The sequence below is a fragment of the Rhodococcus huquni genome, assembly GCF_055231055.1.
The window spans coordinates 1-54,965 of the sequence record NZ_JBUYWE010000006.1; the positions used below are offsets into that span (position 1 = coordinate 1).

A 54,965-nucleotide genomic window follows, 5' to 3' on the forward strand; every position below is an offset into this window, starting at 1 on the left:
ACCACTCACAGGCCGTAGGCTTTTCGTGCGTTATCGGTCGAGACCTTCGCCAATTCCTCCGGGTCCTCGCCGCGGAGTTCGGCGAATGCCCGGACGGTGTACGGCAGGCAGTAGGACTCGTTGGGCGCGCCCCTGAACGGATGCGGTGTGAGGAACGGCGCATCGGTCTCGAACAGAATCTGTTCGCGTGGCACGAGCAGAGCGGATTCGTGCAAAGCCTTCGCATTCTTGAAGCTGACGGTCCCGGAGAAGCTCAGCAGGTACCCGGCGTCGATGCATTCCCGAGCCATGGAAGCGTCCGACGAGAAGCAGTGGAAGATCACCGTGTCGGGCGCACCCTCCTCGGCCAGTACGCGCAACAGGTCCGTATCCGCTTCCCGGTTGTGAATCATCAGCGGCTTCGACAGACGCTTGGCGAGATCGATGTGCCAGCGAAATCCGTCGACCTGTTCCGCCAGGGAAGCGCAGCCCTCCAACTTGCCCGGCCAATACAGATCGAGTCCCGTCTCCCCCACCGCGACCACGCGGGGGTCGGCGGCAAGCTTCTCGATCTCCGCTCGCGTCGACTCGTCGAGAACGTTCGCGCGCGTCGGGTGAATCGCGACTGCCGCGTACACCCGTTCGTCCCAGTGGGCAGCGTCTACCGCGAAACGAGCGGCGGCGAGGTCGTCGGCAACCGTGACCACACGTTCCACACCCACCGCCGCAGCACGGTCGACGATGACTCGGACCGACTCGGCATCACTCGCACCGCACGCGTCGAGATGCGTGTGAGCGTCGACGAGTGGAGCCAACGGCGCGGGCGCTTCGGGGGCGGGGCGATCTTTGCTCATGGGGTCATTATGACGAGGACGACGCAACCCGGTCTCGGGCCGCCTCGAACAGCGTGACGCAGACTGCGATCAACTCGGTGGAGTCCTGCTTCCGGCCGCCGAGCAGCCAGTCGACCAGCAGGTGATTGACGGCCCCCACCATCCCGACCGCCATGGAAGAAGCGAATCGTCGATCCACGCCGCTCACGTTCTGCATCCACACGGTCCCGACCAGCTCGGCGAATTCGCTCAGGACCGCGTAGCGCCGCTCCTCGAGATCCGGCGAGACCCCCACAACTTCGATCATGACGATCTGTGCCAGTAACGGATCGGCGGTGAAATGTTCCACGAAGGCTCGAACCCCGAACAGCGCCATCTCGTCGAACTCCGACGCCTCACCGAGGGCTGCAAGTGTCGCGTCACGCACCTCGTCGATGATGCCGTCGTACACCGCTGCAAGGCACGCGTGCCGATCCTTGAACGACTCGTAGAAATATCGCTGCGTGAGTTCTGCGTGATCGCAGATCTGCTTCACCGTCGTCGCCGTGTAGCCCTGGGTGCCGAACAGTTCGATCGCCGCTGCGGTCAGGGCACGGCGGCGCGCAGCTTTCCTCTCCTCGGGCTCCAACCCCGAGTAACGGCGACCGATTCGGGTACCCGTTCGACTCATTCTGTGGCTTCTCGCACTTCGGTATGGGATAGTTGGACCATCATCTGACACACAATCGTGTCACATTCACAACGGGGAGACGACAGGTACGTGAGCATTCAACTGAATGGCAAGGTCATCGCGGTGACCGGCGGTGCACAGGGCATCGGTCGCGAGATCGCGAAGCAGCTGGCAGCCGCAGGCGCCCGAGTCGCGATCGGCGACCGAGACGCAGAAGGCGCCCGCAAGACCGCCGCAGAACTGCCCGGTGACGTCGAAGGTCACGACCTCGACGTCACGAACACCGAGTCCTTCACTGCGTTCCTGGCCGCGGTGGAAGCACAGTGGGGACCTCTCGACGTGCTCGTCAACAACGCCGGCGTCATGTGGGTCGGCGACTTCGACGAGGAGCCGGAATCGGCAACCCGTCGCCAACTGGACGTCAACCTGCACGGACCCATTCGCGGCGTGAAGCTGGCAGCGCCTGCCATGCGCGCCCGAGGCCGCGGACACATCGTCACGGTCGCCTCCGCCGCATCGAAGTTGGCACCCGCCGGTGAGTCGACCTATGCAGCCACCAAGCACGGAATCTTCGGCTACCTCAGTGGAGTGCGTGAAGAGCTGCACAAGAGCGGCGTCCAGCTCTCCGTGGTGATGCCCGGAGTGGTGGACACCGAGCTCGCAGCCGGTACGGCGACCGGTTCGGCGAAGATGCTGCAGCCCGCAGACGTCGCCGAGGCCGTGGTCGGCGTCATCGCGAAGCCGAAGTTCGAGGTGCCGGTACCCGCATTCATCGGACCCGCCGTTCGCTGGGCGAACGTTCTGCCGCAGGCAGTCCGCGACATCCTCATGCGAAAGATGGTTCCCAACCAGATCACGTCCACGGACCGATCAGCGCGCGCGGAGTACGAATCGCGCGTGGTCACCGCCGAGAACGAAGGAAAGAAGTAATGACGACCACCTCATCCGACGTGGAATACGACACAGAGCATGCCGACTTGCGCCCGATTCCCGAGTTCGACGGCGTTCACCAGGTCTGGCCCCGCGGCGACCGCCTCGACGCCGTTCGTGAAGGCGCAAAGAAGTACCGCGAGCGCTTCCTGAAGCAGGGCAAGGTCGCGGCAATCAAGAGCTTCGACATCGTCGCGGCTCCGTACCCGAGCCGGTTCGCGTTCCAGGGCTACAACCTGAGCGTCAACCCGTTCATCACCATCATCAACCGCATGTTCGTCATCCAGTTCGAGGGATTCGACGGCAAGCTGAAGACGATGGTGTGGGAGCCGACCGTGCCGGCCGGATCGGCAGAATCGCCGTTCTACCACAAGCTGGAAGAGTTCGGTAAGAAGCTCAAGGCCGACAAGTTGATGGTCAAGTACTACAACGACCCCGACACGATCCTCCCCCGGTTGGGCCTGCGGAACGAGGACGTCGACTACATCAGCTTCGACCACCTGCACGTGCAGGACATGCGCATGGTGCTCGGCAGCGACGAGGTCATCGAGGGTGAGAGCACCCCGCGCGAGCCCATGTTTCCGAACGCCAAGCTTCTGGTGCACCGCAAGGAGCTGGGCACTTTCGAGTCCATGCACCCGATGCAGTGGGCGTGGTACGTCGAGAACGGTATGGCCGGAGTGCCCGAAGACCGGCTCGAGGTGTTCGAGGGCGATGTGGAGCTCGGCGTGGGTGTCAGCCTCCTGTGGACCCCCGGCCACACCGACGGCAACCACTCGCTGTGCGTGAACACCGAGGACGGTGTCTGGATCTCGTCCGAGAACGGCATGGCCCCCGACAGCTGGCAGCCCGAGCAGTCCAAGATTCCGGGCATCAAGGCTCAGGCCGGTTTCTACAACCGCGAGGTGGTGCTCAACAGCAATACCCTCGAGGATTCCCTCGACCAGTACGACTCGATGGTCAAGGAAAAGACCATGGCGTCACGCTCCCCCAGGGATTCGCGATGGCTGCAGGTCATCCCGTCGTCCGAGTGCTCGAGCTGGAAGCGTCAGTGGCCGGTCATCCCGACATTCAGCCACGGCGGTCTGGACTACGGAACCATCACGGTTCCCAAGCGCTGATCCGCACCGGGTAGGGAGTGCACTCTATCTGCGCGTCGCGAACCTGGGACGCGCAGATAGAGTGGTTCCACCATGAATGCTGCTGACTCCACCGCCTCGCGACCCCCCTTCTATCTGACGACGGCAATCGCGTACCCCAATGGCGTTCCGCACATCGGCCACGCGTACGAGTACATCTCCTCCGATGCCCTGGCCCGATTCAAGCGCCTGGACGGGTTCGACGTCCGCTTCCTGACCGGAACGGACGAACACGGTCTGAAGATGCAGCAGACTGCCGCGAAGGAAGGCATCGACGTCCGCGATCTCGCGTCTCGCAACTCCGATGTGTTCGAGGCGATGGACGAGAAGCTGAACATCTCGTTCGACCGGTTCATCCGCACCACCGACGCCGATCACGAGACTGCCAGCCAGGCCATCTGGGAGAAGATGCGCGAACGCGGCGACATCTACCTCGATACCTACGCAGGCTGGTATTCGGTCCGCGACGAAGCGTTCTACACCGAGGCGGAAACGACTCTCCAGGAGGACGGCTCACGGTTGTCCACCGAGACGGGAACGCCGGTGGAGTGGACCGAGGAGTCGACCTACTTCTTCAAGCTGTCCGAATACCAGGACAAGCTGCTGAGCTTCTACGAAGACAATCCCGGTTTCATCGCGCCGGCCACCCGCCGCAACGAGATCGTCAGCTTCGTCAAAGGTGGCCTGAAGGATCTGTCCATCTCCCGCACCACCTTCGACTGGGGTGTCCAGGTCCCGGAACAGCCCGATCACGTCATGTACGTGTGGGTCGACGCCCTTACCAACTACCTCACCGGCGCCGGATACCCGGACACCGATTCCGAGCAGTTCACCAAGTTCTGGCCGGCCAACCTGCACATCATCGGCAAGGACATCACCCGGTTCCACACCGTGTACTGGCCTGCATTCCTGATGTCCGCAGGGATCGAACTGCCCGAGCGGGTGTTCGTGCACGGCTTTCTGTACAACAAGGGCGAGAAGATGTCGAAGTCCGTCGGCAACGTCGTCGACCCGCTGGCGATGGTCGAGCAGTACGGCCTCGACGCCGTGCGCTTCTTCCTGCTCCGCGAGATCTCCTACGGCCAGGACGGCAGCTACAGCCACGAGGCCATCGTCACCCGCATCAACGCCGACCTTGCCAACGAGCTCGGCAATCTCGCACAGCGTTCACTGTCGATGGTCGCCAAGAACCTCGAAGGAAAGGTCCCCACGCCGGGCGACCTCACCGACGACGACCGTGAACTTCTCGCGCTCGCGGACGGCCTGCTCGAACGCTGCCGGGCGGAGTACGACGTGCAGGCGCTGCACCTGGCACTCGACGCGATCTGGTCGACGCTGAACGAGACCAATCGATACTTCTCGCGTCAGGAACCGTGGGTACTGCGCAAGACGGACCCGGCCCGGATGGCCACCGTGCTGTACGTGACCCTCGAGGTCGTGCGCATCGTCGGCATCCTGGTCCAGCCCGTGATGCCGGACGCGGCCGCGAAGATTCTCGATCTTCTCGGTCAGGACCCCGATCGGCGGCAGTTCGTCGATCTGAAGAATCGCATCGTGTCCGAAACGCCGCTCCCCGCGCCGTCCGGCGTGTTTCCCCGGTACGTCGACGAGGAGTGACGCGGGCGGTGGCCCGAGTCAGGCGACGGCGATGCGGTACGGGCCGAGTCCTTCCACCACTGCACCGACGCAGCCGGCCTCGTCCCACAACTCGAACCATCCGTTGTCGTCCTTGACCGCGATCCGATCGAACGTCTTGGACGCGTGGTCTCTCAACTCTCGTGTCGCTTCGAACGGGTTGGAGGCGAGGAACGTAGCACCGGACGGATCGTCGCCCTCGGCACCTGCGCGGAGCGCGACCAGCGATGCGGCGGCCACTGCGGCCTGCGCCCGATCGGTCTCGATGTAGGTCTCGCTCGCGACCACTGCGTCCATCGCCGCAACGAGTGCTGCGGAAATGCCCTGCGGACCGGCCTTCTCGATTTCTCCGAGTGCGTTCATCGCGCCGTCGTTGTCGAAAGGCCCGAGGTCCCATGCGCCCATTCGGGTGCTCCTGCCGTCGTTGTGGTGTGGTGCCGACCGGGAGACATTAGCGGAAGTAAGCGACAGCCACCCGACGACAGGGTTCCGGGTGTGGCAGATCACGGACGCCGGACACCACTGGCGATCGCGGGTGTCGGCACCCGGGTGCACACTTGCCGCCATGACGGCGAATAGAACATACTTTCGATCGGAAACGGGACGAGAGAGGGGCGCGGGTGTGTTCGAAGAAGAGGTGAGCGCGCAGGCGACCGAGGCGGTTCAGCGCCTGGTGCACGAACTTCGCGAAGGCTACGAGCGAGGATGGCAACCGTCAGATCTGGTTCATCTGAGTCGACGCTCGAAGGAGCCGTCGGAAGCGAGTCTCGCGTCCACGGTGATCCTCCACGAGTCACGAATCGGCGGAGCGGGCGAGAGGGCGCCGCAATCCTGGCTTCGGCAGCTCGAGACGATCGCCGAGCAGTACCCCGCCAGCGCGGTGATCGCGGAGCGAGCCGGTGATTCGACGGACGAGATCCGGGCTCTCACGGCAGGATTACTCTTCTCCGATCCGTATCACTCGATGTACCAGATCACGGATCTCACCTCGATCTGGTCCGGCCTGCCTGCGTGGTCGATGCTCACTCCCCCGCCGTCCGAGTGGCTCGGCCATCGTCTCGCAGCAGACCACCGTGACGTTCTTCTGGACGGAAAGATCGGCAACAAGATTCGAGGGTTGCTCGCCAAGGCGGAGGCAACCGAGTTCGCCGAGGAAGCAGAGACGTTCACGGCGAAGGCACAGGAGTTGATGACGCGGTACGCGATCGACACGGCCCTCCTCTCTGCGCGTACCGGAAACGGCTCCACCGCCGTGACCAGCCGACGGGTTCACCTCGAGAACCCCTACGTCAAGGAGAAGGTTCACCTTCTCACCGAGATCGGCGAACCCAATCGAGTGCGTACCGTCTGGTTCGACAAGGTCGCCATCGCCACCGTCGTCGGGACTCCTGTCGATCTGCAGCAAGTCGATCTTCTGTTCACCTCGTTGCTCGTCCAGGCGACGCGTGCGATGCAATTCGCGGACGCCGCCGGACGCAGCGGCTCGCGCACCACGTCGTTCCGAAAGGGTTTCCTCGCGGGCTACGCCGGCAGGATCGGTCAGCGGCTTCGGGACGCCGACACTCGCGCCACCGTGGAGGCCGCCGACGCCGCCCACATCGACGTGGACGACCTCCTCCCGATCCTCGCGTCCACCTCCGAGGCGGTGGACGACGAGTTCGAGCGGTTGTTTCCCCGAACCAAGAAGTCCCGCGGACGTTCCGTCGACGCGGACGGATGGCATGCGGGCCGGGCGGCAGCAGAGAACGCCACCCTCACGCCCGACCAGCGATCCCGGATCAGCAGCTGACGGGTGGTGACCTCGGTACCCGGTTCAGTCGCGCCGTGCCGCCAGAACGGTCTCGTAGAGCTCGCGCTTCGACACCCCGGGGGTTGCGACGAAAGCGCAGGCGTCCTTGAGCCGGGTACCGCCCTCCACCAACCGTTCCACGTCGTCCACGAGATCTGCCGGATCCGCCGCCTTACGGGTCGCACCCTCGAGAACGACCGTGATCTCGCCCCGGACACCGTCAGCCGCCCACTCCGCGAGTTCGGCGAGCGTTCCGCGACGAACCTCTTCGTACGTCTTGGTCAGTTCCCGGCACACAGCGGCTCTGCGATCGCCTCCGAGCACCTCGACTGCGTCGGCAAGGCAGTCGACCAGACGGTGCGGCGCCTCGAAGAACACACACGCACGTTCCTCCGCGACCAACGCCTGCAGCCAGGTCTTCCGTTGCCCCTGCTTGCGCGGCGGGAACCCGTCGAAACAGAACCGCTCGACGGGGAGTCCGGAGAGCGCGAGGGCGGTGGTCACCGCAGAAGGCCCGGGCAGGCACGTCACCGCCAGACCCTCGGCCACGCACGCCGCAACCAGTCGGTATCCGGGATCGCTCACGGACGGCATTCCCGCGTCCGTCACCAGCAACACGGTCTTTCCCGCCGACACGTCCGCCACCAACCCCGGCAGCCGCGATACCTCGACCTGGTCGTAGAAGCTGACGACACGACCGCCGATACTCACCTCGAGTGCGGACGCCAGAGACTTCGTCCTTCTGGTGTCTTCGGCGGCCACCACATCCGCAGTTTCGAGTGCGGAACGCAGCCGCGGCGACGCGTCACCGACATCCCCCATAGGCGTTGCGGCGAGCACCAGACGACCAGTCATGTCCCACAGCCTACGATTACGGGGTGAGCACGCTGACCGACGAGCACCCTGCGCCCTCGGCACAGCCCCCTACGAAGGTCAGTCCTGCACCGTTGGTGCCGGCACCCGACTTCGGACCGACCGACCGTTTTCGCGGTTGGGTCGTCACCCTCTTCCTCACCACGATCGCGGCCGTGACCCGGTTCGTGATGCTCGGCTACCCGACCGATGCCGGCACTCCGATCTTCGACGAAAAGCACTACGCCCCACAGGGTTGGCAGGTCTTGACCGGTGGGGTGTGGCTCGAGGACAACCCGGGTTACGGCCTGGTGGTGCACCCGCCTGTCGGTAAACAACTGATCGCGATGGGCGAGGCGATCTTCGGGTACAACGGCTGGGGTTGGCGTTTCGCTTCCGCCGTGGCCGGAACGATCATCGTGCTTCTCGTCATTCGAATCGTCCGGCGTCTGAGCCGCTCCACTCTCATCGGTGGCTTCGCGGGCATCCTCGTCATCGCCGACGGTGTGATCTTCGTGTCCTCGCGGGTGGGGATGCTGGACATCTTCCTGGCCCTGTTCGCGGTCGCCGCCTTCGGCTGCCTCGTCGTCGACCGCGATCAGACCCGCGAACGCATGGCGCGGGTGTACGAGGAGGGCCGCATCCACGTCACCGAGTGGGGGCCGCGCCTCGGAGTGCGCTGGTGGCGGTTCGGCGCGGGAATCATGCTGGGCCTGGCCTGCGGAACCAAGTGGTCAGGTGTCTACTTCATCGCGTTCTTCGGTCTCCTGTGCGTGGCGTTCGACGTGTCGACTCGCCGGGCGTACGGCGTCTCACGTCCGTGGCTGGGCACCGCGGTCCGCGACATCGGCCCCGCTCTCTACGGGTTGGTGGTCGTTCCTCTGCTCGTCTATCTGGGGACCTACTGGGCCTGGTTCGCGAGCGAGACCGGGGTGAACCGACATGTCGTGGGTACGGAGGTCGGTTCGGGCGGGCCGTGGTCCTTCGTTCCCAGTGCCCTCCGGTCGCTCTGGTACTACAGCGGCAACGTTCTCGAGTTCCACTCCGGCCTGACCAATTCGGCCGGCAATCATCACCCCTGGGAGTCGAAGCCGTGGACGTGGCCCATGGGGCTTCGCCCGATGCTCTATTACTTCGCCGACGGCGGGAACGTCTCGGGCTGCAGCGCACAGTCGTGTGTGAAGGCGATCATGCTGATCGGCACCCCGGCGATGTGGTGGCTGGCGCTGCCTGTCCTCGCGTGGGCACTGTGGAAAGCACTGGTCCGACGCGACTGGCGGTTCGGTGCGGTTCTCGTGGGGTACGGCGCGGCGTTCCTGCCGTGGTTGGTCACGCTCGATCGCCAGATGTACTACTTCTACGCAGTGGCATTGGCGCCGTTCCTGGTAATGGCGATAGCGTTGACCCTCGGCGACATTCTGGGAAGCGCGCGAGCATCGTTCGAGCGACGCGGAACGGGTTTGTTGGTGGTGTGCCTGTACGTGGGGCTCGTGGTGGCCAATTTCGTGTGGTTGTGGCCGATCCTCACGGCCATCCCGATCACCCCGGAGACATGGCAGAACCAGCTGTGGTTACCCAGCTGGCGTTGACGAGGAGAGCCGACAGCGTCGGAACGCAATACGTACGGAACGGAACTTGTGAGACCCGATCGATCGACTACGAGCGGGGACACGACTCTCTTCTCACCTGACGACCGTGGCGCGGCCACGTCCACTCCGTATCGCTACGACCTCGACGGGTTGCGCGGTGTCGCGATCGCTCTGGTCGTCGTCTATCACGTCTGGTTCGGCCGGGTGTCCGGTGGCGTGGACGTCTTCCTCGTACTGTCCGGCTTCTTCTTCACCGGAATGCTGCTGCGACGGGCAGAGTCCGAATCGGGCCCTTCCATTCCCACCGTCGTACGGCGCACGGTAAGGCGCCTGTTCCCGGCCCTGATCATCGTGTTGGCTGCCACCACGCTCGCCACCGCGATCCAGAGACCGTTCACGCAGTGGTCTGCCCTCGCAGATCAGGTCATCTCGTCGATACTCCACATCCAGAACTGGGAGTTGGCGCGTACCTCCGCCGACTATCAGGCAGCTGACGCATCGGTCAGCCCGATGCAGCACCTGTGGTCCATGTCGGTGCAGGTGCAGTACTACCTGCTCGCCCTCGCGCTCGTTGCCGGTGTCGCGTGGTGGTGCCGCCGTACCAATCGCCGTCAGCTCGTACGGCCGATCATCGGCGCCGTGATCGTGGTCGGACTTGTCTCGTCCTTCCTGTACGCGGCCGTCCGCTCGCAGGAACACCAGATGTGGACGTATTACGACTCGTTCGCACGTCTGTGGGAATTGCTCGCCGGCGCAGGACTGGCACTGGTGATCCACCGTGTCGTCCTACCGAGGCCGATCAAGGTGGCCCTTGCCGTAGCCGGGATCGTCGTGGTCGTCGGGGTCGGGTTCGTGGTGGACGGTGGTTCGTCGTACCCCGGTCCCGCCGCACTGATTCCGGTGGGCGCCACCCTGGCGATGATCCTCGCGGGTACGGGTTCCACAGACGCCCACAGCGACCGCCCGGGCATCGTCCAGACCCTTGCCACCCGCCCGTTCGTCGAACTGGGTGCCATCGCGTACTCGCTGTACCTGTGGCATTGGCCGCTCCTCATCTTCTACCTCACCTGGCGCGAGCGCCCCGCAGTCGGTGCGGTGGGCGGACTTACCGTGGTCTGCGTGTCACTGGTTCTCGCCTGGATCACGTATCGGGTGGTCGAGCTACCGATGTCCGGGAAAGGCGATGCAGGGTCGCTCCCCCGGTTCCAGGTCCGCACCATCGTCGCGGCGATCTGCATTCTCGGGGTGGCCATCGTCGGCGCGACCGGGGCATGGAAGTGGTACCTCGCGCAGAATCCCGAGACCACCGCCCGAGTGGGCGACCTCGACCCCTGGCTGTACCCGGGCGCCGCCACGCTCACCGACGGCACCTTCGCGCCCAGCGCGGACATGCGTCCGACAGTGCTCGAAGCCGAACACGACGTTCCGCAGCCGACCACCGATCTGTGCATAACGGATCTCATGAGCACCGACGTCATCGAGTGCACGTACGGCGACCCGGAAGCCGACACCACAATCGCCGTCGTCGGCAGCTCACACGCCGAGCACTGGATTCCCGCGCTGGACATGATCGGCAAGGACCGCGGAATCAAGATCAAGACCCTGCTCAAGATGGGCTGCCCGGTCACGGTGAATCCAGTGCCCATGCTCCACGACACCGAGTACCCGGGGTGCGGGCAATGGTCCACCGAAATCCTGGACCGACTCAGCGCCGAGCGCCCCGATTGGGTGTTCTCGACCGCCTCACGTCCCAACGAGAACGGGGCGGGCGACGTCACCCCGGACGACTATCTCGGAGTGTGGCAGCGTCTCGGCGCGATGGGGATTCCGTTGCTGGGTATCCGCGACACCCCTTGGCTGCACGAGGACGGCTCTCCCTATGGCGCCCCGGACTGCCTGGCCGATGGCGGCGACGCCGACTCCTGCGGGGTGCCACGGGACTACGTACTGGACCCGGTCGATCCGGTCTCTACCGCCGCAGCGGCCTTTCCACTCGTACACCCGATCGACATGAGCGACGCCGTGTGCGACGCGGTCATATGTCGAGCCGTCCAAGGCAATGTGCTCGTGTACCACGACTCGCATCACCTGTCGGCGACCTACACCCGAACGCTGGCTCCCGAACTCGACCGCAAGATCGGTGCAGCCACCCGATTGTGGTGACACTGTGTGGCGACTGTCCGGATCAACGTTCGAGCAGCCCGTCCGCCCACGTGTTCAGGGTGCCGGTGAATTCGAACGACAGCGGCAGCGGCGCCACCGAGTCGAACTGCGTGGGCGGCACCGGGCCGAGCTCGCCGAGACCGTGATTGGACGTCGTCAGATGGACGAAGTCGAGGTCGGTGTGTTCGAGCTTCGTTCGAAGCCCTTCGACCTGTTCGCAGCTGACGTTCAGGTCCTTGTCCGAGCAACTCAGCAGGGTGTGCGAGGAACCGGGTAGCTGCGCGGCAAGTTCTCGCGGATCGTATTGGTCGGCCTCGCTGAAGAACCGGGCCGTTGCGGCCGACACCCCGACCTCGGGAAGCAGCGGATGCAGATCGTCGGGAACGACGCCTTTGGTGCGCATCGAGTCGATGGCTTCTTCGAGACTGGACCGCACCTTGTCACCCTCGGCCGGCTCCATCTGCCCCGCCGCGACAGTTCTGTCGACGTAGGCGTGCACCTGAGCCCGAATCAGATCGAGGTACCGCATTGCGAGCGGTTGCAACAGCCCGAGTCCGCCTACGGCCTCCGGGTTCCGCTCGCTCACGGCAAGGGCTGTCAACGACCCCTCACTGTGTCCGAGGATCGCGGTGCGCTGCGGATCGGTTCCGCTCAGCTTCTTCAGCTCCGCCAACGCCGAACTCGCGTTCTCGATCTGCTGCTCGAAGCCGTAGTCGGTCATAGCCTGCTCGGGCGGGCCGTCCGTTCCGGTGATGCCGGTTCCGTACTTGTCGAATCGAAGTGTCGCAATACCCTTGGCAGCCAGCGCATCTGCCAGCCGAGCAATCGTCTCGGCGCGGTACTCCTGACCGGCGGCGCCGTTGCGATCGATGGGACCGCTCCCCGGCAGCAGAAGCGCCGAGGCGGCCGGCGGCGCAGCAGTTGGACCTGCGGGTCCGCGGTAGGTGCCGTGAAAAGTGTGGCCGCCCGACTCGAAGGAGATGTCGTTGTCGACCATCGCTTGCGCGCTCGGCTGACCAGGGAATCCGGGTAGCCCAGGAACGGACAGTGGGTCTGCGGCCGAGACCGCGGCCCCGCTGGTGAGCCCCACGGAGCCGAAAAGGATGGCTGACGACAAACCGGCGAGAACGCGCGTGAAAGTGGACATCGTCAGCCATCCTACGACGGCTCGACCGGACCTACCGGCGAGTGGGTGCCTTCTCTCGGCTCTTCTCCCGACGCTGTTTTGCGGCCATCCGCCTGAGTTCGCGGCGCATCGCGCGGGCATCGAGCATGAGCGGGTCACGTGAGAGGTCCTTGTACAGCGCCACACACAACCCGATCATCACGAACACGAACGGCGCCGCCGCAATGATCGTCATGGTTTGCAGCCCGTCCAGGGCGTCCGAACCACCGGTCCAGAGGATGAGCGCGGCGACCCCACCGGTGAGGGCACCCCAGAACACGACCACCCAACGTCGCGGCTCCAGCGTTCCGCGCTGGGACAGCGAACCCATCACCATCGATGCGGCATCCGCACCGGACACGAAGAAGATCGCGACCAGGGCCATCACGAGAACAGTGGTGATTCCGGCGAGCGGCAGGTTGTCGAGCATCCCGAACAGCTGCGCTTCCTCGGTGCCACGCGATGCAAGGTCGATGCCGTCTCGCTGGTCACCGATTCCGGCGCCACCGAAGATGGCGAACCACACGAGGCTCACCGTGCTGGGAACAGCGATCACGCCGATGATGAACTGGCGAATGGTGCGTCCCTTGCTGATACGTGCCAGGAACATGCCGACGAACGGGGTCCACGACACCCACCAAGCCCAGTAGAAGATCGTCCACGAGGAGAGCCAGGTGCTCGTCTCCGGATTCGAGGAGGCGCCGGTGCGCGCCGACATCTGCGCGAGGTCGGCGACATAAGCGCCGATGGTCGTGGGGATCAGGTTCAGTATCAGCACCGTGGGCCCGAGGACGAACACGAAGACGGCGAGAACCAGGGCCAACACCATGTTGATGTTCGAGAGCCACTGGATGCCCTTCGCGACACCCGACACGGCGGACGCCACGAACGCGAGCGTCAGGACCGCAACGACGGCGACCAGGAGAAAGGTGCTGACCTCGCCCATCCAGCCGACGACCTCGACACCCGAACCGATCTGCAGCGCACCGAGCCCCAGCGAGGCCGCGGTACCGAAGAGGGTCGCGAAGATCGCGAGAATGTCGATGATCTTGCCGATCGGGCCTTCTGCACGGCGGCCGAGCAGAGGAATGAACGCCGAGCTGAAGAGCTGCTTGCGGCCCTTGCGGTACGAGCCGTATGCGATCGACAGGCCCACCACCGCGTACATGGCCCACGGATGCAGGCTCCAGTGGAACATCGTCGTGGCCATTGCGGCGCTGACGCCCCCTTCGGACCCGGGAGGCGGGTTGACGAAGTGCGCAAGCGGCTCGGACAGTCCGAAGAACATCAGTCCGATGCCCATGCCGGCGCTGAACATCATCGCGATCCAGCTCACGGTCCGGAACTCGGGCTTCTCGCCATCTTTGCCCAGTGGGATCGTGCCGAACCGGCTGAGCGCGAGCCAGATGGAGAAGAGAACGAATCCGGTCGCCGAAAGTACGAACAACCAACCGAGGTCGGTGACGATCCAGTCCAGCATCGACCCGGTCGTCGAGTTCAGATTATCGGGAGCGACGAGGCCCCAGACCACGATTGCGAGTACGGCGACCGCCGCTACAGAGAAGACCACGTAGTCGGTACGGATACCGACCGGGGTGAAACTGCTGCGCGCAGACCCCGATCCGTCGTCCGCGGTATCGCGGTCCGAAGTGTCAGTGTTCATCGCCATGGTGTTTCACATTCCTCGAGTTCGTTCGCAAAAGCAAGCTAGGACGTGACTCGTCACCGGATCGCGACCCATCACACACCCCTCTACTCTGCAGTTCTGCCCCATCCCGAGCCCCTCCCGATCAATCCGTCGATTCCCAGACGACCGGCACCCGATACCGCGAGCAACAACGCACCCGCACCCAGTGCCACCACCAGTTCGTAGCCTCCTTCGGTGACGAAGACGCCCTTGTCGACGTGAACGATCAGGAACGCACCCAGCATGTCGAGGAACAGGAGGAAGCCGGCGATCGATGTCAGCAGGCCGGCGATCAACGCCACACCTCCGCCCAGTTCGATCGCGGCCGCGGCGATGGCGCTCACGTTCGGCATCGGCACGTTCATGTCACGAAACGAGGCCTGGGTGGCGCTCACCCCGTAGTCGAAGAACTTCTGCCACCCGTGAGCCACGAAAACGACTCCGATTCCGATTCTGGCGATGAGAATCGCAATATCGCGAAACAGTGTGGATGCCACCGGAGTCCTTTCTGTCGAATCGTCAGTCCGCTCCCTGCCGTCAGTCCGCTCCCCTGAGGGCGGAGCGAACGAACCCAAGTACATCTTCGTCCGAGATTCCCAGATTTCGCAGTTCTTGGACATATTGAGTCGCGGCGCGTTCCGCATGTGTTCTCGTGGGGTCCCCACCCGCCGCGATGAACGTCCCCTGTTTGCCGTGCGTCTCGATGACGCCCTCGCGGCCCAATTCTCGGTAGGCCTTCGCGACCGTGTTCGGAGCGAGGCTCAATGTGGACGCCAACGCTCGCACCGTCGGGATCTTCGTTCCGGCAATCAACTCACCGGACCGAACCTGCTCGATGATCTGCAATCGGACCTGATCGAACGGGGCAACGCTCGAATTCTGATCGATCGTCAGGTGCACGGTCCCTCCCTTCCGTCACGCTTCTGCGTCAACGCTAAGCGAAGAGGGGGGTCGGGACGTGCACAATGACGGGCATGGCCAAGAACGCGACGATCTACCACAACCAGCGCTGCAACACTTCCCGCACCGTTCTTCGACTGATCGAAGAGGCGGGCATCGAACCGACCGTGGTGAAATACCTCGAGACGCCACCGTCACGTGACGGCTTGCGCAAGCTTCTGGACGACGCCGGTCTTCAACCGAGCCAGGCGATTCGCACACGTGAATCCGTGTACAAGGACCTCGGCCTCGCCGACGCCACCGAGGATCAGTTGTTGGAGGCCATGGTCGACAACCCGATCCTCATCGAACGGCCGATCGTGGTGACCGACAAGGGCACCGTGCTGGCGCGCCCGGCGGAGAAGGTCGAAGAAATCCTCTGACCACGTAGGCCGGTCAGACCGGATCGCGGGCGACCGGGCACGACATGCAACGCGGCCCGCCGCGGCCCGACCCCAGTTCGGAGCCCGCGATCCGCAACACCTCGATGCCCGACGCCTCCAGCCGGGCATTGGTTTCCACGTTCCTCTCGTACGCAACGACCACGCCGGGCGCCAATGCCAGCGTGTTGTTGCCGTCATCCCACTGCTCACGCTCGGCAGTCACGTTGTCGAGGCCCGTGTCGATGACCCGGAGCTTTCCGATACCCATCGCGTCGGCTGCGGCCTCGAGAAACGGATCCGCCCCGCTGATGCTCACGCCCGTGTCCTCACGGCGGATCGTGAATGCGGACAGTGTGTCCTGGATCGCCGGATACATCACCACCGCATCGACATCGACCATCGTGCACACGGTGTCCAGGTGCATCGATGCACGCTCTTGCTCGATGGGAACGACGAGCACGGTGTGCGCCAACTCGTCCTCGAACACGCTCCGAGCCAGCGCCTCCGCTCCTGCGGGTGTGGTCCGTTCGCCGACACCGACCGCGACCACACCGGGCGCGAGCAGCACCACATCGCCGCCCTCGACCGGCGCGGTGTGCGATTCGTAGGCACGTCGAACACCGCGAAAGGTGGGGTGATGGGCGTAGATCAGGTCGGTCAGCGACGTCTCGCGAGCGCGTGCGGGCAGCGCCAACGACGTGATCGCCACCCTCGGTCCGATCCAGAACGACGAGTCTCGTGTGAAGAGCAGATTGGGCAGTGGATCGATGACGAAGTCGCCGCCGTGGTGCATGCGCCTGACCAGCGACGAGGAGCTGGCGTCCACGGGCAGTTCGTCGAAAGTCATTCCGGCGGTGAGGATCGTGGACAGCTCTGCGGCGGGGACGGCGCGCAGGTGCGAGGTGAGTTCGTGCGCCAAGGTGTGTCCGAGCTTTCGCGGGTCGACCGCAGCGCCGATCCCCTGCATGCGTGCCGCCCCGCTCGCGGTCAACGCCTCGGTGAGCAGATCGGACAGCAACATCACCTCCACCCCGCGGCCACGTAGGAGATCCGCGAACGCATCGTGTTCCTCCTGCGCGCGATCGACCCACGGAAGCCCGTCGAACAGCAACTGATCGTTGTTGCGTGGAGTGAGTCGCTTGAGCTCGTCCCCCGGCCTGTGCAGCAACACGCCCCGGAGCGTGCCCACCTCGGAATTCGCCCCCATCGCGGCCGATCCCGTTGCGTTCATGTCTCGACGGTAATGCGCGGAGGGCGTTCGGTCACCACGTACGCGGTTCGACACGACAGGACCTCGAGTATGGTTCGGGTATCCGAGTGGGAGGTGCGTACATGGAGATGCCCGAGTGGTCGGCGAAAGAACTCACGCCCGGCCAGTTGTCGGAACGCAGCGGAGTCGCGGTGTCCGCACTGCACTTCTACGAGCGCGAAGGTTTGATCTCGAGCCGACGAACGAGCGGCAATCAGCGCCGATACCGACGGGACACACTGCGACGCGTCGCGTTCGTTCGCATTTCTCAACGGGTCGGGATCCCCCTCGCCGAGATCAGGCACGCATTGTCGACGCTGCCGGAGGGACGCACACCCAACCGGAAGGACTGGGCACGATTGTCCGCCGAGTGGCACTCGGAGCTCGACGACCGGATCGAGCAGTTGGTACGTCTGCGCGACAACCTCACGGGCTGCATCGGTTGCGGATGTCTGTCACTGAGCAGCTGCACGATCGTGAACAGTCACGACAAACTCGGAGCCGCCGGACCGGGCGCCCGCAATCTGGACGTAGAGCTACGGGACGAACCTCACCGAGTGAGGCTGTCACAGGAGCTCACCGAGTGAGGCTGTCACAGGAGCTCACTGAGTGAGCCAGGCGTGAATCTCGCCGCCGTCGCGTTCGACCATCTGCATCACCATCTGTTTCGCCAGTGACTCGATCTGCCCGCCGACGAGGCGGATCTTGACGGTGACGGCCCCCTCGACGTCGATCACCGAGCCGGCATCGGCGCCGCGGAGTACGAACGTTCCCTCGATGGTCAAGGGAAGCGCCGTAGTGCTCCCACCGAAGCGCCCCGCGGCCCGGCCGGCCGCGAGTGGACCCCAGGAATCGTTGCGTTCGATCTTCATCGGACCGCGCACGACGGCCCGCACCACGGCAGGAAACTTCTCGGGGTCCGTCGTTTCGGTCACCGAGACGGACAACGCGCCCGGGCCCGAGGACTCGATCCGAGTCTGCGCGGTCTCGCTCTCACGCAACCGGTACTGCCAGTAGGCCTCGTCCGTGAGTGCCGCGTGCACAGCCTCGACGTCGTGATCCAGTTCGATGGTGGTGGTGAAACGCTTCGGCATACGGCGACGCTACCGGAAGTCGGCCTAGAGGAACTTGCTGAACTGGTCGTTCGCCTTCTGCATGACGAACTCGTACGGTGGCGCGAATTTACGTGCCCACCAGTAACCGAAGCGAATGTCGTTGGACGTGTAGACCATGTAGCGGTTCTTCGAGATTCCGGCGAGAATGCTGTTCGCGACCTTGGTGGGTGACACGGCGCGCTTCTCGAAGCGGTGCACGAACTTGTTCACGCGAGGATCCTCGCGGTCGATGCCCGCGATCTCGACGGTTCCCACCAACGGTGTCTTGACCGCGCCGGGAACGACGAGGCTGACCCCGATCCCGTGCCGCTTCAGGTCGAACCGGAGCACCTCGGAAACGCCGCGCAGGCCGAACTTGCTGGCGCTGTACGCAGCATGCCACGGAAGAGCGAGGATTCCCGCGGCAGAGGACACGTTGACCAGGTGTCCACCGCGGCCGGCACGAACCATCGGCGGGACGAAGTTCTCGATGATGTGAATCGGACCCATGAGATTGACGTCGACCATCGATTTCCAGTGGCGATGCTCGAGGTTCTCCACCGTCCCCCACGCCGAGATGCCTGCGACATTCATCACCACGTCCATGCTGCCGAACTGGCCGTGCACGTCGGTCGCGAACCGAGTGACCTCGTCGAAGTCCGACACATCGAACGCTCGCGAGAAGCTCACCGTCCCGCCGTTCGCACCGACCTCTGCGACCGTCTCCGCGAGCCCGACCTCGTTCACATCCGTAAGGAACAGTTCTGCGCCTGCGGCCGCCGCAGCGAGGGCAGTGGCATGCCCGATTCCGCTGCCGGCGCCAGTGATCAGAGCCTTCTTACCGTCCAACGTCTTGATCGCCATCGTCTCTCCGAACCCCGTCGCCGCAGATCGCCCTTGCGCCCGGCAGTCTACGCACGCTCGGTCGCGACGGGACGGAACAGAGACTTCGTCAGAGCCTCGAGCAGTCGGCCCGATTCACGGTCACAACCGCTGCCCCATCTCCTCCTGATACTTCCGAATCGATTCCTCGATCGTCGTGACGGCCCCTTGGTCGTCGTGCTTCTTCGCATAGTCGGCTCGGTCCCGCAGGGTCCTGATCGCCCTGCGCAACTCGGCGTCACTCATTCTGTGTTCCATATCACAATGATGGCCGAGAGTGACGCATCAAGCCACCCCTTCGGCTCACCCATCGAGACCTCCGTCCCCCACGACAGGAGGCCCGACGCCATACGGAATTCCACAACCTCGCACCGACCGCCGGCCGATCGATACACATCGTCGGAATCGAGCGACCCGTTACCCCTTCATCCTTACCAACGAGTAAGCTGCACAGGACCGAGGGGGCATCGAGCGACGTTTTGTAAGTTGCATTACGCAACGCAACGCGCGGGCCTGATCAGGACAGATGTCCAACTTTTGGTATACGGACTCCAGAGTTGAAGTGACGTAGTTAACTTTTGGCAATCCCGAGTGAGATTGGTCGCACACCCCACTGGAGCGCGACGAATCCCGGCTGTCGGAACATGAAATTCTCGCTCGGTCCACGTGTGCGCCACCGAGTTCAATGGGGAGCAATTGCGCCGAAGTATCAATCGCTGAACAGACCCCGTGCACCACTCGTCGACAACCGGGACGACTGTCGGTTTCAGACATTTCACGAGCTACTGACCGGTTATTTGGATGGTAGGGTTTTCAACACATTCCAGATGCGCCAACGAGAGAGGACCACGGCGGCTCACATGGCTGATTTTGCCGAGCGGTTGAACAAGCTCTTCGACACGGTCCATCCTCCAGGCCGCAAGCCTCACACCAATGCAGAGGTCGCGTCGGCACTAATAGGCGATGGGCACCAGATTTCGAAGCCGTACATATCGCAACTTCGATCCGGTCAACGCACCAACCCCTCCGACGAGACCGTCGCCGCATTTGCGCGCTTCTTCAAGGTCAAGGCGGACTACTTCTTCAACGACATCTACGCGGCCAAGATCGATCACGATCTGGAACTGCTCTCCCAACTCCAGGGGTACGGGCTTCGCAAGCTGTCGAGCCGCGCGTTCGATCTGTCGGAAGAATCCCAGAGCCTTCTGACCACCATGGCCGAGAAGCTGCGGTCGAGCGAGGGACTCCCCGAAGTTCCGCCCGACGCATCGCGCTAGTTCTCCAGCGTCGTTCAGGCCGTCCGGGCCACCGTCTTCCGGCCACCCGTGTTGTACTCGTCCGCGATCTGCAACGCCCAGCGGCGGGGCGAACAACCTTCCGGCGGAGCAATCCATCGAGTGTCGATCACCGCACTACCCTCTGGGTCCCGAACCCATTTCGCCACCACTCGGGCGTGATCGCGTGACGACGTCGGAGGATCCTCGCGAGTCGCGAACAGACCCGCACCGGCCTGCACGTACATGGCGTCCATGACCTGCGCGACAGAATCGGATGCTCGCAGCACCGTCGTTCCGGCGCCACCGACACCGTCGATCACCTCGGGGAACCGCTCGATCAGCGTGTCGTGCATCGGTCGCAGGCGGCGTAGATCCATTCGGGCCCGCACCCACATCTCGGCCAGAACCCAGACGGAACCGATCGAGATCAACAGGGCCGCCCCCGCATACACGGCCGCCGAGTGCAATCGCTGATCGTGATTGCCCGACAGCTCCCCCGCCAGGGCGACCACTACGGAGATCCACAGCAGTGCAGCGCCCCCGACGATGAGTGCGATTCCGCGCCCCAATGGCGCCCAGGCAACATGCATGAGTCCGGTGCCGACGACAGTCGCCAGCGTCACCGTCATGAATACGAACGCCGGTATCACCAGGTCGAGGCACGCAGCGACGCCGACCACGACCGCCGTCCCGTAGGTCAGCAAGGCCATCGGTCGCATCCAGCGCCGAGACACCGACGGCCACACTGCAATTGCTCCCACGGCGCCGCCGGCGGAACAGAAGAGCCACGACAGCAGGGCCACGGTGCGCGGGAGATCGGAACCGGGCGCGATCTCCGCCACGACAGACGACACCTGTGGAATCACCACCGTCGACGCCACTGCTGCGCTCACCACCGACACCACCATCGCGTTGCGCAGTGAAGTGGGGTGGCGCGCGAGCACACGTCCGATGCGTGCGCCGGCGGCGATCCACACCACCAATGCCACAAACCAGGCAATCACCCGATCGCCTCGTCGTATCGGAGAACTGACACCGGTGCGCCTCGTCCCTTCAATGTCGTCAATCGCATCATCATCATCGAAGCAAAAGTCTCGGCTTCCCATTCGGCGATGTCGTCGGGAACCGAATCCTCGGCCTTCCGCAGCGACCGCTGACTCAGCATGTATGCGATCAGGTCGTCGCTCGCCTCCAAGGTTGCTTCCGCTGCTTCTGCACCTTCGTGCCGAAAGACCACGTGGCCCAGTTCGTGGGCAAGTGTTCGGTCGGTGTCGGGCAGGTTGGGCGCCAACACGATGACGTCGCGATCCGGGTAGGCACGCCGCTGGCCACACACGCCCACAGCGAGATCCTCGGAGTACTCGAGCTCGATTGCGCGCTGGCGTTGATGGGCCACGGACTCCACCACGTCGACGAGCGTGACGGCCTCAGCTGCCACGGCAGCGTCGAGGACTGCGTCGACCGCAGCTGCAACGCGTCGATGAGATCTCCTCGATGACACGACTCACGCACCTCCCATCGATGTAGGTGCCAGGAATTCTGCGCGTGCCGCCGCGAGCCTCGCCTGTTGTGCGCGGGCACCACGGAAGCTCGCAGCACCTGCGCCGGCCGCACAGACGAACAACACGCCGACTCCACCGAGTGTGGCAGCAACCGGCAACGGCTCGGTGTGGACCACCGGCATCGCCGCGGGATTGTCCGGCGGACTCGTGGCGGCGGAGGCGCTCTCCGCGGGCGGAGCAGGAGCGGGCGGAGCAGGAGCGGGCGGAGCAGGAGCGGGCGGAGCAGGAGCGGGCGCTGCCGGAGCCGGAGCCGCCGGTGGTGCTGCAGCTACCGGTGGTGGTGCCGAAGGACCCTGCGCTGCAGGACCGCCGGGCGATGCGGGTGCTGCCGGGGCCGGAGCACCCGGAGGAGGCGCGCCGGTTCCACCACCCGGCCCGGCGGGAGGCGGCGGGGGCGCGCCACCGCCACCAGGAGCCGACGGAAGCTCCGCCGGCTCGTCGGAAAAGTCGCTCGGATCCGAATCACTGTCCGCAGGCGGAAGCGGCACTCCCGGAGCGGACGGCTTGTCGTCCGGTTCCGGGATATGCGGGATGTCGGGGGCCTGAGGCGTCGGCTTGTCCGGGGCATCTGGCTTGTCCGGACGATCAGGGCGATCAGGCTTGTCCGGACGATCAGGCTTGTCCGGACGATCAGGCTTGTCGGGCCGATCAGGTTTGTCCGGCCGGTCAGGGCGATCCGGCCGGTCAGGGCGATCCGGCCGGTCAGGGCGATCCGGCCGGTCAGGGCGATCCGGCCGGTCAGGACGATCCGGACGATCAGGCTTGTCGGGCCGATCCGGCCGGTCAGGGCGGTCAGGGCGGTCGGGACGATCAGGACGGTCAGGGCGATCAGGACGGTCAGGGCGATCCGCGGACGGATCGTCGTCCTCTGCGGACGCTCCGGGGGCCGGTGTGGATCCGGACTCGTCCGAAGACTCCTCCCCGTCTTGCGTCGAAGCGCCCGGGCCCGACGTGTCGGAGTCGGACGTCTCCGTCTGTGAAGTCTCCGTCTCGGAAGCATCGGATTCCGACGATTCGTTCGACGTTTCAGACGAGTCCGAGTCGGTCGTGTCGGAACTCTCCGAGTCGGTGCTCGAGTCGGTGCTCGAGTCGGTGCTCGAGTCGGTGCTCGAGTCGGTGCTCGAGTCGGAATCCGAACTGTCCGCAGAATCGGAGTCGCTCGCGGATTCCGAATCCGACGACGTGGACTCCGAGTCGGATGTCGACGAGTCCGAATCGGAGTCGCTCGGTCGAGCGCTGGCAACGGCCGGCTGCATCAACAGAGATGCCGACCCCGTTCCTGCCAGGAAGACCACTGCGAGGCCACCGGCGGCAAGACGACGAGCGCCGTTGCGGTTGCTCATGTCACCCCTTCGCGAATTGTGGTCGGGACATGCAGGCGCAGCAATGATAACGATTCGTTATCAGGGCGGTGCTGGTGGTGCCGGAGTCGGGGGGCCGACACCACCAGCGGGCGCCCGGGTCAGGTGGGACCCGGGCAGTTCTGGGGAGCCACATTTGGGCTTCGTCACGCAGTTCGACGGAGGCCGTCGTCAAGATCGAGCGGCCTTGCGAGTCAGCGCCGAATTACAGCGTATTGACTAGCAACATCGTCGCGGTGATCGTCGCGATCACTGCGGCTGGCGCGATTGCGCCCGATATACGGTCAACTACCTGCATTTTTCCACTCCGCCCGTCGGACCTATCCGGCAACGGTCACTATCTAATACGAAGCAGTTACCGCATAGCAAATCCAATGTTGAACTTTCTTCCCATAGGAGCCCGCTAACCCCTCGTCAGGAGCGTGCGATCCGTACCGCAGTGATGTCTTCCATGTGCTGGGTTCCCCACTCACCGAGCGGTCCGAGTGCATTGTCGAGAGACATTCCGAGTGGCGTGAGGGAGTACTCGACCGACGGCGGTGAGTTCATCGACGGTGGGATGATGGTGCCCGCGACTCTGGTCGGCAGTGAGGCGGCGTACTGCTTCTACAGCGGACCCCGGAGCGCACTCGACCGGCATGTCCACATTCTCGGTCTCCTCGGCCGCCCGGAGTTCGTCGGAGCGCAGGCCGGCGTCGCGACGCTGTGGTACCAGGCACTGCTCGACGTGTTCATGGTCTCCCTCGCGTCCCTGACTCATGCGACTGCACTTGTCGGCACGGGTGGCGTCACAGCGGCCGAATTCCTTCCCCGCGCAACCGAACTCTTGGCAGATCTGCCGTCGTTCCTCGGCAACGACGCAGAACAGATCGATACTCGGACCTACAAGGACGAAGGCGCGAGCCTGGCAATGACGTCAGCCGGGATCGACCACATCACCACGGCGAGCGAGGACGCGGGAATCGACGCCGGGTTGCCCGCGAGCGTCCGCACTCTGTACCGACGGGCAATGGGAATGGGGTACGCAAAGGACAGCTCGACGAGGCGATCGTCGCCTTCGAACTCGACGAAGGTGCAGCATGAGCACTTCCGAAGTTTCCGTACTGGGCCTGGGTTCGATGGGACGAGCCCTCGCTACGCGGCCGCCCGGACTCTTCCGACAGGAGGCGTAGCTGTCCGATCGGACACCTCCATTCGGATCCAGAGAGGGCCCCGCCTGCTGGCGGGGCCCTCTCTGGATCTGAATTTATGTGGAGCTGAGGGGAATCGAACCCCTGACCTCTTCGATGCGAACGAAGCGCGCTACCAACTGCGCCACAGCCCCTGATGCCGCCCCGTAAGGCTGCTCAGCAACTCTAGCAGCCCGCCGGCGCGGCAACGTATGCCGCCCCCGCAACTCACGACCCGCCGAGTACAGGCCGATCGGACCTACGCGCCTGCCGCTCGTCGCATGTCCGACCGCGCGTATACGGTCTCACGCTCGAAGTGGTCGAGGTGGTCGAATCCTGGGTCACCGTCGTCGATCTCGAGCACGACCGATCCCGGTCGACGAAGCCTGGACGGAACCAGGCGAAGCTCCTCGTCGCTGTGCGACTCGACACCGAGCCGCGACCGGCTCAGTCGAGCCGTCCGGCGACGCCGGATCTGCTGCTCGATCTGAACCTGGCGACGAAGGTAGGCGAGGTAACCGACGAGACCGAGCACCGAGGCCGCGAAGACCCACCACAGCATCGGCGTGAGGATCAGAGCAAGCGCACCGGACATGAGCGCCACGAAGACGAGGCCCAGCATCGACCGCTGGCGGAAGGCGTAGCGCGCCTCCCTGGCAAGGGCGTCCGCCTCGGGATCGAACCCACCGCGGCCGCGCCGCTGAGGAACGTATTCGCGAACAGGTCCACGGTCACCTTCGAACCCGTCGTACTCTTCGTCGAAATCCACCTGGTCCTCCGCGGGGTATCCGTCGTGGTCCGGTTCCGGTTGCCAGTTCGGATCACTGCGGTGCCCCGCCGCGGGGCCACGCTGCACGGGACGTTCGTCACCGCGATGCAGCACACGCGTAGCAAGCGCTGCGTCCGTTGTCTGGCGAATCCGGGGGCGGTTGTTGACGAGCATGGGGACCAGAACGAACAGCCACACGACAACAAGGCCGATCCAGAGAAATGAATTCGGCATCCTGCGGCCCTCCTCCCAATCGTCTACCAGCATCTATACCGCCGTTGACCTGTCAAGGCTAACGGTTCCCCTGCGCACATCCTTGCAGACGCGCCGACCCCACCTTACCCAGCTGTCACACGAGTAACTCGAAACAGTGGTGCTTGGCACGGACGATATAGCCGCGGGACGCACATCACTCACATAATGCCGAAAATTGGACGAACGTGCAGTTATCTTTCGGTAGCCGCGATGTAGCTACAGGTCACGCCCACTGTGCCTTGCCGCTGCGGACCAGCCGATCGGTCACGGTTCCGGGCACATCTTCGACGGTCATCCCGACCAATTTGTGGTCCCGCCACTGCCGATCCACGTCCAAGTAGCGTTTGAGCAGCCCTTCCTCACGAAACCCGACGTTGCGAAGAACTGCCTGGCTCGCCTCGTTCTCGGGCCTGACGGTCGCTTCCACTCGGTGCAGGCCGACCGGACCGAACGCATGATCCAATCCCAACGCGAGCGCTGCCGTCGCCACTCCGCGCCCGTTCACGTCCTGTGCAACCCAGTAGCCGATCCACGCGGACCGCAGCGCTCCGCGGACGATGTTCCCGATTGTGATCTGGCCGCAGTACTTGCCGTCCAACTCGATCGCCATCGGCAACATGCGGCCCTTCCGCGCCTCCGCGCGCAAGCTGCCACACACTCCCGGCCAGTTGGTGACGTGATGTCGCGAGTCCCACGGCGACTCCCCAGTCGGTTCCCAGGGCTCGAGGTGTTTGCGATCCCGGATCCGAAGTCGACTCCACGACGACGCATCGCGCAAGCGGATGGGCCGCACCGTGACTACTCCCCCGGACACCGTCAACGGCCCGAGGTGCGCCGGCCAGCCCGGATGCGTGGACACCCGCTACCCGCGCTGGGCGAGGAAGGCGACATCCACTTCGTCGCCGGTACGGATGTCGGTCACCTCGGGGTCGATGATCACGAGACAGTTCGCTTCGGCGAGGGTGGCGAGCAGGTGCGAGGACGCACCGGGGGCCCCGCCGAGCGCCTGCACCAGGTACTCCCCGGTCCCCTCGTCTCTCATGAGCTGTCCACGCAGGAAGCCCTTGCGGTTCTCGATCGAGGTGATGGGTGCGACGGTGCGAGCCTTCACCACTCGCCGCATCGGCTGCCTTCGTCCGAGCGCGATCCTGATGAGCGGCCGGACCATCACTTCGAAGACCACGAGTGCACTGACCGGATTGGACGGCAACAGAAAGGTGGGCACTTCGTCCCGACCGAGTTGACCGAACCCCTGAACGGAGCCGGGGTGCATCGCAACACGACCCACCTCCACGTCACCGAGATCGGCGAGCGCCTCACGTACATCCTCGGAGGCGCCGCCACCGACCGCTCCGGCGATCACGACGATCTCCGAGCGAATGAGCTGCCCCTCCACCACTTCCCGCAACCTGCGCGGCTCCGTGCTGGCAATCCCCACCCTGTTCACGTCGGCTCCGGCGTCGCGGGCGGCCGCAGCAAGGGAATACGAATTCACGTCGTACACCTGACCGGGGCCCGGAGTTCGTTCGATGTCGACGAGTTCCCCGCCCACCGAGATGACGGAGAGCCTTGGTCTCGGGTGCACCAACACCTTGTCCCGCCCGACCGCGGCGAGCAGACCGACCTGCGCGGCCCCGATGATGGTTCCCGCGCGAACGGCCACGTCACCCGGCTGTACGTCGTCTCCGGCGCGGCGGACGTAGTCGCCCGAGCGCACGGGCTTGTAGATCTTCACCCGCACACGGCCTTGGTCGGTGCGGTCGAGTGGCAGGACAGCGTCCGCCAGGGTGGGCAACGGAGCGCCGGTGTCCACTCGCACTGCCTGGCGTGGCTGCAGCCGAATCGGCTGACGCGAACCGGCCGTCACCTCACCGACGACGGGCAGACTCAACTCGACCGAGGCACCGTCGTCGTCCCGAAGATCGGTGCCCGCGCCCTGGATGTCGACGCTCCGCACCGCGTACCCGTCGATGGCCGCCTGATCGAAGCCCGGCAACGGACGTTCGGTGACGACTTCTTCTGCGCACAAAAGGCCCTGGGCTTCGGAGATCGCCACCCGCACCGGTCGCGGGGCCACCGCGGCCGCAGTCACGATGGTCTGTTGCTCCTCGACCGACCGCATGTAGTTCTGTCCTCCCGAAAGTTCTAGGAACCCGCCCGCTTCAGTCGGTCGGTCAACCAGTCGCGCAGCGACGGGCCGTACTCGTCGCTGTTCAACGCAAAGTCAACAGCAGCGCGGAGGTAGCCGCCGGGATTTCCCAGATCGTGTCGTGTCCCGCGGTGAACGACCACGTGCACGGGATGTCCTTCTGCGATCAGCAGGGCGATGGCATCGGTGACCTGAAGCTCACCGCCGGCACCCGGCTCGATACGGCGTAGCGCGTCGAAGATCGCGCGGTCGAGGAGGTAGCGGCCGGCAGCGGCGAACGTGGAAGGTGCGTCCTCGATCGCGGGCTTCTCGACCATGCCCGTGACCTTGAGGACATCGGGATTGACGGCGTCCGGCACGGTCTCGACCTCGAAGACGCCGTACGAGCTGACCTGATCCTTGGGAACGTCGATGGCGCACAGCACCGTGCCACCGCGCTTGGCACGCACGCGCGACATGGTTTCGAGAACGCCGCGAGGCATCACGAGATCGTCAGGGAGAAGGACCGCGATGGCGTCCTCGTCGTCGTCGAGGACGGATTCGGCGCAACCGATGGCGTGACCGAGACCGAGGGGCTCCTCCTGGATGACCGATTCGACGCGCAGCAGCCCCGGAGCCTTACGAACCTTCTCGAGCAGGTGGTACTTGCCGCTGGCCTCGAGCTTGCTCTCGAGAACGAGGTCCTCGACGAAGTGTGCGACGACGCCGTCTTTACCCGGCGAGGTGACGATGACGAGCCGGTTGGCACCGGAGTCCGCGGCCTCACCGGCGACCAGCTCGATACCGGGGGTGTCGACCACCGGGAGCAGCTCTTTGGGCACCGTCTTGGTCGCGGGAAGAAACCGCGTGCCCAATCCCGCTGCCGGCACGATTGCCGTGCGGAAGGCCTTGTCGATGTCCTGAGCGGCTTCTGTCATTCCCACACCATAACTGTGGAAGCTACTGAGGAGTCATTTAGACCTTATGGTTGCCTTTGTGAGCGTCGAGACGAAGAACGAGTGGCGCAAATCGGTGTTGGAAGCACGTCGCGCCGCGACTGCGACAGATCGCGCGACCGAGGATCTGGCGATCGAACACCACGTGCGCACTGCTGTCCGCCCTGGCAGCACGGTGTGCGCGTACGTGCCCACCAGGCTCGAACCCGGATCGGCCACCCTTCTCGAATCGATCCGCGACATCGCCGGCCGAGTCCTGCTTCCGATCACGGGGGAACCAGGACCGCTGCAGTGGGCCGAGTACACGGGGGGCGAGAACCTGATGCCGGCCTCGCACGGCCTGAGCGAGCCTTCCGGGCCGATACTCGGGCCGGGCGAACTGGCCCTCGCCGACACGATCTTCGTGCCTGCCCTCGCCGTGGACCGCCGCGGCGTAAGGCTGGGCCGCGGCGCCGGGTACTACGACCGCACCCTGCACGCCGCCGCACCCGACGCCCGCCTGGTCACCATCGTCCGGGACTCGGAACTGGTCGATCGTCTTCCCGAGGATCCGCACGACATTCGGATGGGTTGGGCAGTGACCCCCACCCTCGGCATGAAACGACTCGAGGAATAGGACAAGCCCGACAGTCGTTGATCCGGATTGGCATCGTTGGCACTGTCAACGGTAGAGTGCCAACACCTGAGGTGTGATTTACACAGTGCGGAGGAACCCCCAGTGCCCACCTATTCGTATGCATGCACGGAATGCGACAACCGTTTCGACATCGTCCAGTCGTTCACCGACGATTCCCTGACGGTGTGCCCAGCATGCTCGGGCAAGCTCCGTAAGCTGTTCAACTCCGTGGGCATCGTGTTCAAGGGCAGCGGCTTCTACCGCACGGACAGCCGCGCCGGATCGAACACGGCGACCGAATCGGCGGCCAAGTCCGAGTCGAGCACCAAGACCGAGTCCTCGAAGTCCGACACCGCAAGCTCCAGCCCCGCGAAGTCCGAGAGCTCGTCGAGCAATTCCAGCTCCAGCTCCAGTACCACCAAGGCCGCAGCAAGCTGATCCCGCGCCGCCTGTCCACAGGCGCCCGCGTCATCCCCAGGGACTCGTTTTCTCGGAAGTAGGGCCTCCGCGCGCCCATAACCTTCCGTCATGTCACCTGCCCTGCCGACCCGTTCGAAAACACTTCGACCGGGCCCACTCGATCGGGTCTCGGAACTCGTACGCTCCGACCGGGTCCGAGCAGTCCACGTTCGACGCATCCTGGCCGCCGCCCTCGCCGTCTCGGCCGTAGTCGTGATGGTGCGCGGTAACCCGAACGACGATCGCGTCGCGGTGGTCGTTGCAGCACACGATCTTCGGCCCGGCGTGGTGCTGACCGCGGCCGACCTGTCGGTTGCCGAGCGGGACGCCGGCTCGGTACCGGACGGCACCCAATCCGGAATCGACCCGGTCGTGGGCCGCACCCTGGCCGGCCCCACCCGCGCGGGTGAACCGCTCACGGACGTACGAATCCTGGGCCCTCGGCTCGCCGATGCCGCCGCCGGAGTGCCCGATGCCCGAATCGTGCCACTCCGCCTCGCCGATCCCGGCGTGGCAGGCCTTCTGCGCGAAGGCGATCGCGTCGACGTCCTGACAGTGTCACCGGACAACACGGGGACTGCAGCAATCCTCGCGAGCGGGGCCGTCGTGGTACTGGTCACACAACCAGAAAACGACCGTAACCAGCGTGAACGCGTGGTTATGCTGGCACTACCCCGCGACGATGCGACCCGAATCGCTGCTGCATCACTCACGGATGCAATCACAGTTACACTCCAGTGATCGTTCATCGTGTCGCAACGTGTTCTAGGCTTTCCCTGCCAGTGAGCGCTGAATGACAGCAAGCCGACCATCTGAGGAGAAACAGACATGCTCAAGGGATTCAAGGATTTCCTGCTCCGTGGAAACGTCCTCGACCTAGCCGTTGCCGTTGTCGTCGGCGCTGCGTTCACCGCAATCGTCACGGCGTTCACCACCTACGTGATCAACCCGCTCATCGCCGTACTCGGCGGCGGCGGCGACATCGGACTCGGTGTGCAGCTGGGCGACGCCGGAAACGAGGAGACCTTCCTCAACCTGGGTGCGGTGATCACCGCCGTCATCAACTTCGTCATCATCGCGGCGGTCGTCTACTTCGTCCTCATCCTGCCCGCGAACGCCGCCAAGAAGCGTTTCGCCACCGAGCCCGAGGACAAGGAAGCCAGCGAGACCGACCTGCTGATCCAGATCCGCGACATCCTCGAGACCTCCGCCGGCCGCACCGACGGTGGAGCGCACTCCAAGCCCACCCTCGAGTAACGCAATACTTTAATAGTTCGGGCCCGCACAGTGTCACTGTGCGGGCCCGAACTATTGGTACGTGAGCTGTCAGCCGAGGCTGAAGGGCTGTCCCCACAGGGTGACGTTGCCGTCGACCGAGTCGGTCGAAACGTTCACCTTCACGTAGGAGCGAGCCTGGGCGTAGCCGGCGCAACCGGACACGGCGAAGGTCTCGTCCGAGTACGTGAACCCGCCGCTGTTGCCCTTGAACGAGAAGGATGACTTGTGGGCCTCTTCGTCGTAATCGTCCTCGTACTCGATGTCGAGGATCGAAACAGCCTTGGCCTCACCGGGTCCGATGGTCACGCCACCGGTTGCTTCGCCCGTCGGCTCGGCAACGATAGTAGTCGCGCCCTCGTCATCGGTCGACGTATTGAAGTTCGATCCACCCTCGGTTCCCGCGTCGCCACCGAAGTTGAACTGGCACGCCACGATGTACCCGGCATCGATCGAACCACCCTTGGCCGACCCACCATCGATCTTCACATCGATGCTGCCCGACGCCCACACATTGCGATGCAACGGAGTCGAACCCATCGACGGATTGATGTTCGCCGAGTTACCCGTCTGCTTCACCGTCACCACAGTGCCGTCGAGCAGAGTCTGAGTCACCTCGCCGTCCTTGAGCGGAACGAACGTATCCGCATTGGCCGCACCAGCAGAAAAGAAGCCGATCGCGATCGTCGAAGCAGCCACCACACCGGCAGCCTTGGCGCCGTAGCGCACAGTCTTGCTGTTCATGAATTCCCTTTCGAGGGTCCAGCACCACACGAGCATGCTCGCGCAGCATCAGGATGAAAGATGTTGCTACGTAGCAGTGCTCAGCCGATGGTGAAGGGCTGACCGTAGAGAGTCGTCTTCACGTAGTGATTGCCCGGAATCACGACGACGGTGTACGCACGCGCCTGCGCGTAACCACCGCAACCCTGCACCTGCAGCTCGGCGTCCTTGTACTGGATCGCGGAGACGCCTTCCTTCAGATCCGACTTCGACTTGATCTTCGCGAACTTCACCTCACCCGGAGCAACCGGAAGACTCAATGCACCCGACAGATCCACACCCTTCGAAGAGAGCGCACCGGACAGGCCACCCTCGAGACCGGTGATATCGACCTGGCAACCCACGATGTACCCCGTGGTGATCTGCGCACCCTCCTCGGGAACCTCGCCCTTCAGATCGGCGAACACGTCGCCCGACACCCACGCCACACGACCGGCACCGTTCGCAGCCAACGACTGAGAAACGTTGGCACTCTCTGCATTACGAGCAATCTTCACCGACAACTCGCCAGCGTTGGTCACCTTCTCGCCGCCCGGCAACGGAATGAAAGTGTCTGCATTCGCAGTACCGGTGGAAATCAAACCAAGCGTGACAGCTGCAGCGGCACCAAGGCCGGCAATGCGGGCTCCACGGCGCAGGCCGGACTTACGGTTCTCGCTCATTCATACCCCTAAACAGGCGCTCCCCTTCCGGCCTTCGGAAGGGAACGTTTACCTCATGCTTGGGATAAGTTAGCGGAACCTTGGCTCAAATGTGACACCTACGTTCCGCGGTTTCGGGTACAAGAGTCGAACATTTCCGGACAGCCATATGTGCGTGTGCGCATACAGCGAGGCTGGGAGTCCGCGGACCTGGTCCACCGCTCCCAGCCTCGTGTTACAGCCGTATGTGATTCAGTTGTGTGATTTTAGTCTCAACCAGATCAGCCGAGGCTGAAGGGCTGTCCCCACAGGGTGGTGGTGCCGTCGACCGAGTCGGTCGAGACGTCGACCTTCACGTAGGAGCGAGCCTGGGCGTAGCCGGCGCAACCGGACACGGCGAAGGTCTCGTCCGAGTAGGTGAAGCCGCCGCTGTTGCCCTTGAACTTGAACTTGCTGACGTGCTCTTCTTCGTCGTAGTCGTCTTCCTGCTCGATGTCGAGGATCGAAACAGCCTTGGCCTCACCGGGTCCGATGGTCACGCCACCGGTTGCTTCACCTGAAGGATCAGCAGCGAGGTTTCCGCTGTCATCGGGAGCGAAGTTGGCGCCGCCTTCGGTTCCTGCCTCGCCACCGAAGTTGAACTGGCACGCCACGATGTAACCGGCATCGATCGAACCACCCTTGGCCGACCCACCATCGATCTTCACATCGATGCTGCCCGACGCCCACACATTGCGATGCAACGGAGTCGAACCCATCGACGGATTGATGTTCGCCGAGTTACCCGTCTGCTTCACCGTCACCACAGTGCCGTCGAGCAGAGTCTGAGTCACCTCGCCGTCCTTGAGCGGAACGAACGTATCCGCATTGGCCGCACCGGCAGAGAAGAAGCCGATCGCGATCGTCGAAGCAGCCACCACACCGGCAGCCTTGGCGCCGTAGCGCACAGTCTTGCTGTTCATGTTTTCCCTCCAGGGAAGAAGTCGCTTACGCGAAGAGTCTGAAAAGTAGTGCTACGCAGCTACACTCAGCCGATGGTGAACGGCTGGCCGTAAAGGGTGCTCTTCACGTAGTGATTGCCCGGAACCTCGACGACGGTGTACGCACGCGCCTGGGCGTACCCGCCGCAACCCTGAACCTGCAGCTCGGCATCCTTGTACTGGATCGCGGAGACGCCTTCCTTCAGGTCTTCCTTCGACTTGATCTTCGCGAACTTCACCTCACCGGGAGCGACCGGAAGACTCAGCGACCCCGACATATCCAAACCGCTCGACGAAAGCCCGCCGGACAGGCCACCCTCGAGTCCGGTGATATCGACCTGGCAACCCACGATGTAACCCGTGGTGATCTTCGCGCCCTCCTCGGGAACCTTGCCCTTCAGATCGGCGAACACATCGCCCGACACCCATGCCACACGACCCGCACCGTTCGCAGCCAACGACTGAGAAACGTTGGCGCTCTCCGCGTTACGAGCAATCTTCACCGACAACTCACCAGCGTTGGTCACCTTCTCGCCGCCCGGCAACGGAATGAAAGTGTCTGCATTCGCAGTACCGGTGGACATCAAACCAAGCGTGACAGCTGCAGCGGCACCAAGGCCGGCAATGCGGGCTCCACGGCGCAGGCCGGACTTACGGTTCTCGCTCATTCATACCCCTCGTCAGGATTCTTGCTGGGACCCAGCCTCGGCGGTCGAGACTGAGAAGTGGTCCGATTCGAACCCAGCGCAGTATTCACATGTGCTGTGTCCGTGGAGTTAACTCGAGATGTTCACGAATCGACCATTTCGCCCAGCATGAGAGCTCCGTTCGAACTGCGCGAGCGTGTCTGTTTCGTGCAACTCCAGTACCGACTCGCGGAGGACAGTAGCGTCAATTCACGCAGAACGGCAATTATTCGGACCAAATCGCAGAAGTGATGTAGACCACACTTGATCCAGTGTTCAACCAGTGGTCAGAATTTACACATCACACACCGACCGTAACCCGCCTGAACTGCGTGTTAATGCATTATTCATATATTGTTCGGTATATGAATACCTGAAATCACCCTGATCTTTGAATCGGGAAGCATCGCCATTCACCCCACAAATCAGGGAAATAGAAGATGCCCGAATCGGGTGATTGATTCTGTTTACCTGATATTTACAGGGCGGCGAAACACCCCTGGAAACAGAAGTGGAGCCGGACCCTTTCTGGGTCCGGCTCCACTCTGTGTTGCACTCGTCGCCACGACGTCTAGCCGTGGTGGGGAGGCACCTGACTGCGCAGCCATTCGTCCGACCCACCAGCACTGTTGCCGGAGGTGTCGGGTGTCCGCTCGTCCGCCGTGGTCTCGGGGAGAACATCACCGAAGATCCGGGCAAGCTTCGCTTTGTCCACCGGCGTACCGGAGGTGCCCACAGATTTGCCCGCGTGCACGTCCTTCGTCGGACCCTCGGATGTCGAGATGACTCAGTCCTCCAGCCCGGACAGATCGGAGATGACGTGACTGGCCAACAGCGTCAGCGTCGCCATGCCGTCGCGCACCGCAGCGCGCGACGAGGCGAGGTTGACGACCAAGGTGCTGCCCGAGACACCGGCGAGTCCGCGAGACAGGCCGGCGTCGAGCGAGCCCGCCGCGAGTCCGGAAGTTCGCAAAGCCTCGGAGATTCCGGGGATCTCACGGTCGAGAACCTCCGCGGTGACATCGGGGGTGACGTCGCGAGGCGACACCCCGGTTCCGCCGACCGAGATCACCAGATCGACGCCGCCGATGACTGCGGTGTTGAGCGCGTTGCGGATCTCCACCTCGTCCGCAGCGACCGCAACGGTGGCGTCGACGATGAAGCCTGCTTCGTTCAGCAGCTCCGTCACCAGCGGTCCGATCGAGTTCTTTCCGTCTCCGTGAGCGGTTCGGTCATCGACGATGACCACCAGTGCGCGACCAGCCAACGAGGCTTCGATATCCATGCTGTCTACCGTAGTAGCCAGGTTCGGCAGTGACGCGACGTCCCCGACAATTCCCGTGATCATCATCGGCCTCCCTGCGTCTCGGCGGTGCCGAGCGTGACATCGACGGACTTCTCGGACTTACCGCCACCGTCCGTGTACGTGATCGACACCTTGTCCCCGGGGGCATGCGAGCGGATGGCCGCGATGAGCGCGTCGCCACTGTTGATCGACCGGTCGTCGACCTTGGTGATCACCGCCCCCTTCGGGATGCCGGCACCTGCGGCCGGACCGCCCTGAGTGACATCGACGACCGACGCACCGTTCGCGTCGTCCCTCGACGGAACCTGAATGCCGATGATCGCTTGGGTCGCCTTGCCGGTCTCGATCAGCTCCTGAGAAATCCTGCGGGCCTGATCGACGGGGATGGCGAAACCGAGGCCGATGGAACCGCTCTGTTCGCCGGTGCTGGCGCCGCCCATGCTGGCGATCGCGGTGTTGATGCCGATCAGCTTTCCGTTCATGTCGACCAATGCACCGCCGGAGTTACCCGGGTTGATCGCCGCATCGGTCTGGAGCGCGTCGATGACGGTGTTCTGGTTACCCGATTCACCGCTGGTCGAGACGGGGCGGTCGAGTGCAGAAACGATGCCCTCCGTCACCGTGCCGGCGAGCCCGAGCGGGGATCCGATGGCCACGACCTGCTGCCCCACCTGCACGTCCGCGGACGTCCCGAGTTCGATGGGAGTGAGGCCGGTCTTGTCGACCTTGATCACGGCGAGGTCCGACACCGGATCGGCGCCGATCAGTTTGGCGCTCGATACGGAACCGTCCGAGAACGCCACCTTCAGGTCCCCGCCCTGCGCCGCGGCACCCGCGACGTGGTTGTTTGTGAGGATGAGGCCGTCGGACGACAGGATCACACCGGACCCCTCGCCGCCCTGGCCACGTGCGCTTTCGATCTCGATCTGCACAACGCTGGGCACGACCTTCGCGGCCACCGACTGCACCGACCCGGCCGGGGCGTTCGCTGCCGGGTTCGCCGGGCTGACCGGCGCGTCGAGAGAGTTGGTGACGTTGCCGCCCGAGCCGGTGCCGTTACCTCCGGCGGACCATGCGCCGACGGCGCCACCGACACCACCGCTGACGAGGGCCAGTGCGACCGCGCCGGCCACGATCGCGCCGCGACCGGAACGCTTACGTGAATTCTCGGGTGCAGGGCCCAGGTGCCCGTGACCGTCCGGACCTGCGCTCGGCTGACCCAACTGTCCAGGCTGAGGGGGCTGTCCGGGCTGGGGGGGCTGTCCGGGCTGATGAGGAAGGGTGCCACCAGGATGTCCCGGCTGCGGCGGAACGTGGGAGTACGCGTTCTGGGGCGCGGTGTAGGCGTTGCCCGGGTACCCCTGCTGCTGTCCGAACTGCTGCGTGCCGTACTGCTGGCTGCCGAACTGCTGTGTGGGGAACTGCTGCGTCTCAGGCGCCCGGTTCGGGTCCGGCGCAGCATTCTGTGAAGTCGGATTCTGACCGGCCGGATTGTGTCCGGTCGGATCGTGGGGCGAGTTCTCGCCAATACGCTCGTCGGTCATCGCATCACTTTCGTCTCCGGCCACCGCCCTTTCGAGAGGTGGCTCTCTCTAGGTACGAGACTGCCGTGTCGAACTGAGAGAGCCCTGAGACCGGGCTGTCAGTTTACCCACGTATTCGGCCCACTCACCGAGACAGACTGCGCACTTTTCGTCTATTCGGGCTGCCCGGGCAGAACGATCCTGAGCATGGCGCCGCCACGCTCGGAAACGTCGACGGCGATCGTCCCGCCGTGTTTGACGACCACCTGGCGCACGATCGCCAGTCCAAGCCCGGAACCGGGCATCGACCGCGAGGCGGTCGAGCGGTAGAAGCGCTCGAACACCAGCTGCCGATCCTCCTCCGGTATCCCTGGCCCCGCGTCGTCGACCGTCAGCTCGACGAGGCCCACCCCTGCGGGCCGCATCTGCACTCGCACCAGTTCGCCGGTCGGGCTCCATTTGGCCGCATTGTCGAGGACGTTGAGTACAGCCCTCGCCAAGCCGGCCTGGTCGCCGTAGACGAACCACGGCACGGTGTCCGCGGCGAACTCGATCTCGTTGCGGCGCCGACGTACTCGTTCGAGGCAGCGGTCGACCACATCACGCAGGTCCACGCGTTCGAACACCGTCTCCGGTGCATCCTCACGAGCCAGATCCACGAGATCGCCGACCAACGTGGACAATTCCTCGATCTGCGCGATCACGTCGGCCCGCAGTTCCGCCATGTCCTCGTCCGGGATGTGCGGCGCGCCCGGCCGACCGGACGCGATGAGCAGCTCCATGTTGGTACGCAACGAGGTGAGTGGCGTGCGCAGTTCGTGGCCGGCGTCGGCGACGAGCCGGCCCTGCCGCTCACGAGATTCACCGAGTGCCCTCAGCATTGTGTTGAAGCTCTCGGTGAGGCGCGCCAGTTCGTCGCGACCCGCCACGGGAATCGGGCGAAGGTCGTCTGTTCTGGCGACGCGTTCCGCGGCCGCGGTGAGTCGGGCGACCGGACGTAAGCCGGTGCGGCCCACCGTGGTGCCCGCGGCGGCGGCAAGGATCACACCACATCCCCCGACCACGAAGAGCACCCACGCGAGACGATCCAACACCGCCCCCGTCGGCGCCAGCCGCTGCGCGATGACGAGAGTGCTGCCGTCCTGGGTTCGTTGCGCGAGCACTCGTTGGTTGTCGACGGTGCGCAACGACACGTTGCTCTCACCCCGCGCGACGGACAGCTCCGACTCCCCTACCGGAACGGTCGATCCCGGTGGGGTGTACGAGTCCAGGTTCGGGAAGATCAGAGCCACACTGATGTCGGTCGCATACGACGTGGCTCCCGCGATGTAGCGGGGATCGAACGTGACCAGACGGCTGTCCACGAGGGCCGAGGCACGGGTGCGCAGTTGGTTGTCCACGTCCGCGTACAGCGCACGGGCAACCACCGCATACGCCGCGATGGCCATGACGGCCACCGCGATCGCGACGACGGAGGCAGCGAGCAGTGTCACGCGCCAGCGCAGCGACACGGACCGGGTGAGCGGCATCGGCGGTCGCATCTGCGACGGCACCGGCGGGGCCGTCGGCAACGGACCCGTGTTGGGCTGTTTGCGCGAGTTGTCCTTGGTTCCGAACGGGACGGCCATCACGGAGGCGTCTCCCGAAGCACGTAGCCGACTCCTCGGACGGTGTGGATCAACCTCGGTTCGCCGTCTGCTTCCGTCTTTCTGCGCAGATAGCCGACGTACACCTCGAGGGCGTTGCCGGACGTGGGGAAGTCGTATCCCCACACCTCTTCGAGGATGCGGCCACGAGTGAGCACGCGCCGCGGGTTGGCCATCAGCATTTCCATCAGCGAGAACTCGGTTCTGGTCAGGCTGATCGACCGACCCGACCGCACCACCTCACGGGTGACCGGATCCAGGGTCAGGTCGCCGAACTCCATGGTCTCCGAGTCCTCCCCCGGGTCGGGGGCCGTCCGCCGCAGTAACGCACGCAGACGGGCGAGAAGTTCTTCGAGAGCGAAGGGTTTGGGGAGGTAGTCGTCCGCACCGGCATCGAGGCCGGACACCCGCTCCGACACCGAATCGCGGGCGGTGAGGACGAGAATGGGCAGATCGTCACCGGTGCTGCGCAGCCGGCGACACACTTCGAGGCCGTCGAGCCGAGGCATCATGACGTCGAGAACCAGGGCGTCGGGACGTGACTGAGCTACCTGCCCGAGTGCGTCGAGCCCGTCCACTGCCAAGTCGACCGTGTAACCGTTGAAGCTGAGCGAACGCCGCAGGGACTCCCGCACGGCACGATCGTCGTCGACCACCAAGATGCGCATACCAGACAGTTTGGCCCGAGCAACTGAGATATGTCTGAGAAGAGCGATTCAATCGAGGTAGCGTGGCGCCGGCAGGCTCCACTTTCGCCACAGCGACACGAGCCGCAATCCCGCGGCGAACGCCGTTCCGATCACCAGCGCGAGGTTGTTCGCGGCGCCGAGTTCCAGGACCGTGACGGTCAGGGCCGCACCGAGCAGTGCGGGAACCGCATACAGGTCCCGTTGCAGCAACAACGGCATCTCGTTGACCAGCACGTCGCGCATCACGCCGCCACCGATGGCGGCCGTTGCGCCGATCAGACACGCGGCCAGGGCGCCGGAATCGTGTTCGAGCGCGACGACGGCGCCGGTGGTCGCGAAGACCCCCATTCCCAACGCGTCGAGGCTCAGAATCGCCCGCCGCAGTCGATCGAGCACGGAGTGCAGATAGAACACCGCAAGCGACGTCACCGCCGCGGTCCCGAAGTTGGGCCAACTCGCCAGTGACGTCGGCGGATGGATACCCAGCAACACGTCTCGCACGATGCCGCCACCGATACCGGTGAACACCCCGACCATGAAGACACCGAACAGGTCGAGCCGCTTCGCGACGCCGACCAGAGCACCCGACGCCGCGAAAGCGGCGATACCTACCCATTCGAAGATGTGGAGCAGCACCGGATCAGACTGACACAGTGGTAGTTCGTCAGGTGCGATCCAGGTCCACAAAGCCGAGTCGGACCGCCTTCACGAGCCGACGCGGGACGCGGTGCGTCGCGCCGTCCACCGTGACGTCCACGAGATCGGGCGCCTGGGCCTTCCACTGCGACCGGCGACTCCGTGTGTTTGACCGCGACATCTTTCTCTTCGGAACGGCCATCGCTATTCTCCTTTCGCTCGGCGCTTGCCGTACCGGCGCTCGAACTTCTCCACGCGGCCCGCCGTGTCCATCACGCGCTGTGCGCCGGTCCAGAACGGGTGCGATTCGTTGGACACGTCCACGACCATGAGGGGGTAGACGTTCCCGTCCTCCCATTCGACGGTGCGGTCGCTCGTGAGGGTGGACCGGGTGAGGAAACTGTTGCCGGTGGCGGCATCCTTGAACACCACCGGGTGATAGTCGGGATGAATGCCCTGCTTCATTGCTGTCCTTCTCTCTTGTCGTATTCCGCGTAGGGAGATTCGGTGATCTCGCACGGGTCTTCGTGGAACTGTCCGAACGGGTCGTTCCAGGTGGTCCACGCGGATTCGTCGGCAAGTTCGTCGTCGGAGACGAGTGCCCACTGGAGGGTGCGGTCGATCTCGGTCGGATCGGCCGAGTGCACGAGCACGACGATCGACGAATGCCGGTCTCCGAACCGCTCGTCCCATCGCAGTGCCGCCATCGCGCGGCGCGCCGTGGGCACCCGGTCCTGTTCGGCGGGGGTCATGGCCGCAAGCCACCGGTCCGCGCTGGCCACCCGCAGGCCGCCGCCCGCCGACTCGAGCCACAGCGCCTCGTCCGGTTGGGTCGCCACCCACACCCGTCCGCGTGCGGAGACGACGCCCTCGAGGAGCACGTCGATCGCCTCGTGAAGCCGTTCGGGGTGAAACGGCCGCTGAGCCTCGAACTCGACCAACATCACGCCACAGTCGTTTCCGAGCGGTGGCTGCCCTCTCAGCAGGGGTGAGTGCGCATCCGAGACGGCCCCGCGTCGGGCGTCCGCCGGAATCTGCAGCAAGAGGTTGTCGATGTCCGTTCCCGTGCCCCACGCGATCGGCGCCGACGGGGCCAGACGGGTGAGAACGGCGTGCAACTTCGCCTGCTGCCAGCCGTCACCGGCGTTACCCGAGACCACCAGCGCATCCGCGTGATCGACCTGCCCGACAGCGATCTGCGCGACGGTGCGGTCGTCGCCGAGGTCCTCGTCTCCTGTCGCCTCGTCGAGCCAGGTCGATGCGTCCACGCAGGTGACGACTGCTTCGACCCGCACGTCTCGGGACGCCGGGCCGTCGGTCCGTCCGACCAGGCCGGCGACCACCACATGTTCGATCGCCCAGCACAGCGCCTCTGGCTCGAGCTGGCGGTCGAGGTGCAACACGATGCGTTGTACGGACGAGCGCGAGTGCAACGTGCGCAGGAGCGGCAGCAGGTCCTCGCGCAGCGTGCAGGAAATGCAGCCGTGGGCGAGTTCGAGGATGCCCATCCGTTCGTATGGCTGCCCGTCCTCCCAGGTGGTGACGGTGCGCCGCACGACACCCTCTTGCACCAGATCGAGATCGTGGTGAACCACGACGGTGCCGGGACCGAGTAGCGAACGGGCGGTGGCATCGGTGGGTCCGTTCCAGCCGGCGACCAGGATCAGCGGCGTCCGGCCGTCGAGTATCTCACTCACGAGCACCCTTTCGATAACGATTGTCATTACGTGTCGAGAACGGTACATTGAACTTCTGCCGTTGTCGAAAATGATTATCACCCCCATATGTGGCGGGTCGGAAAGGGAACGCCCATGTCGGCGCACTGCCAGGTGACCGGACGCACTCCCGGATTCGGGAAGTCCGTGTCGCACTCCCACAAGCGCTCCAATCGGCGCTGGAACCCGAACATCCAGAAGAAGACGTACCTACTGCCCAGCGAAGGACGTCGCGTCACGCTCACGCTCTCGACGAAGGGCATCAAGACGATCGACCGTGACGGAATCGAAGCCGTCGTGGCCCGCATCCGGGGCCGCGGAGAGAAGGTCTGACCATGGCGAGAAACGAGATTCGCCCCATCATCAAGCTCAAATCGACGGCCGGAACCGGGCACACCTACGTGACCCGGAAGAACCGTCGCAACGACCCCGACCGCCTGATCATGAAGAAGTACGACCCCGTCGTACGGCGGCATGTCGAATTTCGAGAAGAGAAGTAGCGCGCGTGGCAAAGAAATCGAAGATCGCGAAGAACGAACAGCGCAAGGTGATCGTCGCCAGGTACGCCGAGATCCGAACCGAACTCAAGGAGACGATTCGCCGCCCCTCGAGCAGCGACGACGAGCGCGCACGGGCTCAGGCAGCCCTGCAGCGTCTACCACGCGACTCGAGTCCGGTAAGATTGCGCAATCGAGACGCTGCGGATGGACGTCCGCGCGGCCACCTGAGGAAATTCGGGCTCTCTCGCGTGCGTGTACGCGAGATGGCGCACCGCGGGGAGCTGCCAGGCGTCCACAAGTCGAGCTGGTAAAGGATAGTCAATGGCAGTCAAGAGATCACCGTCCAAGAAGCCCCGGCCGGTCGAGGGCCGCAAGCCCAAGAAGAACCCGTTGTTCGCGGCCAAGATCGAGCACGTGGATTACAAGGACATCAACTTGCTCCGCACCTTCATCTCGGATCGCGGCAAGATCCGTAGCCGCCGCGTGACGGGCCTGACCCCGCAGCAGCAGCGCGAGGTCGCCGTCGCCGTGAAGAATGCGCGCGAGATGGCGCTCCTGCCCTTCACGAGCCGGTAGCCACAAACCCACCCCGACCAACGTCACACAGGTTCAGCTCACGCGAACCGGTGTGACATTGGTCGGGAGCAGCGGCCGTGCAGTCCAACTGGACTGCACGGCCGTTCTGCTGTCCGGACACTCACACCGGGCCGTTAGTGTTCACCCATGCGCTCGAGGGAGAAGATTCTGGGCGCCGCGCTCGGACTGATCGAAGAGTCCGGCTTCGATGCGGCGTCGATCGCCGCCGTGTCCAAGTCCGCCGGCGTCTCCCGGCAGACCGTCTACTCGATATTCGGGAGCCGCGAGGAACTCGTATCGCAGGCCGTCGCGAGCGTGGCGATCGCGACGATGGGTGACCTTTTCGAGAAGCTGGACCCCGGCCGCGACGCCACCGAATACGTGGTCGACATGATCGTCCTCGGTCGAGCATCGATCCGCACTCACCCGATTCTCGCCTCCCTCTTCCGTTCCGAACAAGCCAATCCGGTGTTCGACGACGGCGTCGTGGACCGCACGAAAAACGTTCTGGAACAGATCATGTCACCACTGGCGGAGCGAAATTCGGCGGTGGCCGCAGACCTGGACGACATCCTCGAGATCGTCGCCCGACTGACCCTCTCGCTCGTCTTCTTCGACAGTGACGCCGTACGCACGGACGAGCAACTGCGCCGACTGCTGTACCGCACTCTGGGCCCACTGCTTCCTTGACACTTTACGGTTCGAGTGTCTAGTTTTCTTGCGTTCGGTCCGCAGGAAAGCACTCGACCCGTGATCGGGGTACTCGATGACCGCAGTCTCAAGGCGTTCGTTCCTGGTGGGCGCAGCCGCCGCCGGGGTCACCCTGGCCGCTGCGCCGCGAGCGCGCGCAGATACCGTTCCGCTCGTCCGAGAAGAACACCGGGTGATCGTGATCGGGTCGGGCTTCGGTGGTGGTGTCACCGCACTTCGGCTGTCCCAGGCCGGCGTGCCGGTACTCGTGCTCGAACGCGGGAAGCGCTGGCCGACCGGCCCGAACTCTGAGACGTTCCCCCACGCCTCCAACCCCGACCAGCGTATTCTCTGGCACAAGTCCTATCCCGAACTGTTCGGGAAGCCAATGCCTTTCGAGCCGCACACCGGGTTGATCGAGGCCGTGATGGGCGACAACATCTCCGCACTGTGCGCGGCGGGAGTGGGCGGCGGTTCACTCGTCTACCAGGGCATGTCTCTGCAACCAGCCGAAGCCGTGTTCAACACACACTTCCCCGAAGAACTCGACTACCGCACGATGTCGGCGGTCCATTATCCGCGCGTCGCGAAGATGCTCGGACTCGCGGAGGCGCCCGACGAACTGATCGACAGCCCGACCTACGCTGCGGCTCGAATCTTCGCCCGCAATGTACGGGGTGCCGGTATGCCCCTTTCCAAGATTCCGATGCCCGTCGACTGGAACTACGCGCTCGCCGAGGTGCGCGGAGAGATGAAACCCTCCTACACCAACGGCGACGGCGCACTCGGAGTCAACAACGGCGGCAAGCAATCCGTCGACGTCACGTACCTCGCGGCGGCCGAGGCGACCGGCCGGACCACTGTCGAACCACTGCACGACGTCACCTCCATCGAACGGGCCGAGGACGGCCGGTGGCGCCTGCACGTCGACCGCACCGATACGACCGGAAAAGTTGTCGAGAACAAGATCCTCACCACTCCCACACTCGTGATGGCAGCGGGCAGTCTGGGCACCACCAAGCTTCTCGTACGAGCCGCGGCCACCGGCGCCATCCCGGACCTGCCCGAAGCCCTCGGCGAAGGCTGGGGCACCAACGCGGACCGGATCTACGCCTGGAACGACATGACGGAGAACTTCGGTCTCGGCCAAGGCGGACCCGTCGTGTACGGCAGCCTGCAATGGGACGACCCGGGTTCCGCCATCACCCTCATCCAGGCGTCCATGCCCCCGCTCGGAGTGGACATGCACACCACGATGATGGTCGGCTACGGAGTGAGCGAGGGCCGCGGGCGCCTCACCTACGACCCTGCCGGACGCGATGTGGTTCTGCAGTGGCCCAAGGACGGCGACAACCGGATCCAGAACGAGCACATCGGTCCCGCGGCCGCGAAGATCGCCGGGCCGGGCGGTGTCCTGATCGACACCAACGCCGTCGTTCCGTCCACGTGGCATCCGCTCGGCGGTGCCTGCATGAACACGGTGTGCGATCTCGAGGGCCGGGTCCACGGGCAGCGCGGCCTGTACGTCCTCGACGGCGCCCTCATGCCGGGCAATACCGCCGCGTGCAATCCGTCGATGACCATCGCGGCCGTCGCAGAGCGCGCGCTGGATCACCTCGTCGAAAAAGATGTCGGGACGATCATCTGACCGATTCCGGTCAGACGAGGCCGGCCATGATCTCGTACGCCGCCGATTGGAGCGATCCGATCGTGTTCGAGAGGATCACCACTGCGCGGTGGCGATCACGGTCGAGCACCATGATGCTCTGGAAGCCGCCGGTACTGCCCGAATGCACGGTGTACGCAGCGCCCGCCACCTGCTCGACCTGCCAGGACATCGCGCCCTGCGCGCCGTTCGGCAGGGGCCAATGCGGAGTGAGTGCACCTTCGCCCGGCACCGTCCCGTCCAACAACTGTTGTGCATAGGAAGCCATGTCGTCGATCGTCGACCGAATGCCACCGGCCGGCGCGTACCCGTCGAGTGGCCACGGCGCCTGTTGCCGGCCGAGTGCGTCGAACCCACGGGAGGCATCCGCCGGAAGATCCGTTGCGCCGATCGGTAGCCAGGTGTCGGTCAGATGCATCGGTACGAGCATCCGCTCCGTGAGCAACGTCCGGTAGTCGGTGTCGGCCGCGACGGCCAGAGCCTGACCGAGCAGCGCGTATCCGAAGGTGGAGTACTGGTATCGGCCCGGCGTCCAGAGGGGAGTCTCGCGCGCCTGCTGGATCAACTGATCCCGGTCGAACGGAAACGGGTTGGTGGCGCTCACCCACCCGAACGCATTGGTTGCCATGTCCATCGTGATGGCGAACGGAGGAAGACCGGACCGGTGCGACGCCAAGTCCACGAGCGTGACATCGCCGACCGGCGAGCCGTCCAACGGCAGCAACTCGCCCAACCGCGTGTCCTCACGAACCTCGCCGCGCGCCACCGCGTCCATGAACAACTCCGCAGTGAACGTCTTTGTCAGCGAGCCGATTTCGTACTCCGTGTTGTTCTCCGCACCGAAATTCGCGAACGCCGTCTCCGGGCCGTCCACGACGGCGACGCTCACCCCGTGCTGATTGCCGCGCTCGAGAACGGGTTGCGCCAGCCCAATGACCGTGGGGTCACCGGACGTCGGCGGAGCCAAGGCCTGGGCGACGGGCGTCCCCACCACGAACCCGAACATGCACACCGCGGCCACCGCGGCGAATCTTACGAACATCGAGCCCACCCCTCGTCACACCGAGGCGTAGCGGCCTACGGTTTCCCAACCCACATTCATTCTCCTACGCGCGCTACCCGCAGCGCCAGACGCTGCACACTTTCTGCGGACGGCCTCCCGCCGATTCCCGGCGAACACCACCACCGGCGTAAAGTGCTCGACGGTTGCTCGGCCGATCACCGGGCCGAAAAGGTTCGGAAGGAATCGGTGAAGTAGTTGTCCGGCGTCATCGCGGGTTTCACCGTCATCTTCGTCATCATCGCGATCGGCTACGCGCTCGGTCGATTCGAGACCCTCGGTCCGGAAGGCGAGACGGTTCTCGGGCGACTCGTCTTCTTCGTCGCGACTCCGGCGCTGTTGTTCGACACCCTCGCCACATCCGACCTCTCGGTGATCTTCTCCCCGACACTCGCCGTCGCGTCGGCCACCGCGTTCGCCGTCGGCGCGCTGTACGTGGTGATCGCCAAGCTGTGGTTGAAGCGTCCGGTACCCGAGCTGACCATCGGCGCGCTGTCCTCGTCCTACGTGAACTCCGCGAACCTCGGTATTCCGATCGCCGTGTTCGTCCTCGGCGACGCCTCGTTCGTGGCTCCCCTGCTGTTGTTCCAAATCGTCGTCTACTCCCCCATCGCGCTCAGCATCCTCGACATCGCGGCCCTGCCCGGAGGTGCATCGAGATGGGAGACGATCAGCGCACCGTTCAAGAACCCGATCGTCGTGGCCGGCGCCGCCGGACTGTTGCTCGCGGTCACCCACTGGACGCCGCCCGAAGCATTGATGCAGCCGTTCCGTCTCGTCGGCGGAGCATCCGTACCCGGCGCTCTCATCGCGTTCGGTCTCTCGCTCTACGGCGTCCGGGTACTCGAAAAGGGCACGAGTCCCCGCCGCGACGTCGCCCTCGCGTCGGCCCTCAAGATCGTGGTGCAGCCGGTCTTGGCCTACCTCATGGCGCACTATCTGCTTGGGCTGGACGGGCACGAACTGTTCGCGATCGTCGTGGTCTCGACACTGCCCACCGCACAGAACGTTTTCGTGTACGCGAGCAGATACCGACGCGGCACCGTTCTCGCCCGCGACAGCGCATTCGTCACCACTCTGGCGGCTATTCCGGCGATCGCGATCGTCGCGGCGCTGCTCGCCTGACGGGAAGCTACGGTTGGTCATGCGTGTTTTCGCCCTCGCAGCGTTGATCTGCCTCACCGTCGCCGGCTGCTCGTCCGGCGACGAGAACGAGGCCGAACCACCGCCGAACCCCGAAGCCTCGACGACCACTTCCGATTCCGCCCCGACAATCCGGAAATCGCCCGTCGAGGAATTCCGCACAGCTTTCACCCCGCGGCCGGACATCGTGCGAGCGCGAGACACCCCGGTGGAGTCGTGGTCGGAGGTGAACCCGAACACCATCGCCTTGAACTTCACCACAGGCACCCCCCAGTGCTACGGCGTCGACCCCGTGGTGACCGAGACGGACACCACCGTGGAGGTCTCCGTGCGCACCGGCGTTCTGCCCGAGAAGGCCGACCAGATGTGCATCCTGATCGCAGTGATGGGCACGGTCGAAGTGCCGTTGCAGGCGCCCGTCGGCGACCGCACGGTTGTCGGTCGCTGACACGTGGGGCGATGGTTTCTCCAGGTCTGCGTTGCCACCGCACTCCTGCAAGCGGTGTATCACGCCGTCCGCGTGCTGGTGTCGTACCGGATCCTGGACCTCGGCGGCGACGCCACGACGGTCGGCGTCGTCACTGCCCTGTTCGCACTGACTCCTTTGCTTCTCGCCGTACGGATCGGCAGGGCCGTCGACCGGCACCACACTGCGACGCTCATGCGCATCGGTGTCGCGCTCACGGTTCTCGGCGTCATCGTGATTGCGCTCAGCGGGAACCTGGCGACCGTGGCAGCTGGAAACATTCTGTTGGGCTTCGGTCAGATCCTGGTGACTCTCACGGGACAGAGTTTCGTGTCGCTCCTGTCGCCGCCCGGTGAACTCGATCGAGGCTTCGCCGGCCTCACGCTGGGCGTCTCGATCGGTCAGGCCGTCGGTGTTCCGGCGGTGGGGTTGATCGTTTCCCTGAGCAGCGACGGTTCCGGCGTTCACACCACGCTTGCACTGTTCGCCATGGCCGCAGTGGCCGCGCTGTCCGTTCCGTTCGCCTTCGCGCTGCGCGAGCGCGACCCTTCCGAACCCGATGATGCGCGGGCCCTCCCACAATCGATGCCGAGCATGTTCGGGACTCCCGGTATGAAAGCTGCACTGCTCAGCAGCCTCGTCGTCCTGTCCTCGATGGATTTGGTCCTCGCCTATCTGCCGGTCCTCGGCAACGAGTTCGGGTTCGGGGTGATGACGGTGACGCTGCTCCTCACGGCGCGCACCGTGGCGACGATCGCCTCGCGAGCATTCCTGCCCCGCTTGCTGAATCGTGTTCCACGAGAACGGCTGCTCGTGTCCGCGACACTGTGCTCCGCGGTCCCGATGGCGCTGATCCCGTTTCTCCCCCACCCGATCCCGATCGCGCTGCTACTCGTGATCGCCGGCCTCTTCTGGGGAATCGGCCAGCCCCTCACCATGACGTGGGTAGTGGGACTCGTGGCACCGACCGACCGCGGCGCGGCCCTCTCCCTTCGCCTGACCGGAAATCGTCTCGGTCAGGTAGTGGTCCCGCTGGCCGCTGCCGGCGCTGCGGGCGTCGCCGGTGTGGCTTCGATCTTCGTGATCACGGGCGGACTACTCGGCGTCTCGGCCGCCACCACGTGGCGAGCAGTACGGGAGCCGAGCCCCTAGCTCTCGACCGATGACCGCAAGAGTTCGGCGCGAGTGCGGGGCATGTCGCTGCGGCCCCGTTCGGTGCACTTGACCGCCAGCACCTGATTGATCCCGAGCCGGTTTCCCTCGAACCCCAACGCCGCGCCGGCCATGTACAACCGCCAGACTCGTGCCCGCCCAGCGCTGCTGTGGGCCACCGCCTCGTCCCAATTCGCCTCCAGGTTCCGCACCCAGGCCCGCAGGGTCAGCGCGTAGTGCTCACGCAGAGACTCCACGTCGCGCACCTCGAAGCCGGCCCCTTCGATCGCCTCGATCATCGGCGCGAGCGGCAGAATTTCCCCGTCGGGGAAAACATAGCGATCGATGAAGGATGTTTTGGAGAACGTGGCGGGCGGACCCGGGCGCCGCGAAATCGCATGATTGAGCAGCCGCCCCTCCGGGCGTAGCAGCGCGAACAGGTCCGCGGCATAGGTCGCCAGCATCACGTCGCCGACGTGCTCGGCCATACCGATGCTCGAAATCGCGTCGTAGGGGCCGTCGGTGACGTCGCGATAGTCCTGGACGCGGATCTCCACCAAATCGCTCACGCCTGCGTCGACCATTCGCTTGCTCGCGTAGTCGGCCTGTTCCTTCGAGAGGGTGACACCGACGACGTGCGCGCCGTAGTGACGTGCCGCGTGCAGCGCGAACGTTCCCCAGCCGCAACCGACGTCGAGTACCCGCATCCCTGCGGTAAGGCCGAGCTTGCGTGCCACGAGATCGCACTTGGCGAACTGTGCCGCGGTCACATCTTCGCTCTGCTGGTCCCAGTATGCGCACGAGTACGTCATCGACTCACCGAGCACGAGCTCGTAGAAGTCGTTACCGACGTCGTAGTGGTGGCTGATCGCGGCGGCGTCACGGGCCTTGTCGTGCCGGCGCCCGCGTCCCGGCTTCATCTCCTCCGCCGGCGGTGCCGGCGGCGGACCGATGATCCCCAGGCGCAGCGCCGCTTTCGCCAGTGCCTTCTTCGTGTTCCCGTCGATCTGCACACCGGGGCCACGAGTCGGATCCGCTACCTCCTCGAGCGCGTCCAGGCCGGCGAGCAGGTCGCCCTCGATGTCGATGTCACCGGAGACGTAGGCCCTCGCGAAACCCAGGTCGTTGGGAGCCCACATCAACCGACGCAGACCACGACGATTGTTGATGCGCACCTGCCACTGCGCGTCCGGGGGTCCGCTCCGGCTCCCGTCCCAACACGCGATCCCGACCGGAACCTGGTCGCCCAGCACTGCACGAGCGAGCGGCGCCACCGTGTCAGCAACCGTCATACACACCTCCGTCGCAGGGTGTCTCCGACACTACCGGCGCGGTGGGAACTCGGTCACCGCAACGCCAGAATCGAATGTGCGCGTGTCGATCAGCTCGCCAGGAAGGCTATCGACGCCTACGCACATAGTCACCGACCACTGCCGCCCCGAGGCCGTCGAGACCGGGGGCCACCACTCGGCCGCCGACGCGCTGAGCCAGCCGGTCCACCACGCGCGCCAGGCCCGGATCGTCACCCAGCCGAAAGAAGGTCACACGGGCCCCGATACGAGCGACAGAATCCAGTTCCCGCACCGTCAATCCCAACGTCCGCGCGGTGGGCGGATAGTCGAAATGGGCATACCCCTCGGGTTCGAGGTGCGCGGTCGGTTCACCGTCCGTCACGATCATCACGACCGGTTGCGCGTTCGGGTGCCTGCGTAGATGGCGTTCTGCGAGCAACAACGCATGATGCAGGTTGGTGCCTTGCTCCCACACTCCGTCCAGGCCCGCCAATTCCGCCGGTGTCACCACCTGGGCGTGGCGACCGAACGCGATGATCTGCAACTCGTCACTTCGAAACCGCGTCGTCACAAGATGGTTCAAGGCGAGTGCGGTGCGCTTCATCGGCACCCAGCGGCCTTCCATCACCATCGAGAAGGACGTGTCGACGAGCAGCGCCACTGCGGCGCGGGACCGTAGTTCGGTTTCGGCCACCTCCACGTCCGACACCTGTAGTCGCACCGGAATCCGGCCCGGGTCACGCAACACCGCATTGGTGATCGTTCGAGTCACGTCCCACGGTTCCGTGTCCCCGAACTCCCATTCCCTCGACGCTCCGGTGGGCTCGCCGAGTGCCCCCGCCCGTCTGGTCTCGCGTTCACCACCGCGCGCCGAAAGTTGGCCGGCCAAGTCCCGCAACGCGGTCTGCCCCAGTTGACGCATCGCTTTCGGCGACAAGCGCCACTGCCCGTCCGCGCCGCGATCGAACAGTCCTTGATCCCGGAGTGCCTTCTCGAGGTCGGCGAGGGTGCGCGCATCGGCGACCGCGTCGTCACCCAACTGCCGAGCCAGAACCTCGGGGTCGATGTCGTCCAGCTGCGCACCCGCGTACTCCTGAGAGAGTTGCTCTGCCAGCGATTCGAGCTCGGCGATGTCCTGCAGCGCTCCGGTGCCTTCACCGAGACCCATTCCGTCGTCGCCACGGAATTGCTGCGAACCCTGCCAGTCCTCGCTCGGTCGAGCAGCCTGCAGGTGCCGGTCCAACCGGGCGAGCCTGTCGGCCAACGACGGATCACCGAAAGCCTGCTGTGCCAACGCATCCAGTTCGTCGCGCTGCTCCTGGGTCAGCGAGTTGCGAAGACGTTCCGCAGCCGCCGCCCGCTGCGCCAGAGAGTCCAGCAGTTCCTCGACATTGCGTGGATTCTCGGGAAAGAACTCGCCGTACTCGTCCATGAACTCGTCGAACTGCTGCTGAGTGTCGGCTCCGCGAGCATGATCTTCGAGTAGTCGATCGAGGCTGTCGAGCATGGCACCGATGCGTTCACGGTCCTCGTCGGTCGCGCCTTCGAGTGCCTGCTTCATCCCCTCGAACCGCTGGTCCAGCATTTCCCGACCCAGCAGATCGCGGATCTGCTCGTACTTCTCCCGAGCCTCGGCGGCGCGCCAGTCGTAATCGGCCAGATCCTGCACCGCCTGCGCCGTGGACGGCGGTAGCTCTTCGATGCGCATCTCCGAGAACCGCGCGTCGTCGTCAAGTGCCCGCGCCAGTTGCTTTCGCTCCTCGAGCACCGCCTCGTCCAGGAGCCGACGGACTTCTTCGAGGGTCCCGTTCAGGTTGTGCTTCTTCAACATCTCGCGGCGACGCCGGTGCGCTTCTGCCGCAAGCTCGTCCAGTCCGCGCATCTGCTCGCTTCCGCGGCGCAGGTACTCACGCAGCGCGTGCCGCGGCGACGTGCCGGCAAGTACGTCGTCCCCGATCGACGAGAGCGCCTCGCGCAGATCGACGGGCGGCGCCAGCGGATCGCCGCCTTCGTACGGGCCGTAACGCGAGCCGTGAGACATCAGGAATACACCGATTGCCCTGTCGAATCAGGGTTCTTGGAGATCCGCCGAGCGAGGTAGAGCCCCTCCAGAGCCAACTCGGCGGCAGCGGCACGCTCACCGTCCGACTCGGCACCGAGTCGCTGCGCCAACTCGTCGAGCACGTCCAACTCGGGGAGTTCGTTCAACAGTGCCTTCGCGGTGATCCGCTCGCCCGTCACGACGGGATCCCCCTGTTCGACAGCAGCCACGAGAGATGCCAGATCGATGCCGCCCAGGCGACCACGCACGGTCTCCATGGTCGCGCGGCGAAGGAGATGCGACAGCACCTCGAGCTCACGGCCCTCTTCACCGGACTCGAACTCGACCTTGCCGCGCAGCACCTCCACCACGGTGTCCAGATCGACGGGCCTGGCCACCGGCTCCGCCTCACCGAGCACTGCCGCACGATGCACCGCAGCCGCGCCGACCGTCTCCGCACCGGCCACCGCGAATCGCGCAGACACACCCGATCGCTGATCCACCGAGGTCGACTCCCGCAACAATCTCGTGAAACGAGCCAGGATTTCGAGGAGGTACTCGGGCACGGTGGCCGTCAGTTTCGCTTCCTGCTCGATCACGGCGATCTCGTCACCGAGTTCGGACGGCTAGTGCGTGCGAATCTCCGCACCGAAGCGGTCCTTCAACGGGGTGATGATGCGGCCGCGGTTGGTGTAGTCCTCCGGGTTGGCGCTCGCCACGAGAAGCACGTCCAGCGGGAGCCGTAACGTGTAGCCGCGCACCTGGATGTCGCGTTCCTCCATCACGTTGAGCAACGACACCTGGATGCGTTCCGCCAGGTCCGGCAGTTCGTTGATCGCAACGATTCCGCGATGTGCGCGCGGGACGAGGCCGAAGTGGATGGTCTCGGGGTCGCCGAGGCTTCGACCTCCCGCGACCTTCACCGGGTCCACGTCTCCGACGAGGTCGGCGACGGAGGTGTCGGGAGTCGCCAGCTTCTCCGAGTAGCGCTCACTGCGGTGACGCCACCGGACGGGCAGCGCGTCGCCAAGTTCGTCCGCCCGCCGAATCGAGGCGGGTGTGATGGGCTCGTACGGATGTTCGCCGAGTTCCGAACCGTCGATCACCGGTGTCCACTCGTCCAGCAGCAGGTTCAGAGTCCGGAGCAGGCGCGTCTTGCCCTGACCTCGTTCACCGAGCAACACCACGTCGTGGCCGGCTATCAACGCGCGCTCGAGTTGTGGCGACACGGTGTCCTCGAATCCGACGATGCCGGGCCACGGATCGCGACCGTCTCGGAGAGCCGCGAGTAGGTTCTCGCGAAGCTCTTCCTTGACGGTGCGATGCACGTGGCCCGACTCGCGAAGCTCACCCACGGTCGAAGGACGCTGTGCCGATGGACGCTGTCCGGTGGAAGTCACCACTCCAAGCTACGAGGGTTCACCGGAAACGTCACGCGATCACCGACTGAGCGGCATCACACTACGAACCCGCTTGTCGCGCAGGTAGAGCGCACCCCACACGACGATCCCCACGTAGACGGGAAACAGAGTCTCCCCGAAGAGCGAGGACTCGACCCGCATGTGGGTGAAGACCGCGCCGCCCAGGTATCCGGTGAGCAGGACCGCTCCGAGGAACGCAGTGGCGGGAACGACGTACAGCACCGTGCATACCAGCAGCACCACCCCGATCCACACGACGATGCTCTCGGGAATCCCCAGGTCCGGTAGCGAATCCTTCACGGCCTGCGCCTTGGTCAGCTTCCCGAACGCGTCGAACAGGAAGAACAGCGCCAGCAGGGTGGTAAGCACCCACCCGACCTTGACGCCGATTCCCGCCTTGCCCTTCACTGGCGAGGCCACTGTGCTCATGGCTGTTCACCGGCGGCCGCGGCGGGGTCCATCCACATGATCTCCCAGAGGTGCCCGTCCGGGTCCTGGAAGCTGCGGCCGTACATGAAACCCTCGTCCATGGGCTCGTTGGAGAACAATCCGCCGGACGCGAGGGCCTTGTCCGCAATGGCGTCCGCTGCTTCGCGGCTGTCTGCGGAGATACAGAGAATCGCCTCGGTGCTCTTGGTGGCGTCGGCGATCTCCTTCTTGGTGAAGGTCGTGAAGAACGACTCGACCAGCAGCATGAGATGGATTTCTTCGCTGACGACGATGCACGATGCGTTGTCGTCGGAGAACGTGGGATTGCGCTTGTAGCCGAGGCCCTCGTAGAACTCGGTGGACTTGCTCAGATCCTTCACCGGCAGGTTGACGAAAATCATGGTGGACATCAGGTTCCTCATTTCGTGTGCAACGAATCCAGCAGTGGAGTGGTGCTTCAGATCACCCTTTAATGTTGCAAAATGAAACCACTAGATGTCAATAGGCAACTTTGATCTACAATCAGAACCATGGCTAAGCAAGGTTATGGGCAGTACTGCGGCCTGGCGCACGCACTGGATCTCGTCGGTCAGCGGTGGGCGATGCTGATCGTCCGCGACCTTCTGGTCGGACCACGCCGCTACACCGACCTCCGGCAAGGTCTTCCGGGAATCCCCTCGAACATCCTGTCCACTCGTCTCAAGGAACTCGAGGAATCGGACGTCATCGAGCGCCGAGCCCTACCCAGGCCGTCCAACGCGGTGGTCTACCAACTCACGGACTACGGCCAGGGCCTCGAGGAAGCCGTGAAGGCGCTCGGGCGATGGGGGGCGCGAACACTCGGCGATCCGCGCCCGGAAGACGCGATCACCGTCGACTCGATGGTCATGGCGTTGCGATCCACCTTTCACCCCGACCGTGCACGCGGCACCGACCGCACCTACGAACTACGCCTCGGCGACATCGTCCTCGCAGCGCACGTCCACGACGGATCGGTCGAGGTCACCGAAGGTGCGGCCGCGGCCGCGGACCTCGTCATCACCACGGGGCCTGCAATCAAGGCCATCATGGCCGGCGAGATCACCCCCGACGACGCAATCGAGCAGGGCAGCGTCGCCG

The 54,965-nt window shown here is 64.7% G+C and carries 61 protein-coding genes, 1 tRNA gene and 2 pseudogenes (1 of these 64 running past the window's edge); 24 read left to right on the forward strand and 40 right to left on the reverse strand.

Annotated features, from left to right (window positions below; genetic code table 11):
• Positions 1-5 precede the first annotated feature (5 nt).
• Together ACZI8R_RS12635 and ACZI8R_RS12640 are read right to left on the reverse strand one after the other, a co-directional pair.
• Entirely contained in the window at positions 6-833 is an 828-nt protein-coding gene (locus ACZI8R_RS12635) for a TatD family hydrolase (RefSeq protein WP_463379976.1), read from the reverse strand.
• 7 nt (positions 834-840) lie between these two features.
• Positions 841-1,482 (reverse strand): TetR/AcrR family transcriptional regulator, encoded by a 642-nt coding sequence (locus tag ACZI8R_RS12640; RefSeq protein ID WP_463379977.1) that lies wholly within the window; start codon positions 1,480-1,482, stop codon positions 841-843.
• A gap of 90 nt (positions 1,483-1,572) precedes the next feature.
• Between ACZI8R_RS12640 and ACZI8R_RS12645 the strand changes: the two genes are divergently transcribed.
• From ACZI8R_RS12645 to metG, 3 genes are all read left to right on the forward strand, one after another.
• Entirely contained in the window at positions 1,573-2,412 is an 840-nt protein-coding gene (locus tag ACZI8R_RS12645) for an SDR family oxidoreductase (RefSeq protein WP_463379978.1), read from the forward strand.
• Positions 2,412-3,533: an MBL fold metallo-hydrolase gene (locus tag ACZI8R_RS12650; protein ID WP_463379979.1), complete on the forward strand. Its 1,122-nt coding sequence runs from the start codon at positions 2,412-2,414 to the stop codon at positions 3,531-3,533. The genes ACZI8R_RS12645 and ACZI8R_RS12650 overlap by 1 nt, the downstream gene beginning before the upstream one ends.
• 72 nt (positions 3,534-3,605) lie before the next feature.
• Positions 3,606-5,168 (forward strand): methionine--tRNA ligase, encoded by a 1,563-nt coding sequence (gene metG / locus ACZI8R_RS12655; protein ID WP_463379980.1) that lies wholly within the window; start codon positions 3,606-3,608, stop codon positions 5,166-5,168.
• Between the two features lie 18 nt (positions 5,169-5,186).
• Here metG and ACZI8R_RS12660 read toward each other — a convergent pair whose 3' ends face one another.
• Positions 5,187-5,591 carry a DUF4259 domain-containing protein gene (locus ACZI8R_RS12660; protein ID WP_463379981.1) on the reverse strand — a complete coding sequence of 135 codons (405 nt, stop codon included), beginning with the start codon at positions 5,589-5,591 and terminating at the stop codon, positions 5,187-5,189.
• 160 nt (positions 5,592-5,751) lie between these two features.
• On the opposite strand from ACZI8R_RS12660, the gene ACZI8R_RS12665 reads away from it, so the two are divergent.
• Positions 5,752-6,975 (forward strand): DUF2786 domain-containing protein, encoded by a 1,224-nt coding sequence (locus ACZI8R_RS12665; RefSeq protein ID WP_463379982.1) that lies wholly within the window; start codon positions 5,752-5,754, stop codon positions 6,973-6,975.
• 24 nt (positions 6,976-6,999) lie between these two features.
• On the opposite strand, the gene rsmI is transcribed toward ACZI8R_RS12665, so the two are convergent.
• Positions 7,000-7,830, reverse strand: coding sequence for a 16S rRNA (cytidine(1402)-2'-O)-methyltransferase (gene rsmI, locus ACZI8R_RS12670; protein ID WP_463379983.1), 831 nt, complete (start codon positions 7,828-7,830; stop codon positions 7,000-7,002).
• A 23-nt stretch (positions 7,831-7,853) separates the two neighbouring features.
• On the opposite strand from rsmI, the gene ACZI8R_RS12675 reads away from it, so the two are divergent.
• Both ACZI8R_RS12675 and ACZI8R_RS12680 read left to right on the forward strand, forming a co-directional pair.
• Positions 7,854-9,416, forward strand: a complete 1,563-nt coding sequence (locus ACZI8R_RS12675; RefSeq protein WP_463379984.1) for a dolichyl-phosphate-mannose--protein mannosyltransferase — start codon at positions 7,854-7,856, stop codon at positions 9,414-9,416.
• 48 nt (positions 9,417-9,464) lie between these two features.
• Positions 9,465-11,579 carry an acyltransferase family protein gene (locus tag ACZI8R_RS12680; RefSeq protein WP_463379985.1) on the forward strand — a complete coding sequence of 705 codons (2,115 nt, stop codon included), beginning with the start codon at positions 9,465-9,467 and terminating at the stop codon, positions 11,577-11,579.
• 22 nt (positions 11,580-11,601) lie between these two features.
• On the opposite strand, the gene ACZI8R_RS12685 is transcribed toward ACZI8R_RS12680, so the two are convergent.
• The 4 genes from ACZI8R_RS12685 to ACZI8R_RS12700 all read right to left on the reverse strand — a co-directional run bounded on the left by ACZI8R_RS12685 (position 11,602) and on the right by ACZI8R_RS12700 (position 15,331).
• Positions 11,602-12,726, reverse strand: coding sequence for a serine aminopeptidase domain-containing protein (locus tag ACZI8R_RS12685; protein ID WP_463379986.1), 1,125 nt, complete (start codon positions 12,724-12,726; stop codon positions 11,602-11,604).
• Between the two features lie 31 nt (positions 12,727-12,757).
• A complete protein-coding gene (locus tag ACZI8R_RS12690) occupies positions 12,758-14,413 on the reverse strand; it encodes a BCCT family transporter (RefSeq protein WP_463379987.1) in 1,656 nt (551 codons plus the stop codon).
• Between the two features lie 83 nt (positions 14,414-14,496).
• Positions 14,497-14,928, reverse strand: a complete 432-nt coding sequence (locus ACZI8R_RS12695) for a DoxX family protein (protein ID WP_463379988.1) — start codon at positions 14,926-14,928, stop codon at positions 14,497-14,499.
• 40 nt (positions 14,929-14,968) lie between these two features.
• Positions 14,969-15,331 carry a GntR family transcriptional regulator gene (locus ACZI8R_RS12700; protein ID WP_463379989.1) on the reverse strand — a complete coding sequence of 121 codons (363 nt, stop codon included), beginning with the start codon at positions 15,329-15,331 and terminating at the stop codon, positions 14,969-14,971.
• A 65-nt stretch (positions 15,332-15,396) separates the two neighbouring features.
• Between ACZI8R_RS12700 and arsC the strand changes: the two genes are divergently transcribed.
• Positions 15,397-15,753, forward strand: a complete 357-nt coding sequence (gene arsC, locus ACZI8R_RS12705; RefSeq protein ID WP_463379990.1) for an arsenate reductase (glutaredoxin) — start codon at positions 15,397-15,399, stop codon at positions 15,751-15,753.
• A gap of 13 nt (positions 15,754-15,766) precedes the next feature.
• Here arsC and arcA read toward each other — a convergent pair whose 3' ends face one another.
• Positions 15,767-16,984 (reverse strand): arginine deiminase, encoded by a 1,218-nt coding sequence (arcA, locus tag ACZI8R_RS12710; RefSeq protein WP_463379991.1) that lies wholly within the window; start codon positions 16,982-16,984, stop codon positions 15,767-15,769.
• Between the two features lie 101 nt (positions 16,985-17,085).
• On the opposite strand from arcA, the gene soxR reads away from it, so the two are divergent.
• Complete coding sequence (gene soxR, locus ACZI8R_RS12715; protein ID WP_463379992.1) at positions 17,086-17,589, forward strand: redox-sensitive transcriptional activator SoxR; 504 nt, start codon at positions 17,086-17,088, stop codon at positions 17,587-17,589.
• A 15-nt stretch (positions 17,590-17,604) separates the two neighbouring features.
• Here soxR and ACZI8R_RS12720 read toward each other — a convergent pair whose 3' ends face one another.
• The 3 genes from ACZI8R_RS12720 to ACZI8R_RS12730 all read right to left on the reverse strand — a co-directional run bounded on the left by ACZI8R_RS12720 (position 17,605) and on the right by ACZI8R_RS12730 (position 19,224).
• Entirely contained in the window at positions 17,605-18,096 is a 492-nt protein-coding gene (locus tag ACZI8R_RS12720) for a DUF2505 domain-containing protein (RefSeq protein WP_463379993.1), read from the reverse strand.
• 24 nt (positions 18,097-18,120) lie between these two features.
• Entirely contained in the window at positions 18,121-18,960 is an 840-nt protein-coding gene (locus ACZI8R_RS12725) for an SDR family oxidoreductase (protein WP_463379994.1), read from the reverse strand.
• A gap of 120 nt (positions 18,961-19,080) precedes the next feature.
• Positions 19,081-19,224 (reverse strand): hypothetical protein, encoded by a 144-nt coding sequence (locus tag ACZI8R_RS12730; protein WP_463379995.1) that lies wholly within the window; start codon positions 19,222-19,224, stop codon positions 19,081-19,083.
• A gap of 614 nt (positions 19,225-19,838) precedes the next feature.
• On the opposite strand from ACZI8R_RS12730, the gene ACZI8R_RS12735 reads away from it, so the two are divergent.
• Positions 19,839-20,255, forward strand: coding sequence for a helix-turn-helix domain-containing protein (locus ACZI8R_RS12735; protein ID WP_463379996.1), 417 nt, complete (start codon positions 19,839-19,841; stop codon positions 20,253-20,255).
• A 14-nt stretch (positions 20,256-20,269) separates the two neighbouring features.
• On the opposite strand, the gene ACZI8R_RS12740 is transcribed toward ACZI8R_RS12735, so the two are convergent.
• From ACZI8R_RS12740 to ACZI8R_RS12755, 4 genes are all read right to left on the reverse strand, one after another.
• On the reverse strand, positions 20,270-21,259 hold the full coding sequence (locus ACZI8R_RS12740) for a hypothetical protein (RefSeq protein WP_463379997.1): 990 nt from the start codon (positions 21,257-21,259) through the stop codon (positions 20,270-20,272).
• Positions 21,256-21,756 (reverse strand): ImmA/IrrE family metallo-endopeptidase, encoded by a 501-nt coding sequence (locus ACZI8R_RS12745; RefSeq protein ID WP_463379998.1) that lies wholly within the window; start codon positions 21,754-21,756, stop codon positions 21,256-21,258. The genes ACZI8R_RS12740 and ACZI8R_RS12745 overlap by 4 nt, the downstream gene beginning before the upstream one ends.
• 3 nt (positions 21,757-21,759) lie before the next feature.
• Positions 21,760-23,160: a hypothetical protein gene (locus ACZI8R_RS12750; RefSeq protein ID WP_463379999.1), complete on the reverse strand. Its 1,401-nt coding sequence runs from the start codon at positions 23,158-23,160 to the stop codon at positions 21,760-21,762.
• 432 nt (positions 23,161-23,592) lie between these two features.
• A complete protein-coding gene (locus ACZI8R_RS12755) occupies positions 23,593-23,727 on the reverse strand; it encodes a winged helix-turn-helix transcriptional regulator (RefSeq protein WP_463380000.1) in 135 nt (44 codons plus the stop codon).
• Between the two features lie 13 nt (positions 23,728-23,740).
• Between ACZI8R_RS12755 and ACZI8R_RS12760 the strand changes: the two are divergent.
• A pseudogene (locus ACZI8R_RS12760) lies at positions 23,741-24,211 on the forward strand (imine reductase family protein); the annotation flags it as partial.
• 218 nt (positions 24,212-24,429) lie between these two features.
• On the opposite strand, the gene ACZI8R_RS12765 reads toward ACZI8R_RS12760, so the two are convergent.
• From ACZI8R_RS12765 to ACZI8R_RS12785, 5 genes are all read right to left on the reverse strand, one after another.
• A tRNA-Ala gene (locus ACZI8R_RS12765) sits at positions 24,430-24,502 on the reverse strand.
• Between the two features lie 104 nt (positions 24,503-24,606).
• Complete coding sequence (gene sepX / locus ACZI8R_RS12770; protein WP_463380001.1) at positions 24,607-25,350, reverse strand: divisome protein SepX/GlpR; 744 nt, start codon at positions 25,348-25,350, stop codon at positions 24,607-24,609.
• A gap of 244 nt (positions 25,351-25,594) precedes the next feature.
• The gene (locus tag ACZI8R_RS12775) at positions 25,595-26,230 is read right to left on the reverse strand and encodes a GNAT family N-acetyltransferase (RefSeq protein WP_463380002.1); all 636 of its coding nucleotides are present in this window, start codon (positions 26,228-26,230) and stop codon (positions 25,595-25,597) included.
• A gap of 3 nt (positions 26,231-26,233) precedes the next feature.
• On the reverse strand, positions 26,234-27,493 hold the full coding sequence (gene glp / locus ACZI8R_RS12780) for a molybdotransferase-like divisome protein Glp (RefSeq protein ID WP_463380003.1): 1,260 nt from the start codon (positions 27,491-27,493) through the stop codon (positions 26,234-26,236).
• A gap of 23 nt (positions 27,494-27,516) precedes the next feature.
• Positions 27,517-28,437, reverse strand: a complete 921-nt coding sequence (locus ACZI8R_RS12785) for a UTP--glucose-1-phosphate uridylyltransferase (protein WP_463380004.1) — start codon at positions 28,435-28,437, stop codon at positions 27,517-27,519.
• Between the two features lie 58 nt (positions 28,438-28,495).
• Between ACZI8R_RS12785 and ACZI8R_RS12790 the strand changes: the two genes are divergently transcribed.
• The 4 genes from ACZI8R_RS12790 (at position 28,496) to mscL (ending at position 30,787) form a co-directional block, all read left to right on the forward strand.
• Entirely contained in the window at positions 28,496-29,071 is a 576-nt protein-coding gene (locus tag ACZI8R_RS12790) for a 5-formyltetrahydrofolate cyclo-ligase (protein ID WP_463380005.1), read from the forward strand.
• A 102-nt stretch (positions 29,072-29,173) separates the two neighbouring features.
• Complete coding sequence (locus ACZI8R_RS12795) at positions 29,174-29,509, forward strand: FmdB family zinc ribbon protein (RefSeq protein ID WP_463380006.1); 336 nt, start codon at positions 29,174-29,176, stop codon at positions 29,507-29,509.
• 90 nt (positions 29,510-29,599) lie between these two features.
• A complete protein-coding gene (locus ACZI8R_RS12800; RefSeq protein WP_463380007.1) occupies positions 29,600-30,271 on the forward strand; it encodes an RcpC/CpaB family pilus assembly protein in 672 nt (223 codons plus the stop codon).
• An 87-nt stretch (positions 30,272-30,358) separates the two neighbouring features.
• Positions 30,359-30,787 (forward strand): large-conductance mechanosensitive channel protein MscL, encoded by a 429-nt coding sequence (gene mscL / locus ACZI8R_RS12805; RefSeq protein ID WP_463380008.1) that lies wholly within the window; start codon positions 30,359-30,361, stop codon positions 30,785-30,787.
• A 69-nt stretch (positions 30,788-30,856) separates the two neighbouring features.
• On the opposite strand, the gene ACZI8R_RS12810 is transcribed toward mscL, so the two are convergent.
• The 13 genes from ACZI8R_RS12810 to mrf form a co-directional block, all read right to left on the reverse strand.
• Positions 30,857-31,549, reverse strand: coding sequence for an MspA family porin (locus ACZI8R_RS12810; protein WP_463380009.1), 693 nt, complete (start codon positions 31,547-31,549; stop codon positions 30,857-30,859).
• A gap of 80 nt (positions 31,550-31,629) precedes the next feature.
• Positions 31,630-32,250, reverse strand: a complete 621-nt coding sequence (locus tag ACZI8R_RS12815; RefSeq protein ID WP_463380010.1) for an MspA family porin — start codon at positions 32,248-32,250, stop codon at positions 31,630-31,632.
• A gap of 260 nt (positions 32,251-32,510) precedes the next feature.
• On the reverse strand, positions 32,511-33,191 hold the full coding sequence (locus tag ACZI8R_RS12820) for an MspA family porin (protein WP_463380011.1): 681 nt from the start codon (positions 33,189-33,191) through the stop codon (positions 32,511-32,513).
• Between the two features lie 65 nt (positions 33,192-33,256).
• Complete coding sequence (locus tag ACZI8R_RS12825; RefSeq protein ID WP_463380012.1) at positions 33,257-33,877, reverse strand: MspA family porin; 621 nt, start codon at positions 33,875-33,877, stop codon at positions 33,257-33,259.
• A gap of 589 nt (positions 33,878-34,466) precedes the next feature.
• Positions 34,467-34,649: a hypothetical protein gene (locus ACZI8R_RS12830; protein WP_463380013.1), complete on the reverse strand. Its 183-nt coding sequence runs from the start codon at positions 34,647-34,649 to the stop codon at positions 34,467-34,469.
• 33 nt (positions 34,650-34,682) lie between these two features.
• Positions 34,683-35,243 carry a MogA/MoaB family molybdenum cofactor biosynthesis protein gene (locus tag ACZI8R_RS12835; RefSeq protein ID WP_463380228.1) on the reverse strand — a complete coding sequence of 187 codons (561 nt, stop codon included), beginning with the start codon at positions 35,241-35,243 and terminating at the stop codon, positions 34,683-34,685.
• The gene (locus ACZI8R_RS12840; protein ID WP_463380014.1) at positions 35,243-36,745 is read right to left on the reverse strand and encodes a S1C family serine protease; all 1,503 of its coding nucleotides are present in this window, start codon (positions 36,743-36,745) and stop codon (positions 35,243-35,245) included. Before ACZI8R_RS12840 ends, ACZI8R_RS12835 begins: the two co-directional genes overlap by 1 nt.
• 152 nt (positions 36,746-36,897) lie before the next feature.
• Positions 36,898-38,352, reverse strand: coding sequence for an ATP-binding protein (locus ACZI8R_RS12845; RefSeq protein WP_463380015.1), 1,455 nt, complete (start codon positions 38,350-38,352; stop codon positions 36,898-36,900).
• Complete coding sequence (locus tag ACZI8R_RS12850) at positions 38,352-39,038, reverse strand: response regulator transcription factor (RefSeq protein ID WP_463380016.1); 687 nt, start codon at positions 39,036-39,038, stop codon at positions 38,352-38,354. Before ACZI8R_RS12850 ends, ACZI8R_RS12845 begins: the two co-directional genes overlap by 1 nt.
• Before the next feature lie 48 nt (positions 39,039-39,086).
• Positions 39,087-39,695, reverse strand: coding sequence for a trimeric intracellular cation channel family protein (locus ACZI8R_RS12855; protein WP_463380017.1), 609 nt, complete (start codon positions 39,693-39,695; stop codon positions 39,087-39,089).
• Positions 39,696-39,723: 28 nt separating this feature from the next.
• On the reverse strand, positions 39,724-39,897 hold the full coding sequence (gene rpmF, locus ACZI8R_RS12860; protein ID WP_463380018.1) for a 50S ribosomal protein L32: 174 nt from the start codon (positions 39,895-39,897) through the stop codon (positions 39,724-39,726).
• 2 nt (positions 39,898-39,899) lie between these two features.
• On the reverse strand, positions 39,900-40,160 hold the full coding sequence (locus ACZI8R_RS12865; protein WP_463380019.1) for a type B 50S ribosomal protein L31: 261 nt from the start codon (positions 40,158-40,160) through the stop codon (positions 39,900-39,902).
• Positions 40,157-41,419: a ribosome hibernation factor-recruiting GTPase MRF gene (gene mrf, locus ACZI8R_RS12870; protein ID WP_463380020.1), complete on the reverse strand. Its 1,263-nt coding sequence runs from the start codon at positions 41,417-41,419 to the stop codon at positions 40,157-40,159. The genes ACZI8R_RS12865 and mrf overlap by 4 nt, the downstream gene beginning before the upstream one ends.
• Positions 41,420-41,506: 87 nt before the next feature.
• Between mrf and rpmB the strand changes: the two genes are divergently transcribed.
• The 6 genes from rpmB (at position 41,507) to ACZI8R_RS12900 (ending at position 44,824) form a co-directional block, all read left to right on the forward strand.
• Positions 41,507-41,743, forward strand: a complete 237-nt coding sequence (gene rpmB / locus ACZI8R_RS12875; protein ID WP_463380229.1) for a 50S ribosomal protein L28 — start codon at positions 41,507-41,509, stop codon at positions 41,741-41,743.
• Positions 41,744-41,745: 2 nt separating this feature from the next.
• On the forward strand, positions 41,746-41,910 hold the full coding sequence (gene rpmG / locus ACZI8R_RS12880; protein WP_463380021.1) for a 50S ribosomal protein L33: 165 nt from the start codon (positions 41,746-41,748) through the stop codon (positions 41,908-41,910).
• A 5-nt stretch (positions 41,911-41,915) separates the two neighbouring features.
• On the forward strand, positions 41,916-42,221 hold the full coding sequence (gene rpsN / locus ACZI8R_RS12885) for a 30S ribosomal protein S14 (protein WP_463380022.1): 306 nt from the start codon (positions 41,916-41,918) through the stop codon (positions 42,219-42,221).
• Positions 42,222-42,231: 10 nt separating this feature from the next.
• The gene (rpsR, locus tag ACZI8R_RS12890; RefSeq protein WP_378578135.1) at positions 42,232-42,486 is read left to right on the forward strand and encodes a 30S ribosomal protein S18; all 255 of its coding nucleotides are present in this window, start codon (positions 42,232-42,234) and stop codon (positions 42,484-42,486) included.
• Positions 42,487-42,633: 147 nt separating this feature from the next.
• Entirely contained in the window at positions 42,634-43,176 is a 543-nt protein-coding gene (locus ACZI8R_RS12895) for a TetR/AcrR family transcriptional regulator (RefSeq protein ID WP_463380023.1), read from the forward strand.
• Between the two features lie 76 nt (positions 43,177-43,252).
• On the forward strand, positions 43,253-44,824 hold the full coding sequence (locus tag ACZI8R_RS12900; RefSeq protein WP_463380024.1) for a GMC oxidoreductase: 1,572 nt from the start codon (positions 43,253-43,255) through the stop codon (positions 44,822-44,824).
• A gap of 10 nt (positions 44,825-44,834) precedes the next feature.
• Here ACZI8R_RS12900 and ACZI8R_RS12905 read toward each other — a convergent pair whose 3' ends face one another.
• Positions 44,835-45,884, reverse strand: a complete 1,050-nt coding sequence (locus tag ACZI8R_RS12905; RefSeq protein WP_463380025.1) for a serine hydrolase domain-containing protein — start codon at positions 45,882-45,884, stop codon at positions 44,835-44,837.
• A gap of 216 nt (positions 45,885-46,100) precedes the next feature.
• On the opposite strand from ACZI8R_RS12905, the gene ACZI8R_RS12910 reads away from it, so the two are divergent.
• From ACZI8R_RS12910 to ACZI8R_RS12920, 3 genes are read left to right on the forward strand one after another with little or no spacing between them, the layout of a single operon-like run.
• On the forward strand, positions 46,101-47,027 hold the full coding sequence (locus ACZI8R_RS12910) for an AEC family transporter (protein WP_463380026.1): 927 nt from the start codon (positions 46,101-46,103) through the stop codon (positions 47,025-47,027).
• 19 nt (positions 47,028-47,046) lie between these two features.
• Complete coding sequence (locus ACZI8R_RS12915) at positions 47,047-47,493, forward strand: hypothetical protein (RefSeq protein WP_463380027.1); 447 nt, start codon at positions 47,047-47,049, stop codon at positions 47,491-47,493.
• Between the two features lie 3 nt (positions 47,494-47,496).
• Positions 47,497-48,663: an MFS transporter gene (locus ACZI8R_RS12920; RefSeq protein WP_463380028.1), complete on the forward strand. Its 1,167-nt coding sequence runs from the start codon at positions 47,497-47,499 to the stop codon at positions 48,661-48,663.
• Here the strand turns inward: ACZI8R_RS12920 and ACZI8R_RS12925 are convergent.
• The 5 genes and pseudogenes from ACZI8R_RS12925 to ACZI8R_RS12945 all read right to left on the reverse strand — a co-directional run bounded on the left by ACZI8R_RS12925 (position 48,660) and on the right by ACZI8R_RS12945 (position 54,256).
• The gene (locus ACZI8R_RS12925; protein ID WP_463380029.1) at positions 48,660-49,955 is read right to left on the reverse strand and encodes a class I SAM-dependent methyltransferase; all 1,296 of its coding nucleotides are present in this window, start codon (positions 49,953-49,955) and stop codon (positions 48,660-48,662) included. The genes ACZI8R_RS12920 and ACZI8R_RS12925 overlap by 4 nt on opposite strands.
• 106 nt (positions 49,956-50,061) lie before the next feature.
• A complete protein-coding gene (locus ACZI8R_RS12930) occupies positions 50,062-51,996 on the reverse strand; it encodes a vWA domain-containing protein (protein WP_463380030.1) in 1,935 nt (644 codons plus the stop codon).
• Positions 51,996-53,396: pseudogene (locus ACZI8R_RS12935) on the reverse strand (ATP-binding protein). Before ACZI8R_RS12935 ends, ACZI8R_RS12930 begins: the two are co-directional and overlap by 1 nt.
• Positions 53,397-53,435: 39 nt before the next feature.
• On the reverse strand, positions 53,436-53,846 hold the full coding sequence (locus ACZI8R_RS12940) for a DoxX family protein (protein ID WP_463380031.1): 411 nt from the start codon (positions 53,844-53,846) through the stop codon (positions 53,436-53,438).
• Entirely contained in the window at positions 53,843-54,256 is a 414-nt protein-coding gene (locus ACZI8R_RS12945; protein WP_463380032.1) for a VOC family protein, read from the reverse strand. The genes ACZI8R_RS12940 and ACZI8R_RS12945 overlap by 4 nt, the downstream gene beginning before the upstream one ends.
• 120 nt (positions 54,257-54,376) lie before the next feature.
• On the opposite strand from ACZI8R_RS12945, the gene ACZI8R_RS12950 reads away from it, so the two are divergent.
• A protein-coding gene (locus ACZI8R_RS12950; protein ID WP_463380033.1) for a winged helix-turn-helix transcriptional regulator crosses the window boundary here: on the forward strand, positions 54,377-54,965 show its 5' portion. 62 nt of this gene lie beyond the right edge of the window; the window shows 589 of its 651 coding nt (coding positions 1-589); the start codon lies at positions 54,377-54,379; its stop codon lies beyond the right edge, outside the window.

Coding starts and splice junctions, on each gene's coding strand:
- rpmF (WP_463380018.1), bottom strand. CDS start 39,897: ATGGCCGTTCCGAAGAGAAAGATGTCGCGGTCAAACACACGGAGTCGC.
- ACZI8R_RS12845 (WP_463380015.1), bottom strand. CDS start 38,352: ATGGCCGTCCCGTTCGGAACCAAGGACAACTCGCGCAAACAGCCCAAC.
- sepX (WP_463380001.1), bottom strand. CDS start 25,350: ATGCCGAATTCATTTCTCTGGATCGGCCTTGTTGTCGTGTGGCTGTTC.
- ACZI8R_RS12865 (WP_463380019.1), bottom strand. CDS start 40,160: ATGAAGCAGGGCATTCATCCCGACTATCACCCGGTGGTGTTCAAGGAT.
- ACZI8R_RS12940 (WP_463380031.1), bottom strand. CDS start 53,846: ATGAGCACAGTGGCCTCGCCAGTGAAGGGCAAGGCGGGAATCGGCGTC.
- ACZI8R_RS12800 (WP_463380007.1), top strand. CDS start 29,600: ATGTCACCTGCCCTGCCGACCCGTTCGAAAACACTTCGACCGGGCCCA.
- ACZI8R_RS12835 (WP_463380228.1), bottom strand. CDS start 35,243: ATGATCACGGGAATTGTCGGGGACGTCGCGTCACTGCCGAACCTGGCT.
- glp (WP_463380003.1), bottom strand. CDS start 27,493: ATGCGGTCGGTCGAGGAGCAACAGACCATCGTGACTGCGGCCGCGGTG.
- ACZI8R_RS12930 (WP_463380030.1), bottom strand. CDS start 51,996: ATGTCTCACGGCTCGCGTTACGGCCCGTACGAAGGCGGCGATCCGCTG.
- ACZI8R_RS12690 (WP_463379987.1), bottom strand. CDS start 14,413: ATGGCGATGAACACTGACACTTCGGACCGCGATACCGCGGACGACGGA.
- ACZI8R_RS12850 (WP_463380016.1), bottom strand. CDS start 39,038: ATGCGCATCTTGGTGGTCGACGACGATCGTGCCGTGCGGGAGTCCCTG.
- ACZI8R_RS12725 (WP_463379994.1), bottom strand. CDS start 18,960: ATGGCGATCAAGACGTTGGACGGTAAGAAGGCTCTGATCACTGGCGCC.
- ACZI8R_RS12895 (WP_463380023.1), top strand. CDS start 42,634: ATGCGCTCGAGGGAGAAGATTCTGGGCGCCGCGCTCGGACTGATCGAA.
- arcA (WP_463379991.1), bottom strand. CDS start 16,984: ATGAACGCAACGGGATCGGCCGCGATGGGGGCGAATTCCGAGGTGGGC.
- ACZI8R_RS12720 (WP_463379993.1), bottom strand. CDS start 18,096: ATGCCGAAGCGTTTCACCACCACCATCGAACTGGATCACGACGTCGAG.
- ACZI8R_RS12730 (WP_463379995.1), bottom strand. CDS start 19,224: ATGAGTGACGCCGAGTTGCGCAGGGCGATCAGGACCCTGCGGGACCGA.
- ACZI8R_RS12660 (WP_463379981.1), bottom strand. CDS start 5,591: ATGGGCGCATGGGACCTCGGGCCTTTCGACAACGACGGCGCGATGAAC.
- ACZI8R_RS12650 (WP_463379979.1), top strand. CDS start 2,412: ATGACGACCACCTCATCCGACGTGGAATACGACACAGAGCATGCCGAC.
- rpmB (WP_463380229.1), top strand. CDS start 41,507: ATGTCGGCGCACTGCCAGGTGACCGGACGCACTCCCGGATTCGGGAAG.
- ACZI8R_RS12640 (WP_463379977.1), bottom strand. CDS start 1,482: ATGAGTCGAACGGGTACCCGAATCGGTCGCCGTTACTCGGGGTTGGAG.
- rpmG (WP_463380021.1), top strand. CDS start 41,746: ATGGCGAGAAACGAGATTCGCCCCATCATCAAGCTCAAATCGACGGCC.
- ACZI8R_RS12900 (WP_463380024.1), top strand. CDS start 43,253: ATGACCGCAGTCTCAAGGCGTTCGTTCCTGGTGGGCGCAGCCGCCGCC.
- ACZI8R_RS12840 (WP_463380014.1), bottom strand. CDS start 36,745: ATGACCGACGAGCGTATTGGCGAGAACTCGCCCCACGATCCGACCGGA.
- ACZI8R_RS12915 (WP_463380027.1), top strand. CDS start 47,047: ATGCGTGTTTTCGCCCTCGCAGCGTTGATCTGCCTCACCGTCGCCGGC.
- ACZI8R_RS12750 (WP_463379999.1), bottom strand. CDS start 23,160: ATGAGCAACCGCAACGGCGCTCGTCGTCTTGCCGCCGGTGGCCTCGCA.
- metG (WP_463379980.1), top strand. CDS start 3,606: ATGAATGCTGCTGACTCCACCGCCTCGCGACCCCCCTTCTATCTGACG.
- ACZI8R_RS12925 (WP_463380029.1), bottom strand. CDS start 49,955: ATGACGGTTGCTGACACGGTGGCGCCGCTCGCTCGTGCAGTGCTGGGC.
- ACZI8R_RS12755 (WP_463380000.1), bottom strand. CDS start 23,727: ATGAACTCACCGCCGTCGGTCGAGTACTCCCTCACGCCACTCGGAATG.
- rpsR (WP_378578135.1), top strand. CDS start 42,232: ATGGCAGTCAAGAGATCACCGTCCAAGAAGCCCCGGCCGGTCGAGGGC.
- ACZI8R_RS12905 (WP_463380025.1), bottom strand. CDS start 45,884: ATGTTCGTAAGATTCGCCGCGGTGGCCGCGGTGTGCATGTTCGGGTTC.
- ACZI8R_RS12815 (WP_463380010.1), bottom strand. CDS start 32,250: ATGAGCGAGAACCGTAAGTCCGGCCTGCGCCGTGGAGCCCGCATTGCC.
- ACZI8R_RS12785 (WP_463380004.1), bottom strand. CDS start 28,437: ATGACAGAAGCCGCTCAGGACATCGACAAGGCCTTCCGCACGGCAATC.
- arsC (WP_463379990.1), top strand. CDS start 15,397: ATGACGGGCATGGCCAAGAACGCGACGATCTACCACAACCAGCGCTGC.
- ACZI8R_RS12685 (WP_463379986.1), bottom strand. CDS start 12,726: ATGTCCACTTTCACGCGCGTTCTCGCCGGTTTGTCGTCAGCCATCCTT.
- mrf (WP_463380020.1), bottom strand. CDS start 41,419: ATGACAATCGTTATCGAAAGGGTGCTCGTGAGTGAGATACTCGACGGC.
- ACZI8R_RS12810 (WP_463380009.1), bottom strand. CDS start 31,549: ATGAACAGCAAGACTGTGCGCTACGGCGCCAAGGCTGCCGGTGTGGTG.
- soxR (WP_463379992.1), top strand. CDS start 17,086: ATGGAGATGCCCGAGTGGTCGGCGAAAGAACTCACGCCCGGCCAGTTG.
- ACZI8R_RS12945 (WP_463380032.1), bottom strand. CDS start 54,256: ATGTCCACCATGATTTTCGTCAACCTGCCGGTGAAGGATCTGAGCAAG.
- rsmI (WP_463379983.1), bottom strand. CDS start 7,830: ATGACTGGTCGTCTGGTGCTCGCCGCAACGCCTATGGGGGATGTCGGT.
- ACZI8R_RS12735 (WP_463379996.1), top strand. CDS start 19,839: ATGGCTGATTTTGCCGAGCGGTTGAACAAGCTCTTCGACACGGTCCAT.
- ACZI8R_RS12635 (WP_463379976.1), bottom strand. CDS start 833: ATGAGCAAAGATCGCCCCGCCCCCGAAGCGCCCGCGCCGTTGGCTCCA.
- ACZI8R_RS12665 (WP_463379982.1), top strand. CDS start 5,752: ATGACGGCGAATAGAACATACTTTCGATCGGAAACGGGACGAGAGAGG.
- ACZI8R_RS12825 (WP_463380012.1), bottom strand. CDS start 33,877: ATGAGCGAGAACCGTAAGTCCGGCCTGCGCCGTGGAGCCCGCATTGCC.
- ACZI8R_RS12820 (WP_463380011.1), bottom strand. CDS start 33,191: ATGAACAGCAAGACTGTGCGCTACGGCGCCAAGGCTGCCGGTGTGGTG.
- mscL (WP_463380008.1), top strand. CDS start 30,359: ATGCTCAAGGGATTCAAGGATTTCCTGCTCCGTGGAAACGTCCTCGAC.